Origin of the sequence: Sulfuritalea sp. (assembly GCF_017302275.1) — a bacterium.
In the GTDB taxonomy this organism is placed as follows: domain Bacteria; phylum Pseudomonadota; class Gammaproteobacteria; order Burkholderiales; family Rhodocyclaceae; genus Sulfuritalea.
The window spans coordinates 1-57,671 of record NZ_JAFLDR010000004.1 but is presented as its reverse complement, the minus strand read 5'-3'; the positions used below and the strand labels follow the sequence as shown (position 1 = coordinate 57,671).

The following is a 57,671-nucleotide window of genomic DNA, read 5'->3' as shown; positions in this document are numbered from 1 at the left end:
TACGAAAAGGAAACGTTCTGGTTCTACGACGGCCTGCATTACCCGGAGCCGCTGTATCCCTTCGACACGATCTGGGACGAAGCCTGGTTCCTCGCCCTGTCGCAGTTCAACAACCGCATCTTCCAGGTGCCGCCGGTACGCGGCGTCGACCATCGGATGATCAACGGCTATGTCTACATCTCGCCGGTGCCGGTCAAGGACGGCGCCGAGATCGGCAGCCGGGTGCCGAACTTCATGGAGCGCGCGGGTTACTACTACAAGAACTGGGATGCACTGGAGGCCAAGTGGAAGGTCAAGATGGAGGCCACCATCAAGGAGCTGGAAGACCTGAAGATATCGCCCCTGCCCGACCTCGAGGACATCTCGGTGGTTAATGACGCCATCGGCGAATCCAAGGGCTACCACCTGATCAAGAACTACGACGATCTGATCAACCTCGGCATCAAGTGCTGGCAGTATCACTTCGAGTTCCTCAACCTCGGCTATGCGGCCTATGTCTTCTTCATGGACTTCACGCAGAAGCTGTTTCCCTCGATCCCGCTGCAGCGCATCACGCAGATGATCTCGGGCATCGACGTGATCATGTACAAGCCGGACGACGAATTGAAGGAGCTGGCGAAGAAGGCTGTCGCGCTGGGCGTCGACGCGGCCGTGGTCGGCAACCGTGACTGGGTCGCCGTCAAGCTCGCCGTCGAAAAGCTGCCCAAGGGCGCCGAATGGCTGGCCGCGTTCGAAAAGGCCCGCTATCCGTGGTTCAACATCTCCACCGGCACCGGCTGGTTCCATACTGATCGCAGCTGGAACGACACGCTCGACATTCCGCTGTCCGGCATCCAGACCTACATCGGCAAGATCAAGGCCGGCGTCAGCATCGACCGACCGGTCGAAGCCGTGCGCGCCGAACGCGACCGCATCACTGCCGAGTACCGCGCGCTGATCACCAACGAAGCCGACCTCAAGCAGTTCGACGAGCTGCTGGGCTGCGCCAAGACCGTGTTCCCCTACGTCGAGAACCACCTGTTCTACGTCGAGCACTGGTTCCACTCGGTGTTCTGGAACAAGATGCGCGAAGTCGCGGCGATCATGAAGGACCACGGCATGATCAACGACATCGAGGACATCTGGTACATGCGCCGCGACGAGATCAAGCAGGCCTTGTGGGACGTCGTTACCGCCTGGGCCACCGGCGTCAAGCCGCGCGGCACCTTCACCTGGCCGACGGAAATCGAGTGGCGCAAGGGCGTGATGGAGAAGTTTCGCCAGTGGAGCGCGCCGCCGGCCATCGGCATCGCGCCCGAGGTGATCCAGGAACCCTTCACCATCGTGCTCTGGGGCGTGACCAACAAGTCCCTGGCCGACTGGGCCTCGGTGCAGGATGCCGGCGATCCCGACAGCATCACCGAGCTCAAGGGCTTTGCCGGCAGCCCCGGCATCGTCGAGGGCCGGGCGCGCGTCTGCCGCAGCGCGCAGGACATCCGCGATCTGCTGGAAGGCGAGATCCTGGTCGCGCCGACCACCTCACCGTCCTGGGCACCGGCCTTCGCCAAGATCAAGGCCTGTGTCACCGACGTCGGCGGGGTCATGAGCCACGCCGCCATCGTCTGCCGCGAATACGGCATGCCGGCGGTGGTGGGTACCGGGCATTCGACCAAGGTGATCAAGACCGGAATGATGCTGCGCGTCGACGGTTCGTCCGGCGCCATCACCATCACGCGTTAAGTCATTGTCGTTCCGTCATTCCCGCATTGGCGGGAATGACGGTTGCGAAGTGTCGTTCTGACGTAAGGACAAATGAACATGGGTAGCGTTTCGGCAGTCGTAGAAGCTCAACTGGAGGCGGGAATGGACAGTGCCAAGCCGATCGTGTGCTGGTTCGAGGAGGTCAACAAGGACTCCGTAGCCCTGGTGGGGGGCAAGTGCTCCTCGCTCGGGGAACTCATCAACGCCGGGGTGCGCGTGCCGCCGGGCTTTGCCCTGACGACGCATGGCTACGCGCAGTTCATGCGCGACGCCGGCATCCAGTCCGAGGTTAACGCCCGGCTCAAGGGACTCGACCACCAGGACATGGACAAACTGGAGGAAGCCTCGCGCATCATCCGCGAGATGATCGAGTCGCGTCCGATCTCGATCGAACTGGAAGACCAGATCGCCGAGGCCTACCGCAAGCTGTCGGTGCGCAGTTGCATTCCGGCCGTGCCCGTCGCGGTGCGTTCCAGCGCCACGGCCGAGGACCTGCCCGGCGCCAGTTTCGCCGGCCAGCAGGACACCTACCTCTGGATACGCGGCGTTGACAGCGTGATGCACCACGTGCGGCGCTGCATCTCCAGCCTCTACACCGGGCGCGCGATCGCCTACCGCATGAAGATGGGTTTCCCCCACGAGCAGGTGGCAATCAGCGTCGGCATCCAGAAGATGGCCAACTCGCTGACCGCCGGCGTGATGTTCACCATCCACCCGACCAATGGCGACCGCTCGGTGATCGTCATCGACTCCAACTTCGGCTTCGGCGAGTCGGTGGTGTCCGGCGAAGTGACCCCGGACCATTTCGTGGTCAACAAGGTCGCCCTGGACATCATGGAGCGGACCATCTCGACCAAGACCGTGTGCTACACGGTGGACTTCAAGGAACAGAAGTCGGTAGCGCTGGAAGTACCCTTCGAGCGGCAGAACATCCAGTCCATCGTCGATGACGAAATCACCGAGCTGGCCTGGATGGGCAAGCAGATCGAGAAGCACTACGGCCGCCCGATGGACATCGAGTGGGCCATCGACAAGGACCTGCCGGCCGGCGGCAACATTTTCATCCTCCAGGCGCGGCCGGAAACCATCTGGGCCGAAAAGGCCAGCGCACCCGCCAGCGGCGGCGCGATGTCGGCGATGGACTTCATCGTCTCCAGCCTGATCGCCGGCAAAAAACTGAGTTAGGAGTAGCCAGCATGATCGTCAGAAACTGGATGCAAGCCAATCCGATGGTGGTCAGCGGCGACACGCTGCTGTCCGAAGCCAAGCGCATCCTCACCGAACACAATTTGCACGGCCTGCCGGTGGTTGATGGCGGCCGCCTGCGCGGACTCATCACCCGCGCCAACTGCCTGCGCGCCGCCCACTTCGCACTACGTACGCAGAACACGGACGAGCTCAACTTCTTTTCCACCAGGCTCAAGGTCAAGGACCTCATGGTGCGCAATCCGACCACCATCGACGCCAACGACACCATGGAACACTGCCTGCAGGTCGGCCAGGAAAACGGCGTGGCGCAGTTGCCGGTAATGGATCAGGACCAGGTAGTGGGCATCATTTCAGCCAACGAGGTCTTCTCGCTCGCCGCCCATTTCCTTGGCGCCTGGGAAAAGCGCAGCGGCGTGACCCTGGCGCCGCTCGAACTCAAGCCCGGAATGATCGGCCGCATCACCGACATCGTCGAAGCGGCCGGCGCCGAAGTGCAGGCCATCTACCCGATCGGCAAGCCCGAGGACATCAATCCGCAGGAACACCACCACAAGCGCGTCATCGTCCGCTTCCATTGCCCGAACACCGCGATCGTGGTCAAGGCGCTCGAGGACGCCGGCTTTCCCGTCATCGAATCCGTCCAGGCCAAGCACTGATCCGGCATCGTCACCACGCACTTTCCAACAAAGGAGTCTCCCCGATGGACCTGAGGTACTTTATCAACCAATGCGAAGCGGCCAACGAACTGAAGCGGGTCGCCGCGGAAGTCGACTGGAATCTCGAAATCTCCCACGTGTCTAAGCTGACCGAGGAAAAGAAGGGCCCGGCCCTGCTGTTCGAGAACATCAAGGGCTATTCCTCGCCCGTGTTCACCGGCGCCTTCGCCACCACCAAGCGCCTCGCGATCATGCTCGGCCTGCCGCACAACCTGACGATGTGCGAATCGGCACGGGCCTGGATGAAGAAGACCATCACCTCGGAAGGCCTGATCAAGGCGAAAGAGGTCAAGGACGGCCCGGTGCTGGAGAACATCATCAGCGGCGACAAGGTCGACCTCAACATGTTCCCGGTGCCGAAGTTCTTCCCGCTCGACGGCGGCCGCTACATCGGCACCATGGTGTTCCTGGTGCTGCGCGACCCGGAGACCGGCGAAACGAACCTGGGCACCTACCGCATGCAGATGCTCGACGACAAGACCTGCGGCGTGCAGATCCTGCCGGGCAAGCGCGGCGAGCGCATCATGAAGAAATACGCCAAGCTGGGCAAGAAAATGCCGGCCGCCGCCGTGATCGGCTGCGACCCGCTGATCTTCATGGCCGGCACGCTGATGCACAAGGGTGCCAACGACTTCGACATCACCGGCACGGTGCGCGGCCAGCCCGCGGAGTTCCTCATGGCGCCGCTGACCGGCCTGCCGGTGCCGGCAGGCGCCGAGATCGTTCTCGAAGGCGAGATCGACCCGAACAATTTCCGCCCCGAAGGTCCCTTCGCCGAATACACCGGCTACTACACCGATGAATTGCACAAGGTCATCAACAAGCCGGCACTGGAGGTAAAGCAGATCCTCCACCGCAACAATCCCGTGCTGTGGGCCACCGGCCAGGGCCGCCCGGTGACCGACGTGCATATGCTGCTGGCCTTCACCCGCACCGCCACGCTGTGGACCGAACTGGAGCAGATGAAGATTCCCGGCATCAGTTCCGTGTGTGTCATGCCCGAATCGGCCGGCCGCTTCTGGGCCGTGGTTTCGGTCAAGCAGATGTATCCGGGACATTCCAACCAGGTAGCCAACGCCGTGATCGGCAGCAACACGGGGTCCTACGGCATCAAGGGCATCATCACGGTCGACGAGGACATCATGGCCGACGACCTGCAGCGGGTGTTCTGGGCGCTATCCTGCCGCTACGATGCGGCGCGCGGCACCGACATCCAGAAGCGCGGCCGCTCGACGCCGCTCGACCCGGCGCTCGACCCCGACTCGAACAAGCTGACCACCTCGCGCATCATCATGGACGCCTGCATTCCCTATGAATGGAAGCAGAAGCCGGTCGAGGCGCGCATGGACGAGGAAATGCTGGCCAAGATCAAGGGCCGCTGGGCCGAGTACGGCATCGACTGATTGCAACGCCGTCATTCCGGGGCCACGCAGTGGAACCCGGAATCCAGGCGACTTCTGGATTCCCGCCTTCGCGGGAATGACCAGCGAACCTCAAGGACAAGATTATGGACAAGGCAAAAGACATCAAGCTGGTCATCCTCGACGTCGATGGCGTGATGACCGACGGGCGCATCGTGATCGACGACAACGGCGTGGAATCGCGCAACTTCGACATCAAGGACGGCATGGGCGTCGTGGTCATGATGATGTCCGGTGTCGAGGTGGCGATCATCACCTCGAAGAAATCCGGCGCCGTGCGCCACCGCGCCGAGGAACTGAAGATCAAGCGCTTCCACGAAGGCATCAAGAAAAAGACCGAACCCTACGAGGAAATGCTCAAGGAGATGGGCATCACCGACGCACAAGTGGCCTATGTCGGCGACGACCTGGTCGACCTGTCGATGATGAAGCGCGTCGGGCTGCCCATCGCGGTCGGCGACGCAGTCGAGGACGTCAAGAAGCACGCGGCCTACGTCACCAAGGCGCGCGGCGGCTACGGCGCCGTGCGTGAAGTGGCCGAGATGATCCTCAAGGCCCAGGACAAGTGGGACAAGATTCTGTCCAAGATCGCCTGATTCGAACGTTGCAACCGTCCAACAAACAGGAGTTTATTGTGTCGAAGATATCAGCACCGAGAAGCAACCGCGAGTTCATCGAGGCCTGCGTCAAAGCCGGCGATGCAGTGCGAATCAAGCAGGAAGTCGATTGGGAAAACGAGGCAGGCGCCATCGTGCGCCGCGCCTGCGAACTGGGTGCCGCCGCGCCCTTCATGGAAAAGATCAAGGACTATCCGGGTTTTTCCTATTTCGGCGCGCCGCTGTCCACCTATCGCCGCATGGCCATTTCGCTGGGCATGGACCCGGCGTCGAGCCTGCCCGAGATCGGCAAGGAATACCTCGCACGCACCAACAGCGAGCCGATCGCGCCGGTGGTGATCGACCGCAAGGACGCGCCCTGCAAGGAAAACATCCTGATGGGCGCCGACGTCGACCTGTGCAAACTGCCGGTGCCGCTGGTGCATGACGGCGACGGCGGCCGCTACGTCGGCACCTGGCACGCGGTGGTGACCAAGCACCCGGTGCGCGGCGACGTGAACTGGGGCATGTACCGGCAGATGATGTTCGATTCGCGCACCATGTCGGGCGCGGTCTTTCCCTTCTCCGATCTCGGCAAGCAGCTCTCCGAGTACTACCTGCCGCGCGGCATCTCCTGCCCCTTCGCCACCGCCATCGGCCTCTCGCCGCTGGCCGCCATGGCGGCCTGCGCGCCTTCGCCGATCCCGGAACCGGAACTGGTCGGCATGCTTTCGGGCGAGCCGGCGCGCCTGGTCAAGTGCGAAACCAACGACCTCGAAGTGCCGGCCGATGCCGAGATCATCATCGAAGGGGAAATCTGCCCCGACTACAAGGTCGAGGAAGGCCCCTTCGGCGAATACACGGGCTACCGTACCAGCCCGCGCGACTTCCGCGTCACCTTCCGCGTCAACTGCATCACCTATCGCAACAACGCGACCATGACCATTTCCAACATGGGCGTGCCGCAGGACGAGGGCCAGTTGCTGCGCTCTTTCTCGCTCGGCCTGGAACTGGAAAAGCTGCTGCGCAGCCAGGGCATCCCGGTCACCGGCGTGTACATGCATCCGCGCTCGACGCACCACATGATGATCGTCGGCGTCAAGCCGGCCTACACCGGCATCGCCCAGCAGATCGCGCAACTGGCCTTCGGCTCCAAGCTCGGCCCCTGGTTCCACATGGTCATGGTGGTGGACGACCAGACCGACATCTACAACTGGGACGAGGTCTATCACGCCTTCTGCACGCGCTGCCATCCCGAGAACGGCATCCACATCTATCGCAACACCACGGGCACCCCGCTCTACCCTTTCGCCACGCCGCACGAGCGCAAATATTCGATCGGCTCCAAGGTGCTGTTCGACTGCCTGTGGCCGGTGGACTGGGACAAGACCAACGATGTGCCGACCCTGGTCAGCTTCAAGAACGTGTACCCGAAGGATATCCAGGAACGGGTGCTGTCCAACTGGACGGCCTACGGCTATCCGGCGGTCAAATAAGGAGACGATGCAATGAACCAATGGGAAGTTTTCGTGATGGACATGAGCGAGCTCGCCGAAGGCAAGGATATCCAGATCAGCATCCGCACCCTCAACCCCGGCATGCACAAGTACACCTACAAGCACGTGCGCGCGCAGGTTTCGAGCACCCTCGACAAGTTTCCGGACCAGCTCCAGGTGCGCATGGGACGCGGCCAGCTCAGCCCGGCGAAGTTCTCGATCAAGGTGATCGAGGAAATCCGGCGCCTGCCACCCCAATACTCATAATCAGGGAGGAAGGAAAGCGGTGGTGGCGCCGTGGCGCCACCACCGACTTTTCCGAAACATGGCCTACCCCGACCTGCGAAGCTTCCTCGCCGACCTCGGCAACGACCTGCTGAAGGTCGGCCAGCCCTTCGCGCCCAAACACGAGATGGCGGCGCTGTTGCGCGAAATGCCAGCCAACGGCCCGGCGGTGCTGTTCGAGAACGTCGCCGGCCATCCCGGCGCACGGGTGATCGGCAACCTGGTCGCCAGCCGCCGCCGTGTGGCGAAGGCGCTCGACACCACCGAAGCGGAACTCAACGCGACCTACCTGCAACGCACCCGCCAGGGCATCGCCCCACGCCAAAGCGACAACGCGCCGGTGAAGGACGTGCGCCACACCGGGCCGCTGGATATCGGCAGCCTGTTGCCGGTGCTGACCCACTACGCCGGCGACGGCGGACCCTTCGTCACCACCGGCGTGGTGCTGTGCAGCGATCCGGAGACGGGCCGGCGCGGCATGGGCATCCATCGCATGATGGTCAAGGGCGGCAATCGAATGGGCATCCTGCTCGCCAATCCGCCCTTATCCACTTTCCTCGCCAATGCCGAAGCGACAGGAAGGCCGTTGGACATCGCGGTGGCACTCGGCGTCGAGCCGGCGCTGCTGATCGCCGCGGTGGTCAAGGCCGGGCCACAGGGACCGGACAAGATGGACATCGCTGGCGCCTTGCGTCAGGCCCCGGTGGAGATGGTCCGCGCCGAGACCGTCGCCGTCGATGTCCCCGCGCGCGCCGAAATCATCATCGAGGGCCGCGTGCTGCCCGGCGTTCGCGAAGCCGAAGGTCCGTTCGGCGAGAACACCGGCTATTACTTTTCCAACATCAGTCCGGTGGTCGAAGTCACCGCCGTCACCCACCGCCGCGACTTCATCTATCCGGCCCTGTGCCCCTGGACCGCCGACGTCGATTCGCTGCTCTCGCTGGCCGCCGGCACCGAACTGCTGGGGCAATTGCGCACCCAGCTGGCTGGCATCGCCGACCTTGACCTGACCACCGGCACCTGCGGTTTCACCGCCGTCATTGCGCTGTCGAAGGCGAAGCCGACCGACGTGCGGCGCCTGATCCACCTCGTGTTCGGCATGGACAAACGCGTCAAGCTGGTGACCGTAGTGGACGACGACGTCGATATCCGCAACCCGCGCGAAGTCGCCTGGGCGCTGGCGACGCGCTTCCAGCCCGACCGCGACACGGTGATCCTGTCCGCCATGGAGGGCTATGTGATCGATCCGTCCTGCGGCGGCGGCGGCCTGGGTTCGCGCATGGGCATGGACGCGACGCGCGGAGGTGGTCCGGAGTTCGATAAGATCACGATTCCGGCCGCCGCAGCGGCCAGGGCAAAGGCCGTGCTGGCCGAACTCGGGTTTGTTGCGGCCTAGGCGATGCGTGCGCCGACACCCAACAGGCCCTCAGACGAGGACAAGAAGATGAAGCTGGTCGTTGGAATTTCCGGAGCAAGCGGCGCGATCTACGGCCTGCGCATCCTGGAAGTGCTGAAGGATGCGGGCGTCGAGACCCACCTGGTGATGTCGGACTCGGCGAAGCGCACGATAGTCTATGAAACCGACTACACCGTGGATCAGGTCAAGAGGCTGGCAAGCTATGTACACGACATCAACGATGTCGGCGCCTGCATTTCCTCCGGCTCGTTCAAGACCGCCGGCATGGTCATCGCGCCCTGCTCGATCAAGACGCTCTCCGCGCTGGCCAATTCCTTCAACACCAACCTGCTGATCCGCGCCGCCGACGTCTGCCTGAAGGAGCGTCGCAAGACGGTGCTGATGCTGCGCGAGACGCCGCTGCACCTCGGCCACCTGCGCCTGATGAGCCAGGTCACCGAAGCCGGCGCGGTGCTGGTGCCGCCGTTGCCGGCGTTCTACCATCGGCCGAAGACGCTGGAAGACATCATCGACCAGTCGGTGAACAAGGCGCTCGACCAGTTCGACCTCGGCGTCGAACTCAACCTCTTCAAGCGCTGGACGGGCAACGAAGAGCGCGAAAAGGCCAAGTCCCCGTCGTGAACTGCGGCGCCGTCATCCTCGAAGGCTGCCTGCGCAGCGGGCTGGGTGAGGGCGCGGGCTTCACAAGCCTGGACTGGGTGGCGCGGCAGTTCCAGAGCAAGCTGGGCTTTACCCCGCACCCGGGCACGCTCAACCTCAGCCTTGCCGGCGCCGATTGGGATGCGGCGCGGACCGAAATGGACCAGGTGCCGGGTATCGCCATCGATCCTCCGTCCGGCTTTTGCGCCGCGAAATGCTTCACCCTCGTCATCGATGGCCGCATCCAGGGCGCGGCCGTGATACCCGAGGTGCCAGACTATCCCGCCGACAAGCTGGAGATCGTCGCCCCCGTCTCGGTACGCGATGTCCTGCACCTCTCGGACGGCGATCGCATTACCCTGCAGCTCCTGATCGCATGAGCACGGCCTTCTGCCAGCAGTGCGCGACACCGCTGGCCACAGCGATGATCGGCGGCAAGCAGCGCGACCGGTGCCCGGCTTGCGGCTTCGTGCTCTGGCGCAATCCGGCACCGGTCGGCATGGCCTTGATCGCCCATGAGGGCAAACTGGTGTTGATCCGGCGCAGCGAGGCCCCGCTGGCCGGCTATTGGGCCCCACCCGCCGGCTATGTCGAGTGCGGCGAATCCGTTCCCGCCGCCGTGTGCCGCGAAGCGCTGGAGGAATGCGGGCTGGAGATCGAACTCGATGGCCTGCTCGGCGTGTATTCGCAAGCCGACGTCGAGGTGCTGATCCTCGCCTACCGTGCCCGTTCGGTCGGCGGGTGCCTGTGCGCCGGCGACGATGCGAGCGAGGTGCGATTGTTCGCGGCCGACCGGCTTCCGATGCAGGCGCCGCCCGACGGCGGCACCCTTACCGACCAATGGTTTTTTGGCGTGATCGAGGACACGATCACGCGATGGCGCCCGGCGCCCGCCCCTGTCTGATTCTAGGAGAAGTGAAATGATAGGCAACATCACCCCCACCCTGCCGCAGAAACTCGTCGGCTACCTTCGCCCCGGCGCCCCGGCGCTGCTGCTCAGTTGCGGCGCCGACGGCTACGCCACCTCGGCCTACACCTGGGTGGTTGCACTCGACGACCGGCGGCTGCGTTTCGCCGTCGATGTCGGCGGCTCGTCCCTGACCAACCTGCAGCGCGGCGGCCAGGCGTCGATCCAGGTCATCGGTCCGGGCGACGTGAGCTTCCTGGTAAAGGGCAAGGCACGCCAGATCAAGGAGCGCCTCGACAGCGCGGCCCCCTATGCGATCATCGTCTTCGAGATGGACGTGATGGGCGCCAAGGACCAGTCCTGGACCGGCGTCAGCACCACGGCCCTGATGTACGAATGGCCGGCCGAGCAGCGTGAGGCAATGCTGAAGATGGAGCTGGCGGTCTATGCCGAAATGCGCGACTTCGCCGGCTGAGAACCGACCGCGACGCCGGTTCCGCGCAATACGCCCGACATGAAGCCGATGGCGCCGCCGGACACGGCGCTCTATGCCATCGGCGATCTCCACGGCTGCCTCGACCTGCTGCAGGAAATGCAGCGGTTGATTGCCGACGATGCCGATCGCCGCGCGGCGAGCCGCCGTATTGTGGTGTACCTCGGCGACTACATCAGCCGCGGCGCGGACTCGCGCGGCGTGGTCGAACGCGTGTGCGAGTGGCTGCCGCCGGGCTTCGAACGGATCACGCTCAAGGGCAACCACGAAGACCTGCTGCTGCGCTTCCTCGGCGGTGAAGTCGACACCGGGCGCCACTGGCTCGACTACGGCGGTATCGAAGCCATGGCTGCCTACGGCGTGATGATCGCCGACAGCCTGGCACGCGACGATGCCACGTTGCTCGAACTTCGCGCCGGACTGGAGGCAGCGCTGCCGGCGGAACACCTGGATTTCCTTCGCGGACTGCGGATCAGCCATCGCGCCGGTGACTATTTCTTCGTCCATGGCGGCGTGCGTCCAGGCGTGCCGCTGGAAGCGCAGAGCGCCCGCGACTGCATGTGGATCCGCAAGACCTTCCTCGATTCCGAAGTCGACCATGGCGCCGTGGTAGTGCATGGACACAGCATCAGCGCTGCGCCGGAGTTGCGCCACAACCGCATCGGCATCGATACCGGGGCCTATCGCAGCGGCGTGCTGACCTGCCTGGTGCTCGAAGGTGGGCATCGCGAACTCCTGCAAACCGGCACTGCCGTAACGACCTGATGAAGCGCCGGCAATGGTTCCCCAAACCGATCTGCATCAGCATTTTATGATGGACTACAAATCATTTGACTTCCACCGTTTTCGCGTTTATCCTACGCCATCAACAAGGTTATTTATCTCTGCATATTTCAGGGTTGAATCATCCAGTCGCCGCCCGCAAGCGCGGCGCAACAACGTAGAGGGAGGAAGCTCGTGACAGTCAAGAGTGTCTCGCTGGTAATAGCCGGCAGCGGCGGCGCGGGAGTGGTGACCGCAGGATCCCTGCTGCTGGAAGCCGCCGCCCAGGCCGGCTGGTATGCATTGATGAGCCGTTCCTCGGGGCCGCAGATCCGTGGCGGCGAGGCGGCCTCCATGCTGCGCTTCGCCACCGAGCCTGTCATGTCCCACGACGACAGCTTCCACCTGCTGATGGCGATCGACTGGGAAAACATCAGCCGCTTCTCCGCCGAAATTCCGCTGGTCGCAGACAGCCTGATCGTCGGCGATCCGGCACACGGCGACGCCCCCGCTGCCCTGCTCTCCGGCAAGCCGCGGCAGGCCGCGCTGCCGATGATCGCGCTGGCCGAAAAGATCGAGAATGGCCGCCCCAACATGGTCGCCCTAGGCGCCATAGCGGCGCTGATCGGTCTGCCGCCCGCCGCCATGCGCATCGCGGTCGAACGCGCACTGAAGAAGAAAGGTGCGGCAGCGATCGAAGCCAGCATGGCCGCTTTCTTCGCCGGCATCGATGCCGCCACCACCCTGCCCGCCATACCACGCCTGCCGGCCGTAACCGCCGAACGCACACCCCGGTGGAGCATCACCGGCAATGAAGCCACCGGCCTCGGCGTGATCCGTGGCGGCGTGCGCTTTGTCGCCGCCTACCCGATCACGCCCGCCACTGAAGTCCTCGAATGGCTGGCGCCCTCGCTGGCCAAGGTCGGCGGCATGCTGGTGCAGGCAGAGGACGAACTGGCCTCGATCAACCAGATCATCGGCGCCTCCTACGGCGGCGTGCCGGCGATGACCGCCACCTCCGGCCCCGGCCTGTCGCTGATGATCGAATCGCTGGGCCTCGCCGTCGCCGCCGAGGTGCCGCTGGTGGTGGTCGACGTGATGCGCGTCGGTCCCTCGACCGGCATCGCCACCAAATCGGAACAGAGCGACCTCAACATCGCCGTGTATGGCCTGCACGGCGATGCGCCGCATGTCGTGGTCGCCGCCAACTCGGTGTCCGACTGCCTGTTCACCACGCAATGGGCGGTGCATCTGGCGGAAGCCATGCAGGTGCCGACCATCGTCCTCACCGACCAGGCCATGGGCCAGGCCCGCGCCATCCTGCCCAGGCCCGCCGAGCTGGCCTTCATCGGCCAGAGACTGACCGCGCCTGCCGCCGTCGAAGGCGAACGCTACAAGCGCTACGCAATGACCGGCTCCGGCGTCTCGCCAATGGCGATCCCCGGCACGCCGGGCCTCACCCATACCGCCGACGGCCTGGAACACAACGAATTCGGCACGCCCTCCTCGCAGGCCTCGGACCATCAGGCGCAGATGGACAAGCGCAGCCGCAAGATCAGCCAGTACAACTACGGCGACCACTGGGCCGACATCGAAGATTTTGGAACTGTCGCTGGCGACGCCCCGCAGGAAGTCCCCTTGGGGGACACGGCGATCATCACCTGGGGTTCCGCCACCGGGCCGGCGCGCGAGGCCCTGCAGCGTCATGCGGACGCCGGCGGCAAGGCGCGCCTGATCTCGCTGCGCCTGATCGCCCCGGTGCAGCCGGAAAAAATGGCGGAAGCATTGCGCGGCATAAAACGCGCGGTGGTGGTCGAGCAGTCGCACAGCGGCCAGTTCTACCGCATGCTGCGCGCCTTCTATGACCTGCCGGCGCAAACGGTGTCGCTGCACCAGGGCGGCCCGCTACCCTTCGGCCCGCGGCAGATCCTCGACCAACTTAACCAACTCACCTCCGGGAGCGCCTGATGGAAAGCTGCGCGCAGAAGAAGACCTACAAAGCCAAGGACTACAAGTCCGAGCTCAAGCCAATCTGGTGTCCGGGCTGCGGCGACTATACCGTGCTCAACTCGATCACCCGCGCCCTGGCGGAACTGTCGCTGCCACCGGAAGAAGTCGCGGTCGTCTCCGGCATCGGCTGCTCCTCGCGGATTCCCGCCTACACAAGCGTGTATGGCTTCCACGGCGTGCACGGCCGCGCCCTGCCGGTCGCCACCGGCTTGAAGCTCGCCCGCCCCGACCTCACGGTACTCGTCACCGGCGGCGACGGCGACGGTTTCTCGATCGGCGGCAATCATTTCCTCCACGCCTGCCGGCGCAACGTCGACCTGACCTACATCGTCATGGACAACCAGGTCTATGGCATGACCAAGGGTCAGGCCTCGCCGACCACCTCGCCCGACTGGGAAGGCAGCAAGCTGACTCCCGAGGGCACCGGCATCAACCCCTTCCAGCCGCTGGTGGTAGGGCTGGCGTCCGGCGCCAACTTCATCGCCCGCGTCTCGGCCAGCGACCCAATCAACATGGCCAAGATCATTGTCGAGGCGATCCAGCATCCGGGCTTTTCCCTGGTGCAGGTGCTCAGCCCCTGCGTCACATTCCGCCCAGAACAGGCCGAATGGCGCGACATCGTGCGCATGGCGGTGGTGGATTACACGGATGACGCCGCGCGCGCCGCGCGCCGCCTGATGACCGACGATGGCTTCAACGTCGGAAAAGTGCTCTTCAAAGGCAGCCGTCCCCCCTTCCGCCCCGAGCATGAAAACAGCGACGGCTCGATTGCCGAGCTCGAAGCGAGGTTCGCGCTATGAGCAACGCCGCCGAGAACAACGTGATCGACAGCCTGCCCGAACTGCTGGCGCACGCGCTGGCGATGGAGACCGAGGCCGCCGAGCGCTACGAGGAACTCGCCGACCAGATGGAGACCCACCGCAAGACCGGTGTCGCCGCCATCTTCCGCCGCCTGGAAAAGGAGGAAAAATCGCATCTGGTCGAGCTCACCGAAATGTGCAGCCGCTATGAACTGCCGCACTACGCGCCCTGGGACTTCAAATGGACCACCGGCGAAAGCCCCGAGGCGATCGCCATCGACCAGGTCAGCTACCGCATGTCGGTGCGCGGCGCCGTGGAGCTGGCGCTGATGCACGAACGGCGCGCCTGCGATTTCTATGCCGGCATCGCGCAGCGCGCCAGCGATGACGAGGTACGCATCCTCGCCAGCCAGTTCGCCGCCGAAGAGCGCGAGCACATCGGCTGGCTGGAGTCCTGCCTCGCCGATTGCGGCCCCGACGACGGCGCGATCGACGACCCCGATCCGCCTCTCTCCCAAGAATAGCCCGACCCAACCCCACACGCGAAAGGAACCCGGCATGGCCCTCATCATCAATGAACTGTGCATCGCCTGCGACGTCTGCAAGGCGCCCTGTCCGAACAAGGCGATCTCCGTCGATGACGACGATGTTTACACCATCGACCCGGACAAGTGCACCGAGTGCGTCGGCCATTTCACGATCAGCCAGTGCGTCAAGGTCTGCCCGGTGCGCGCCATCGTGCCCGACCCGGCGCACAAGGAAAGCAAGGACGAACTGCAGGCCAAGTACGAACGTCTGAAGGCGCAGAAAGCGGCCTGAGCCGCGGCAACCGCCGCCAAGGCGGACCAGTCAGAAAAAATGGAGGAGGAAGCATGAAGCGGATACTGGGTCTCTGGATCAACGGGCGCTGGCGCGAGGAAGCCGTCGCCGAAAACGCGCTGCTGCTCGACTACCTGCGCGAGGGGCTGGGCCTCACCGGCACCAAGCAGGGCTGCGACGGCGGCGAGTGCGGCGCCTGCACCGTGCTGGTCGACAACGAGCCGCGCCTGGCCTGCAGCACGCTGGCGCACAGCCTCGCCGGACGCCGCGTCGAAACCGTCGAGGGCCTCGCCACCGAGGGCAACATTTCTCCCCTGCAGCGCGCCTTCCACGAAAAGCTCGGCACCCAGTGCGGCTTCTGCACGCCGGGCATGATCATGGCCGCCGAAGGCCTGCTGCGCAAGAATCCGCATCCCGGGCGCGACGAGATCTGCGGTGCCCTGGCCGGCAACCTCTGCCGCTGCACCGGCTATGTCAAGATCATCGAATCGGTCGAAGCCGCCGCCGGAGCCTCGGCATGAACGCGCCGGAAACCCAGGTCAAGGAGATCGCCAACGCCTCCGCGCCGCACGGCGTCGGCGCCCGCCGGCCGCTGGTCGATGGCGTCGAGAAGGTCACCGGCACCGCCCGCTACACCGCCGACCTGCCGGCCGACAACGCCCTGGTCGGCCTGCTGCTGCGCAGCCCCTATGCCCACGCCGAACTGCTGGAAGTCGACATCTCGGAGGCGCTGGCGCTGCCCGGCGTGCGCGCCGTAATCACCGGCGACGAGTGCGACATGCCCTACGGCGTGATCCCCATCGCGCAGAACGAATTTCCGCTGGCGCGCGACAAGGTGCGTTACATCGGCGATCCGATCGCCGCCGTCGCCGCGGTCGATGAAGCCACGGCGCGCCTGGCGATTTCCCGCATCCGCCTGAAGGTGCGCGAGCTGCCGGCCTACTTCAAGGCGGCCGACGCGCGCCAGGCCGACGCCGTGCTGCTGCACGAAAAGAAGCAGGGCAACATCGAACGCGAAGTGCATAACGAGTTCGGCGACGTCGCCGCCGGTTTTGCCGCCGCCGACCTCGTGCGCGAGGAAACCTACGAATGCGCCGAAGTGCACCACGCCATGATGGAGCCCAATGCGGCGCTCGCCGCCTGGGATACCGAGCGCGGCCACCTGACGCTGTGGTCGGTGACCCAGGTGCCCTACTACGTTCATCTGACGCTGGCGCGCTGCATGAAAATGGAAGCGGCCCATATCCGCGTCATCAAGCCTTTCAGCGGCGGCGGCTTCGGCCATCGCACCGAATGCCTCAACTTCGAGGTTATCTGCGGCATGCTGGCCCGCGCCGCGCGCGGCACGGTGCGCCTGGCGCAGACGCGCGAGGAAAGCTTCCTCGCCCATCGCGGCCGCCCCGAAAGCCAGATGCGGATCAAGCTCGGCCTCAAGCGCGACGGCAGCATCACCGCCTGCCAGGCCGAGGTCGTACAGCGCGGCGGCGCCTACGGCGGCTACGGCCTGGTCACCATCCTCTACGCCGGTGCGCTGATCAACGGGCTCTACGACATTCCGGCGGTCAAGTACGACGGCTACCGGGTCTACACCAACACGCCGGCCTGCGGCGCCATGCGCGGCCACGGCACGGTGAACATCCGCTTCGCCTTCGAATCCCTGCTCGATTCGATGGCCACCGAACTCGGCCTCGACCAGATCGCCGCGCGCCGCCGCAACCTGCTCAAGGCGCCGACCGAGACCATCAACGGCCTGCGCGTCACCTCCTACGGCCTCGGCGAATGCATCGACTGGGTCGAGGATGTCAGCGGCTGGGCCGCGCGCAAGGGCAAGCTGGGCGGCAGCGGCAACATCCGCAAGGGACTGGGCATGGCCTGCTCGCATTTCGTCAGCGGCTCGGCCAAGCCGGTGCACTGGTCGGGCGAACCCCACGCGGTGATCGTGCTCAAGCTCGACTTCGACGCCGCGGTGACCATCCTCACCGGCGCCTCGGACATCGGCCAGGGTTCGTCCACCGTCGTCACCCAGATCGTGGCCGAAGTGCTCGGCATCGACTACCACCGCATCCGCGTCGTCGCCAATGATTCGGCCGTAACGCCGAAGGACAACGGATCCTATTCCTCGCGCGTCACCTACATGGTCGGCAATGCCGCACTGGATGCCGCCGAGAACCTCAAGCGCCTGCTGGTCACCGCCGCTGCCCGCCGGCTCAAGGTCGAGGAATCCGAAGTGGTCTGGTACGGCGAAGCCGCTGCCGTCGCCAGCGATCCCGACCGGCACATCCCCTTCGCCGACATCGCCGAAGAAGCCCTGGTCGGCACCGGCACGCTCAACGTCAAGGGCACCTTCACCTGCCCGCCTGAATTCCAGGGCGGCAAGCAGCGCGGCGGCGCCGTCGGCTCCTCGATGGGATTCTCCTACGTCGCCCAGGCGGCCGAGGTCAGCGTCGACATGGACCTCGGCATCGTCACCGTGGACAAGATCTGGGCCGCCATCGACTGCGGTCGCGCGATCAACCCGATGGCGGTCGAAGGCCAGGTGCAAGGCGCCGTCTGGATGGGCCTGGGGCAGACCCTGTGCGAGGAAACCATCTACGAAAACGGGCGCCACATGGTGCCCAACATGCTCGACTACCGCGTGCCGACCATCGTCGAATCGCCCGACATCGAGGTGCATATTGTCGAAAGCATGGACCCCAACGGCCCCTTCGGCGCCAAGGAAGCCAGCGAAGGCCCGCTGTCCGGGATCATGTCGGCGGTCGCCGCCGCGGTCGAAGATGCCACCGGCCTGCGCGTGAGGGCACTGCCGATATCACCGCCGCGCGTGTTCGCCGCCATGCAGGAGGCCCGCAACGCCGCCGCCAACGAGGAGCAAGCACTATGAGCATGCCCGATTTCCAGTTGCTGCGGCCGACCACCGCCGCCGATGCCGTCGCCATGCGCGCGGCCAACGCCGCCAGCCGCTACATCGCCGGCGGCACCGACCTGCTGCCCAACATCCGCCGCGGCCTGGCGGAACCAGGCGTCGTCATCGACCTCGGCGGCATCGCCGAACTGGCGCACATAGAATCCGGCGGCGATGCCCTGCGCATCGGCGCCGGCACCACGCTGGCGGCCATCGCCGGCGACGCGACGATCCGCGCCCGCTACACCGCGCTGGCCGAGGCCGCCGAAGCGGTGGCCGGCCCGACGCACCGCGCGGCGGCGACGCTGGGCGGCAACCTCTGCCTCGACACGCGCTGCGTCTATTACAACCAGAGCGAATTCTGGCGCGAGAGCAACGACTACTGCATGAAACTGAAGGGCGAAGGCTGCCGCGTTGCCAAGAAATCCAAGCGCTGCTACGCCGCCTTCAGCGGCGACGTGGCGCCGGCCCTGATCGTGCTCGCCGCCGAGCTCGAAATCCTCGGGCCGAAGGGCAGCCGCCGTGTCGCCATCGCCGACTTTTATCGCGACGACGGCATGGCCTGGCTCACCCTGGCGCCCGACGAGCTGCTGGTCGGGGTGCATGTTCCGCTGCACGAGGGCTGGGCCAGCGCCTACGAGAAAGTGCGCGTGCGCGGCGCCATCGACTTCCCGCTGGCCGGCGTCGCCGTGGCGCTGAAGCGCAAGGGCAACGCCATCGAAGACCTGCGCATCGCCTGTACCGGCGTCGCCTCGCGGCCGCTGGCGGTCGACGGCCTGGCCGAACTCAAAGGCAAACCGCTCGATGCCGCGGCGCTGGCCGTAATCACCGGGCAGACCGAGATCGCCGCCGGCGCCATGCGCACCACCGTGGTGGACATGCTCTATCGCCGCGGCGTGGCGCCGGTGCTGGCCCGCCGCCTGACCGAACGACTGTGGAATTCCGCTGCCTGATGGCCGACCTGGGCCTCGATGCCCGGGCGCTTGAAATGAACGAGGAGAAATGCACGTGAGCTATTTCGACGAAGCGACCGAAACCCTGCCGCGCCAGCAACTGGCGGCGCTGCAACTGGGCAAGCTGCAGGCGATGATGGCCGAACTGTGGGGCCGCAACGGCTTCTACACCGCCAAATGGAAAGCGGCCGGCGTGTCGCCGGCGGACATCCGCAGCATGGACGACCTGGCGAAACTGCCCTTCACCAAGAAGGGCGAGCTGATGGACGACCAGGCCGCGAACGGCCCCTTCGGCAGCAACCTGACCTATCCGGTGGAAGCCTACGTGCGCCTGCACCAGACCTCGGGCACCACCGGCGTGCCACTCAAGGTGATGGACACCAACGAATCCTGGGACTGGTGGGGCCGCTGCTGGGGCCACGTGCTGGCCGGCGCCGGCGTCACCGCCTCCGACCGCCTGTTCATGGCCTTCGCCTTCGGCCCCTTCATCGGCTTCTGGGCCGCCGTCGAAGGCGCGCGCAAGATCGGCGCAACCATGATTCCCGGCGGCGGGCGCGACTCGCAGCAGCGTCTCGAACTGATGCGCGAAACGGGCGCCACGGTGCTGTGCTGCACGCCGACCTATGCCCTCCGCCTGGCCGAGGTGGCCCACGAAATCGGCTTCGACATCAGCACGATCCCGATGAAGGCCACGGTGCATGCCGGCGAACCGGGCGCCAACATACCGGCGACCAAGCAGCGCATCCAGACCGCCTGGACCGCCAAGTGCTTCGACCACGCCGGCGCCTCGGAAGTCGGCGCACATTCCTTCGAATGCCAGGTCCAGCCCGGCGGCACGCACCTGATCGAAAGCGAATACATCGCCGAGGTGATCAATCCCGTGACCGGCGAAGCCGTGGCACCGGGCGAGCGCGGCGAACTGGTGATCACCAACCTCGGGCGTTGGGGCTTCCCGGTGATCCGCTACCGCACCGGCGACCTGGTCAAGGCAAATTACGAACGCTGCGACTGCGGCCGCACCTCGCTGCGCTTCGAAGGGGGCATCCTCGGCCGCGCCGACGACATGGTCACGGTGCGCGGCGTCAATGTCTTCCCGGCCGGCGTGGAGAACATCATCCGCAAGTTTGCCGAAGTCGACGAATTCCGCATCACGGTGAACAAGGTCAAGCAGATGGACGAGATGGACATCGAGGTCGAACTCTGCGAAGGGGCCGACCCGGAGGTGGTGCATGAAATCGCCGTCAAGCTCGACTCCATGCTGGCCTTCCGCCCGCGCGTGCACCACGTCGCGCGCAACATGCTGCCGCGATTCGAGATGAAGGCCAAGCGCTTTCATGTGAAGCTCGATTAGCCAGGCATCGCCCTTTGGAGGGCGGACTTCGGCCCGCCCGGTACAACCTCGTCGCCGGATCAAGTCCGGGGCAGGAGGCTGTTCCGGGATAAGAACGTCACCCCGGACCTCGATCCGGGGCCGGAATCCAGCTCGGCTTGCTCCCTCAACACCAGCGGTCGTCGGTGTGATGGCGCTATTGAAACTTCGGAGGCGGACCGAATTGCTTCAAGACCAAAAGTCGGCGCCGGCGACACGGCGTTCAAGGCCTCCCTGCTGGCTTGATCCCTGTGCATGACACCCCCGCACCGCTTTGGTGGAAATCCCATTATTTGACGCAGGGTATTTGGCGCGGCGATAATCCGCCTGCGAGTGCTTTGCTCGCCCTGTCCACCAACCCGCCCGGTCCAGCCATGCCTGCCAACTCCGATTCCCGCAAAAAATCCACCATCGACCTGGGCATGCTGCCCGGACTGGTCGGCTTCCAGTTGCGCATGGCCCAGATCGCCCTGTTCCGCGATTTTTCGCAGGGCCTCGGCGGCGAGGACGTCACGCCCGGGTTGTTCGGCGTGCTGGTCATCATCGAGGCCAACCCCGACCTCAAGCAGAGCGAACTGGCCCGCGCCACCCAGCTCGACCGCTCGACGGTGGTCACCGTGATCGACAACCTGGAACGGCGCGGCCTGGTCGAACGTCGTGCCTCGGTGCATGACCGGCGCTCCAACGCCATCCGCTTGACCGAGGCCGGCACCGCGCTGCTGCGCAAGCTGAAACGCCAGGTCAGTGCGCACGAAAAACGCCTGTTGCAGAACTTCAGCGCGGCCGAGCGCGAAACCTTCATCGCGCTGCTGCAAAAGGTCTTTCCCGAACACCGCTGAGCGCGGAGCGCCGTTCCGCCGGAGACCAAAGGAAGTCCCTGTGGGGCGCTGGCTGTCGTCCATTTTTGATGGACTTCCAATCATTGATGATGTAGACTATCTGCCATCGCAACGGCCTTGCCATGGAGAACCGGTAATGAGTATCAGGATCCGAATCGACCAGCTTTGCGCGCGCATGCACGACACGCCGCAGTACCCGACACAGGGCGCCGTTCTGTTCGTCGACCTCGAACGCGGGGAGACCCACAGCAAGTACCTGCCGGCCGAGATCATGCGCACCTTCCTCGGCGGCCGCGGCGCCAACATGGTGCTGCTCTACAACCTGCTCGACGAAAACAAGGACGCACTCGATCCCGAAGTTCCCTTGATCTTCGGCGCCGGCACGCTGACCGGCAGCATGCCCTCGGCCACGCGCGGCAACTTCACCAGCCGTTCGCCCGACAGCTACGCCTTCCTCGATGCCAGCGCGGGCGATTATTTTCCCGCTTTCACCAAGCGCCTCGGCTACGACCATATCGTGCTGTACGGCCTGGCGCCGCAATGGACGCTGCTGAAAATCTCGCACGATGCCATCGAGTTCCTCGACGCGACACCCTATGTCGGCCTCGACAACCTCGACACCGCCGCCGCCATCGAGCGCGACTTCCAATGCACCGAGCGCAAGGACATGGCGCTGGCGCGCATCACCACGGCCGGCGAGAACCAGGTGCTGTGCAGCGGCATCATGGGCGGCATCAAGTCGATCTGGGCGCGCGGCGGCGGCGGTGCCAAAATGGGCGCGCTGCGCCTGAAGGCCATCATGATCCAGGGCAAGCCGGCCGAGGCGCCGCTGGCGAAGGAACTCAAGGCCCACAACAAGATCATCGGCAAAAAGATCACCTCGACCTCGGTGATCAAGAACGCGCTGAAGCAGGTCGGCACGCCCTTCCTCTACAAGCCGTCGCGGGTGCTGGGCGCCCTGGGCACCCTGAACAACCAGACCACCGCCTGGCACGAATCGCTCGATGCCGACAATTTCGACCCCTACCGGCCGGCCATGGATGGCTGCTTCAAGTGCCCGGTGCAGTGCCGCAATCAGAACGACATGACGCCCGAGGGGAAGGGCGGCTGGGGTTCGGCCGCGCTGATGGGGCTCAAGGGCAACGCCAGCTACGACAAGGCCCAGGCCGACATCGACCACCACAAGCTGCGCACCTACAACGGCATCAAGGGCGACGGAAAGTTCGACAAATACGACAAGGGCGACGGCCCCGAGTACGTCACGGTCGGCAAGTTCGGCCCGATGATCGGCCTGCGCGAGGCGGAACAGGTGCTGCGCCTCAATAACATCCTCAACGACCTCGGCCTCGACTCGGCCTCCACCGGCAGCGCGATTTCCTGGGCCATGGAGCTCTGGCAGCGCGGCGTCATCAACGCCAGCCACACCGGCGGGCTCGACCTGTCGTGGGGCAACTACGACAGCATCGAGAAGCTGCTGTTCATGACCGCGAAGCGCGAAGGCTTCGGCGACACCATCGCCGATTCGGCGCGCGCCGTCGACACCGGCAAGTACCCGCGCGAAGCGCTGGAATACCGCATGGCGGTCAAGGGCCTGTTCCAGTCCGATCCACACGATGCGCGCATCCTCAAGGCCTTCGCCCTCGGCCTTTCGGTCGCCACGCGCGGCATGGACCATTTGCGCAACCGCGTCACGCTGGAAATCAATGCCCGCGTCAATGACGACGCGCCGTTCAAGGCCCAGCTCTACGGCGGCACCGTGGCGCCGCAGCCGAACAGCTACGAGGGCAAGGAAATCGCGGTGCGCCGCTGCGAGAACACCTTCGCCGTCGGCGACTCGGTCGGCATGTGCCGCTTCAACACGAAGCTGTTCAACTCCCCCACCCTGCCCGACTGCGGTGACTTCGCGACGCAACTGCGCACCATGACCGGCGAACCGGTCAGTGCCGAGCAACTTGACGAGGTCGGCCGCAACGTCACCGGTATCGAACACCTGCTGAACTTCCGCCTCGGCCTGCGTGCGAAGGACGACACGCTGCCTGCGCGCTGGTTCGAGGAGACCATCGATACCGGCCCGTTCAAGGGCGAGAAGATCGACCGTGCCGAATTCGACGCCATGAAGCAGCGCTTCTACCAACTCACCGGCCTCAATGCCGAAAGCGTGCCGCACGCCGACTGGCATGAGAAGCTGGCGCTGGCCGCCACCGGCTTCGCCGTCCGCGTCGAACTGCCGCGCCCGCTGCCGGGCGCCCCGGAAAAGTCCATCGTCATCGACCGGCCGGTGGCCAACGTCGCCGAACTGCGCATGGCCCTGCGTCGCCACCTGCCGGAAGCCCGCAAGTCGCTCGACGATCCGTCGTGGAACATCACGGTGAATGGCGAAATGGTGCTTTCCGGTGAAGCCGCCAGGGCCCTGTCGAGCGGCGATCGCGTGCAACTGGTGCCGATCATCGCCGGCGGCTGATAGGTCCGGATAGCCCGCAAAAACTGTCGGCTTGCCTTGGCCTGCGACATGGAAGCCGGCGCACGTCATCGGCTTGCCATCCCGTATCTGCGATACTCCGCGGCAGCGAACGAAATCGGTTCCTGGCGCAAGCGTTCGAGCGGGCTCATGCGCTTGCGGTGCTGAAGCCCGAACCGCCCGATCGCGGTTTTGTATCCGGATATCCAGTGGAGTGCTGAAAATGTCATGGCGTCGATTTCCGGCGTGCGTCCGGCGGATTTTTGCGATACAGGCAATTCCCGGCCGGCCTGCCGCAGCCTGCCGCCCATGAGCGGCGAGCTGTCTCCGGTCTTCATCTTCAGTTCCGCCGGAAGGACCGGCAGCACCCTGCTGCAGCGCCTGCTGATTTCGACCCACGAAATCATGATCTGGGGCGAACACGACGGTGCCATGGTCGCGGCTTCCAGCCAGTTGCTCAGGCGCCTGCGGGCCTGGCGTGAGCTGACCGGCGGCCCTCACCAGCAGGAAGCTTTCGCCCGCCACGGTCACGATGCCTGGATTCCCAACCTGACGCCGCCGATCGAGGCCTTCATCGACGGCCTGCGCGCGTTGTTCACCGAATCGATGGGGGCCGAGGCACGCCGCCTGGGCTATCCGCGCTGGGGCTTCAAGGAAATCCGCCACGACGGCAACGACGCCCTGCTGCTGAAAACCCTGTTTCCAGACGCGCGCTTCATTTACAGCGTGCGCCACCCGGCGGACGCCCTGCGCTCCCTGAAATCGACCGGATGGTACGGCCTGCATTGCGGGTCGGACCCGGTGCGCTTCGCGTCGATCTGGACCACCAGCGTCCAGTCACTGCTGCAGTCCGCGCCACGCCTGGGCCAGGTGCTGATCGTCAGGTATGAAGACATGGTCGCCGATCCGCAGGTCGTGGTGGACGCCATGGCCACCCATGTCGGAATCGCTCCCGAACGTTTCGACCTGGCGGCCTTCGGTCGCCGTCATCGCGGCAGTTCCAATCCGCCCGACGCCCTGTCCAGTGCGGACCGTCAGGCGCTGGCAGCGCCGGAACTGGTGCGCACGGCCCAACTGCTCGGCTACGGCGTCACGGAAGACACGCAGGCCGGCTGAAGCCCCGTCCAAGAGTCGGCGCCCCAGAGGAACTTCCTTCGGTCGCTGGCGCCACGCCCCCGATGCCCCGACTCAGCGCGGAGAGAAGGCCATGCTGCAGATCAGGCCGACCGCCGCGCCGATGGCGACTGTACTGCCTATCATCGCCAGCACCGGCGTCGTTGACGCGACCAGCACCGCGAACACGATGAAGGTCGAGGCGCCGGCGAGAAGCACCGAAAGGCTGGTCCGCTGGCGCTCGGCGGCATCCGGCGACAGGGTAGCGAAGAACAGCGCGTAGTTCGAGGCGACGCCCGCCACCAGCAGCAAGGCAACAAGGTTGAACACGGTGAGGCTGCCCGCGAGCAGCAGCAGCGCGCCGGCCGTGATCGACACCGTCGCCACCAGTGTCGCCAGCATCGCGCCCAGCGCCCGCCGATCGCGAAGCTGCAGCGCAATCACCAGGAATATGCCGACGGCGCCAAGCAACGCGGTGTGCAAGGTTTGCCGGCGATAGTCCGCGACCAGTGCTTCCACGTCGCCTTGCAAGTCGAGCAGGCTGACTCCGGGCAGGTTCGCCTGGCGCAGCTTGGCGCCGATGCGGTGTCCCGGCACGGGGCCGCGCAGCAGGATCAGCACCGTGGCACCGTCCTCCGACTCGATCACCTGGCCGGCGAGCCAACTGCCAATCAGGGTTCCCGCGTAATGGCTGCGTTCGATCGGCGGTCGATTGCGCGCGGCGGCCACGTCCGCGAGGAAGGCTTCGAAGGCGGTCGCCCGGAGCCGGCTCTCCTCGAGTGCCTTGCCGAGCCGCGCGCGCAGCGCTTCGGGCTCGGGCAGCGCGGCTTGCCGCGCGCGCTGCACGGCGCGGCTTGGCAACAATTGGGCGGGACTGTCGTAGCCGCGCATCTCACCCTCGCGCACCAGGCGATCCAGCGTCGCCGCGGCGGCCTCGGCCCGTAGCAATGCCTGATCGACATCGGCACCGCGCACCGCCAGCATCGAACGCAACTCGGCGGCGCCGATATCGTCGCGCCATTGCAGGTCGCGCGCCGTGTCCTGCGCCGAACTGGCCGACAGCGCATCGAGGTTGTCGCGCCACATCGATTCCCCACGCGCCGCGATCAGCGCCGCCATGGCGACCGCCAGCAGCAGCAAGGGCCAGCGAAAGCCGCGCAGAACCCGGGTGACGCGCGCCAGGCCTGCCTCCACCCGGCGCGAAGCATCGCGCCGGGGCGCCGGCAACAGCTCGGGCAGCAGCCAGCGCGTACAGGCTCCGGCCACGACCAGGCCGACGATGGAGAACAGGCCGAGTTGCTGCAGTCCCTGGAAGCCGGAGAAGAACATCGCCGCGAAGCCGATCAGGGAGGTGGCGACGGCTAGCCAGAGCGTCGCCCAGAATGTCGACGCATGACGTCCGTCGCCATCGCGCTGGACGAAGCTGTAGATCGCGTAGTCCACCGCTTCGCCCAGCAGCGTGATGCCGAAGGCCAGCGTAATGCCGTGGATGCTGCCATTGACCAGGCCGGCGGCTGCAAACCCGGCGAGCGTGCCGGTGCCGACCGGAATGATCGCCAGCAGCAGGAAGCGTGGGCTGCGCAAAACCCACAGCAGCAGGGAACAGACCAGCACGGTCGCGATCATCGACAGCATCCCGGCGTCGCGGCCGATGGCGTCGTGCGACAGCACGTTGAAGTGGCCGGCGCCCGCGAACTCGATGGCCGGGATGGGGACCGTGGCGGGCCAGTCCTTCAGTACCGCCTGCGCCGAACCGCGAACGACGCCGATGGCGTCGCGCACACCGTCGATGTCGTGCCCGCGCGCGGCGGTCTCCAGCATAAGCAGCACGGCACGACCGTCGGCGGAAAACCAGACATCGGCGTCGCCGCGCGTCTTGAATTGCGCCGAACCGTGCTCCAGCAGTTGCAGTGATTCGAGCGTCGGATCGGCGGCGGCAAGCGATTTGATCGCGCCGCCGCGAAAAGAAACCAGTTCGCCCTCCAACCGGCGCATTGCCTCGGCCAGCCCGTCCGCCGAGAACGCCTGCGGGGTGACGCCGGGGCTCAGCAGGTAACGTGCGGAAAACAGGCGCTCGCGCTCTGCCTCATGGCGCGAAACGTCGCCGTTGCTGACCCAGGCGAAGGCGCTGTTCGCGGCCAGCAGGTCGCGCAAGGCATGGCTCGCGGCGGCCAGCGCCTCGCGCTCGGCCGTTTTCGGCGGCGACGCTCCGGCTGCCGGAAGACGCAGGCCGACGATCAGGATGCGCGTCGAGATGCCGTCACGCAGTTGCCCGGCCATCAGGCGCTGCTCGGCATTGGCCGGCCCAGGCAGGAAGGACGTCGCGTCGGTGACGACGCCGGTGCGCGTGACCTGCAGCGCCGACAGCACGACCACCAGCAACCAGAGCAGCCAGAAGCCGCGCCTCATCCGGGGGACTACCTGCCCGGCCGCGCAGCGGCAGGAGAGCGCAAAAGGATGGTCAATTCATTGACGTCGCCGCCGGTCTCGGTGGTTTCCACCACCTGCACCTGACCGCGTTCGCCGCGCACGACGATCTGCGCGATGCCGCGCCGGACCGCCGCATCGCGTGGCCGCAGGCGGATCTCCCAATGATCGAGGCCGCCGGTCAATTGCGTGTCGAAATGCTGGCGTAGCGGCCTGGCATCGCCCGCCAGAACGGCCCGCAAGCCGTGGGCGTAGGCCGCCAGTGCCGGTTGCGCGTCCAACCGGATCGCCTGCGCCGCACCCTGCGCACCCTGGATCGTGATTGCATCGAGGCCGACCGTCATGCGCTCCTTGATCGGCGTCACGGTCTGCTTCTCGAAGCTGCCGGACGGCTGGTAGCTAAGCGTGCCGCGCGATTCGAGCGGAGTGGCGGCCAGCGCCGAAGAGCGCCGCTCGATGAAGGGCGCGGCCTTCAGCGGTTGGCTCGCCACGGCGGCAAGCACCCGTGCCAGCATGTCATCCACGACGGCCGGCGCGGCGGATTGCGCTTTTGCGGGCCACGAAAGCCAAAGCAACATGGTCGCCACCAAGCCGCACACGCACGCGCGGGCAGCACGCCCGGCGCCGGACAGGCCGGACCCGGTCGGCGGAGGCATCAGGTGGTCGCCTTCATGTCGAGGTAGTCCGGCTCATCGGGCGATTATAGGCGCCGCACCACTACGCTCCACGAGCCTGGCCCCCGATTGACGGCCTCCTTTCGGCACGGGATACTCGCGTGGTTCCGCTGATGACGCCAACGCCCGTGAACTCCGTCCCGACTCCACCCCGGTCCGACGACTCGATCCGCGCCCGTTCGATCGCCAAATACCGCAAGCGCGCCGCCGGCTACGACGCGAGTTGCGGGCCGACGCAAGGGATCCGCGAACGCGCGGTCGCCGCGCTGGGTTTGCAGCCGGGGCAGCGGGTGCTGGATGTCGGCTGCGGCACCGGGCTCAGCCTGCCCCTGCTGCAGGCCGCCGTCGGCGCGGACGGCGCGATCTACGGCTGCGACCAGAGCCCGGAGATGCTGGCGATCGCGGAACGCCGCCGGATCGAATCCGGGTGGGGCAACGTTATGCTGATCCAGTGCGCGGCCCAGGAACTGAGCCTGCCCGAACCGGTCGATGCGCTGCTGTTCCATTATGCGCACGACGTGCTGCGCTCGCCGGTCGCGCTGGCGCGACTGATGGCCTGCGCGCGTCCCCGGGCGATGGTCGCGATCGCCGGCATCAAGTACTTCTCCGGCTGGCTGGCGCCGCTGAATCCCTGGGTCTACCTGAAGAACCACGGCTACAACGGGTCGCCAGGCGAACTGACGACGCCGTGGGATCGCATCGCGCCGCTGCTCGACGACTGGGCCATGACACCTACCCAGTTGGGCATGGGCTACATCGGGCACGGACGGGTCGCCGCGGGGATGCCGGCATGACCGGGAAATCAGGCCGCGCAAATCCGGTCTTCAAGATCGTAGCTGTACGCACCTGACTTCCCTGAAAAACGCCGCGCGTTCGACCGTCGAATCCGCGGCCAGAACACGGGGCGAACTGCGCGTTGCCGTCCCGAAGTAAACAAGCGCGACATGAAAACCGACAAGGGCAAGCTTGTCGCCTATCGCGCCCGCGTCTCGACGACGTTCCACCACGCCGCTTGAATCGGCGGCGGACGACTCCCGCCGTATTGCCAGCGCCGACTTTTGAAGCGCGGGCCCGCTAGCGGCGCGTCAGGACCATGCGGACCGTGCCATTGGCCGCAGTTGCCGGTACGACGCCACAGTCCAATCCGGCGTCCGCGGCCAGGACCACCAGCGCACCGACGGCCGTGCCAAGCGCGTATCGGTCGCCGGCGGCCGCGGCGTCAAGTTCGACCTCGAGCGTCAAGGATCCGCCGTTGGGCTCCATATCCGGCAGTCGGATGGTCAATCCTGCTGCGGGGAGAAATGGCAGGTGGCGATCCATTTCGCAGCGCATTATTGCCAACGCCTCGCGCAGGGCAGGCGCCGCTGCAGGCGGCCGCGCAGAGGAGCGCCCGTCGCGTGCGCGGTCGAGCACCGCCGCGACAAGTTCGGCGATGCCCTCCCCCGACAACGCGCTGACCGGATGGATGGTCGGCGCCTTGCGCCACAGCGGCGCGACGCCCTGCAAAGCCTGGCAGGCCTGCTTTGCCCCGGGTGCATCGCTCTTGCTCACCACCAGCAGGTCCGCCAGTTCGAGGATGCCGGCCTTGATCGCCTGCAGCTCGTCGCCCAGCCCGGGCGGAAAAACCACCAGCAGGGAATCGGCGAGTTGCGCGACATCGATTTCGGACTGTCCAGTGCCGACGGTTTCCACCAGCACCAGGTCGAAACCGGCCGCATCCATCAGGCGCACCATCTGCCCTGCGGCGCCGGTGAGGCCGCCGAGGCTGCCGCGCGTGGCGGTGGAGCGCACGAAGCATCGGTCGTCACCGGCGGTTTCGCCGATGCGGAAGCGGTCGCCGAGCAGCGCACCGCCAGTGACCGGGCTCGACGGATCGACCGCCAGCACTGCGACGCGATGCCCGGCCGCCAGCAACTGCCGCGCCAGGACGCCGACCAGGGTGGACTTGCCGGCGCCCGGCGGGCCGGTAATGCCGATCACATGGGCGCGCCCGAGCCGGTCCGCGAGCGCGGCAAGCAGCGCGGCGGCGGACGCCGGATCGCGCTCCGCCAGCGACAGCGCGCGCGCCAGGGCGGGACGTTGTCCGGCCGCGATGTTGCATGCCAGTTGTTCCAGGGAAAAATCCATGCGTTGCACCCGTTGCTATTGACACCCTCTGTGTACTGCGTATACAGTATCCAGTATTCCATGACGCGAGCGCAACAGTGCGATCGATTCTGCCATGAACACGTCAATCAAGCCCCTGGAACGACCGGCAGGCCTGGCCGACCGGGTCTACAACCAGTTGCGCGACAACATCGGCAGCCATCATATCCGCCCCGGTGAGCGCCTTCAGGAAGTCAGCCTCGCGGCGCAGCTAGGCGTATCGCGAACCCCGGTGCGCGAAGCCCTCGCCCGGCTCGAAAGCGAAGGCATGATCGTGGTCGAAGGGCGCGGCTTCGTGGTTCCCGAACTGACCGATGCCGACATCGCTGAAATCTACGAACTGCGCTTCCTGCTGGAACCGGCGGCTGCCCGCAGCGCCGTCGCCGAAGTGACCGGAACCAGCGACCTGGCCAGCATGTCCTCGGCAATAGACGATGCGGTCGCCGCCGAAAAAAGCGGCGACTTTCGTGCCTTCCTCGAGGCCAACAGCCGCTTCCACTATGCCTGGCGGGCGCTGGTGCCCAACCGGCGCATGTCCAAGCTGCTCGACCAGTATGTCGGCCATGTGCGTTTCCTGCGCGTACTGACCCTGGGCGACCCGGCCGCCCGCAAGGCCGCCCTGACCGGCATGAAATACATCCACGCCGCGTTCAAGAAACGCGACGCCGACGCCGCTGCGACGGCGATGCACAAGCACCTGGAGGCGGCCAGGCTCTTTCTGGTCAAGGCGATCGAACAGATCGACAAGGAAAAGGCCGCGGAACAACACGCCTCAGGGCCATAAAACGAATGTCGACACGAGCCGCGGCGCAACCCGCGACATTTCAGAACTGCCACCCATCCCGAACCGAGCCATGACCTACAAAGCAGAAATCCCCTACGGCGCTTATTGGAGCACTCCCTTCGCCCGCTGGCAGGGCAGCTTCGCCAACCTGCACAGCGTGGAATTCGCCGCCCATGTCGCCAAAGCCGAACTGGCGAAGCGCAAGCTCGACCCCAAGGTCTTCGACTATGGCGTACTGGGATTCTCGGTGCCGCAGAAGCATTCCTTCTACGGCCTGCCCTGGCTCACCGGCCTGATCGGCGCCGGCCAGGCCGGCGGCCCGACGCTGATGCAAGCCTGCGCCACCGGCGTGCGCAGCCTGCTTGCTGCCGCCCAGGAAATCGAAGTCGGCATGTCCTCGGTGGCGCTAGCCATCAATTGCGACCGCACCTCCAACGGCCCTCACCTCTACTACCCGAACCCGAAAGGCCCGGGCGGCACCGGTGCCGCCGAAGACTGGGTGATGGATAACTTCAACTGCGACCCGCTGGGGCCGCATGCCATGCTGCAAACGGCGGAGAACGTCGCCACCAAACACGGCATCGGCACGGCCGAGCAGCACGCGCTGGTGCTGCGCCGCGAGGAACAGTACCGCATGTCGCTCGAGAACGACTCGGCCTTCCTCAGGCGTTTCATGACCCTGCCGTTCGACGTGCCGGCGCCCAACTTCAAGAAGTCGGCGGGCAGCATGGCCGGCGACGAAGGCATTTCGCATTCCACGCCCGAAGGCCTCGCCAAGCTGAAGCCGGTGATGGCCGGCGGCTGCGTCACCTTCGGCGGCCAGACCCACCCGGCCGACGGCAATGCGGCGATCATCGTCACCAGCGGCGAAATGGCGCGCGAGCTTGCCACCGACAAGAACATCGCGGTGCGCCTGCACGGCTTCGGCCTCGCCCGCGTGCCGGTGGCCTTCATGCCGGAAGCCACGGTGCCGGCGGCCAAACGCGCCCTGGAGCAGGCCGGCAAGACGATCGCCGACATGAAGGTGATCAAGACGCACAACCCGTTTGCGGTCAACGACCTCTACTTCGCCAAACAGACCGGCTGCGACCTCAACACCATGAACAACTACGGCTGTTCGCTGGTCTGGGGCCATCCGCAGGCACCCATGGGCACCCGCGCCATCATCGAACTGATCGAGGAACTGGCCATGAAGGGCGGCGGCTTCGGCCTGTTCACCGGCTGCGCGGCGGGCGATACCGCCATGTCCGTCGTCCTGGAAGTCGGCGACGCGTGAGCGCCACCCGCCGGACCGTCCCAAAGGTGGCACAGCCAGCGACCTTGAGCGGGCTTTGCCCGCGAACCGGGGGCATCTCCTTCACTGCGAAGGGGGCCGGGGGGATGGTCCAATGAGTGTGGCGAACTGGATTTCGGACAACGCCGGGCGCATCCCGGACAAGACCGCCATCCGCTTTTCCGGCCGGCATATTTCCTATGCCGGGTTTTCGGCCATGGTCGAGCGCATTGCCGCGGCTCTGGCGGCTTCCGGCGTGAAGCGCGGCGACTGCGTATCCTTCCTCGGCTTCAACCGCCCGGAAATGCTGGCATTGTTGTTTTCCTGCGCCCGGCTGGGCGCCCTCTTCATGCCGCTCAACTGGCGGCTGGCGGCGCCCGAGCACAGGCAGATGTTGCAGGACTGCCCGCCCAGGGTGCTGATCGTCGAAGCGGAATTCCTCGCCCAGACCCAAGGCATCGGCGAGGCGCTGGCCGGCATGGTCCTGGTCGCCATCGGCGCGCCGTCCGCTGGCTGGACGAACTGGGACGACTTCTGCGCGCAAGGCACGCTGCCGGCACCACGCGATCCCGCCATCGACGAAGAAACGCCGCTCTTGATCTGCTATACGTCGGGCTCGACCGGCAAACCCAAAGGCGTTTTGCTGGCGCAGCGCGCGATCGCCTGCAATGCCGCCAACAGCGTGGACATGCACGGTTTGACGGCCGGCGACGTGATCCTCAACACCCTCCCGCTATTCCATGTCGGCGGCCTCAACAACCTCACCACGCCGGCCCTGCAAGCCGGCTGCACGGTGGTGCTGCATGCGAAGTTCGATCCCGACCTGACCTTCGATGCCCTCGAACGCGAAAACATCACGCTGACCGTGCTGGTCCCGGCGCAACTCGACATGATGATGGCGCATCGCCGTTGGGCCAGCGCCGACTTTTCACACCTGCGCATGATCACCACCGGCTCGAGCATCGTACCGCGTCACGTGATCCTCGCCGTCCATGCCAAGGGCGTGCCGCTGGTACAGGTCTATGGCTCGACCGAGACCTGCCCGATCGCTGTCTACCTCAAGGCCGACGACGCGATGCGCAAGGTCGGCTCCACCGGCCGGGTTGGCCTGCATTGCCAGTTGCGCCTGGTGGACAGTAACGGCCTCGACGTCAAGCCCGGCGAAACCGGCGAGATACTGATCAAGGGCGACAACGTCATGAGCGGCTACTGGCAGGCGCCACAAGCCACCACCGCCGTGCTCGAGAATGGCTGGTTCCGCAGCGGCGACATGGGCCACCTCGACGAGGACGGATTCCTCTATGTCGATGGCCGCAGCAAGGAAATGATCATCTCGGGCGGCGAGAACATTTACCCGGCGGAGATCGAAAACCTGCTGATCGAGTCGCCGGACATCGCCGAAGCCACGGTGATCGGCAAGCCCGACGTACGCTGGGGCGAGATCGTGGTCGCCGTGGTGGTACCCAGGGAAAACAGCACGCTCAGCAGCGAGCAGGTAATGAAGCTTCTGGAAGGCCGCATCGCAAGATTCAAACATCCCAAGGAAGTGGTGCTGGTCAAGGCCTTGCCCAAGACCGCGCTGGGCAAGATACGCAAGGAAGACGTGCGGCAGATGGTCGCGCAAACCGCCTGAAACCGGAACAACCTGATGAATACACGGAGCAGAACTCATGGCGCTTAAGATCGGAATCGACGTCGGCGGCACTTTCACGGACTTCGTCGTCACCCGCGACGACGCCGAGCCGGCGATTTTCAAGACCTTGTCCACGCCATCCGATCCTTCGATCGCGGTGGTCAACGGCCTCACCGACATTGCCGCCAGCATGATTCCGCCGCTGTCGCTGGAAGCCTTCGCGCCGACCATCGACACCATCGTGCATGGCACCACGGTAACGACCAACGCGACCCTGACCGGCACCGGCGCGAAATGCGGCCTGCTGACCACCGAAGGGGTGCGCGACGCGCTGGAAATGCGCCGCGGCATCCGCGAGGAGCAGTACAACAACCGCTACACCAACGTCAAGCCGCTGGTGCCGCGCTATCTGCGTGCCGGTATCACGGGCCGCCTCGACCGTGATGGCAAGGAGACGACCGCGCTCGACCTGGCGCAGATCAAGCAGGCGATTGCCCTGTACAAGCAGGAAGGCGTGCAGGCGGTGTCGATCTGCTTCATGAACTCTTTCGCCAATCCTGCCCACGAGCAGGCGGCGGCGGAACTCGTGCGCAAGGAAATGCCCGGCGCCTATCTATCGGTGTCGACCGACCTTCTGCCCTCGATCCGCTTCTACGAGCGCGTCAGCACCACGGCGCTGAATTCCTACGTCGGCCCCAAGCTGAACCATTACCTCGACCAACTGGTCGGCCGCCTCAAGGGTATCGGCTTCAAGAATCTGCTGCTGATCATGCAGTCCAATGGCGGCGTCATCTCGCCGCAGCTGGCGCGCGAGAAGGCTGCGCTTACGCTGCTCTCCGGTCCCGCCGGCGGCCCCGGCGCCGGGCTGTTCTACGTGCGCCTGCACGGCCAGAACAAGTGCATCACCACCGACATGGGCGGCACCAGCTTCGAGGCATCAGTCGCGGTCGATGCGCCGATGATCAAGAACGACGGCGAAATCGCCCGCCACAAGATCGCCCTGCCCATGCTCGACATCCACACCATCGGCGCCGGCGGCGGCTCGATCGGCTGGCTCGACGAAGGCGGCATGCTGCGCATGGGCCCGCAAAGCGCCGGCGCCGACCCCGGCCCGGCCTGCTACAGCAAGGGCGGCCGGCTGCCGGCCACCACCGACGCCAACGTGGTGCTCGGCTACCTCGACCCTGGCTTCTTCGCCGGCGGCCGGATGAAGCTCGACGCCGCCGCCGCACGCGCCGCGATCGAGGAGCACATCGCCAAACCCATGGGCCTGTCGATCGAGGAAGCCGCGGCCGGAATGTACCGCGTCGCCTGCAACAACATGGCCCAGGGCGTGCGCGAGGTGACCATCAAGCGCGGCTTCGATCCGCGCGAATTCCCCTTCATTCCCGCCGGCGGCGCCGGCCCGATCCATTCCTGCCTGATCTGCAGCGAGCTCGAAATCCCGCTGCAGATCGTGCCGCGCGAATCCTCGGTGCTGTGCGCCTTCGGCATGCTGATGAGCGAACTCAAGCACGACTTCGTGCGCACCTTCGTCGCCCGCCTCGAAGCCATCGACTGGGCGAAACTGACCTCGATGATCGACGAGATGTCGGCCGAGGGCACACGGCAACTGGTCGAGGAGCGCATCGCCGAAGAACGCCGCCGCTACGAAGTCAAGTTCGACTGCCGCTACATCAAGCAGTACCACGAGGTGTCCTTCAAGGTGCCGCGCGAACTGATCGACGCCCGCGATACCGTCGCCATCGCCGCCGCCTTCAACGCCGAGCACAACCGCTTGTACGGCTATTCGCTGGAAGCCGAGAAGACGCCGATGGAAATCATCAATGTCCGCGTCCAGGCGATCGGCATCACCGACAAGCCGACCTATCGCCGGGAGGCCTGGGACGGCGCCGATGCCTCAAAGGCACTGAAGGGCAAGCGCAGCATGTACATCCCGGAAACCAAGACCTTCCGCGACACCCCGGTCTACGACGGGCACAAGATGCATTTCGGCAACCGCATCACCGGCCCGGCGATGATCGAGCAGGTCACCACGGCCATCTTCGTCAGCGACGCCTACGACTGCGCGGTGGATGCCCTGGGTTCCTTCGTCATCTGGCAGAAGGGCCGCGAGGATCTCGCCACGGCCTGCTTCAAGGACAAACAGGAGGTAACAGCATGAGCACCAAGATCGATCCCATCCTGCTTTCCGTCTATGCGCGGACCTTCAAGTCGATCACCGACGAGATGAGTATTTCAATGGAGCAGACCACGCGCTCGCCCATCCTGTGCGAGGCCAAGGACTACGTCACCGGACTCTACGATGCCGATGGCAACATGCTGGAGCAGACCGAGAACCTGCCCATCCTGGCCTTCTCGCTGGCGCCGGTGTGCAAGTACATCAAGGAATACTTCGGCGACGAGATCTATCCGGGCGACGTGATCTTCCACAACGACGTCTTCAGCCTGGGCAACCAGAACAACGACGTCGCCGCCTTCAAACCGGTGTTCTTCGAGGACAAGCTGGTGGCCTGGACGGCGGTCAAGGGCCATCAGGCCGACATCGGCGGCAACGTCGCCGGCGGCTACAACCCGAACGCGGTCGAAGTCTGGCAGGAAGCCCTGCGCATCCCGCCGGTCAAGGTGGTCGAGCGCGGCAAGCTGCGCAAGGACGTGTGGAACCTGATCTTCGCCAACGTGCGCCTCGACATCGTGCAGCACGACATGAAGGCGGAGATGGGCGCCTGCACCGTCGGTGAGCGCCGCCTGCTGGAGTTGCTGAAGAAGTACGGCATCGAAAGCTACGAAAGCCACAAGCAGGCCCTGTTCGAGGCCACGCGCAAGATGATGGAAGCCGAGATCGCCAAGATCCCCAACGGCAAGTACTCGGGCGAAGGCTACGTGTACTTCGATGGCCGCTTCGTCGGCTCGAAGTACACCATCCGCGTCGATATCGAAGTCAAGGACAAGCACATCAAGTTCGACTACTCGAAGACCGACCCGCAGACCAACGGCTTCGTGAACGGCACCTTCACTTCCAGCGCCTCCGCCACCATCCTCACCCTGCTGCAGATGGTGAACCCGGACATCCCGCACAACGAAGGCATGGTGCAACCGATCGAGATCGTGATCCCGAGCGGCACGATACTGAATGCGGCCTACCCGAAGGCCACCACCTTCGGCAACCACCTCTGCCCGCCCAATGCCGACGCCATCCAGCGCGCGCTGGCCCCGGTGATGCCCGACCGCGTTACCGCCGGCTGGAACAACCTGCTGGCATCGCTGACCACCGGCCTCGATCCGAAGAACAACGAGAAGTACGTGGACATCGGCTTCATGGGCTTGAAGGGTGGCTCCGGCGCGATGCAGGGCACCGACGGCTACGACCACATCGGCATGATCGACGCCTCCGGCGGCGTGCTCGACCAGGACTACGAGATGTTCGAGCAGCAAACGCCGCACACCCTGATCCGCCACGAACTGCTGACCGACTCGGCCGGCGCCGGCGAATGGCGCGGCGGCCTCGGCGTCGAAACCATCTTCACCATCGGCTCCGACGACACGCAACTGGTGACTTTCGGCGACGGTGACTTCGAACCGGCCTTCGGCCTCTTCGGCGGCGGCGAAGGCGGCCTCAACTTCATCCGCCTGTACTACCCCGACGGCCAGACCGTGGTGCCGAAGAACAAGGACCTGATCACCGGCGTGCCCAAGGGCACCCGATACCACCAGGTCGCCAGCGGCGGCGGCGGCTACGGCGACCCGAAGAAGCGCGACCGCAAACTGCTGGCCGAGGAAATCAGGAACGGCGTGGTCACGCCCGAGGCGGCGAAGCGCGATTACGGCTACGAGGCCGCCTAGACCAATGAACTTCGCACTCACTGAAGACCAGCAACAGATCCGCGACACCTTCGCGCGTTTCTGCGACGAGCGCATCGCGCCGCAGGCCGAGGCGCTGGACGAGGCGAAGCAATACCCGCGCGCCCTGTTCCAGGAACTCGCCGACCTCGGCTTCTTCGGCATGCGCTATCCCGAGAATGCCGGCGGTACGGGGATGGCGTTGACCGAGTTCGCCATGGCGCTGCAGGAAATCTCGCGCGGCTCGATGTCGCTGGCCGGCGCCGTGGCCATGCAGTCGCTGATGGGCACCAAGTTCCTGCATCTGCTGGGCAACGCCGACATCATCGAGCGCCTGTTCAAGCCGGCGCTGCGCGGCGAGAAGATCGGCGCGATCTGCATGACCGAGCCGAATGCCGGCTCCGACCTCGATTCGATCGCCACCACGGCGAAGAAGATCGAGGGCGGCTACGTCATCAACGGCCAGAAGACCTGGATCACCTCGGCGCCGGTGGCCGACTTCTTCACCGTCTTCGCCCGTGCCGGCGAGGAAAAGAAACTCACCATCTTCCTCGTCGAAAAGCACTTCAAGGGTCTCATCATCGGCCGCGAGATCCACAAGATGGGCGTCTGGGCCCTGCCGACGTCCGAGGTCGCCTTCGACGAATGCTTCGTCCCTGACAGCCACCGCCTCTCGCAGGCCGAAGGCGACGGCGAAAGCCACCTGCGCAAGACCCTGGGCGAAATCCGCATCATCACCGGCGCCATGGGCCTCGGCGTGGCCCACGCGGCGCTGGCCGAGGCGGTGCGCTACGCCGGCGAGCGCAAGCAGTTCGGCAAGCCTATCAACCGCTACCAGGCGATCCAGATGAAGCTGGCCGAAATGGCCACCGAACTCGAAGCCGCCGAACACCTGGTGTATTACGCCGCCTGGCGGCGTGACGCCGGCAAGCCGTATCACAAGGAGGCGGCAATGGCCAAGCTGTTCGCCACCGAAACGGCGGCCAAGGTCTGCGACCAGGCCGCGCGCGTCTTCGCCTCCTACGGCTACGCCATGGAATACCCGGTGCAAAGGTATCTGCGTGACGTGCGCTTCACGCTGATCGGCGGCGGCACCAGCGAAATCCTCAAACTCATCATTGCCAAGGAAGTTTCCGCATGAGCAACAGACCCATCAAGGTTTTGCTGGGCAAACCGGGCCTCGATGGCCACGACCAGGGCGCCAAGGTCGTCGCCCGCGCCATGATGGACGCCGGCTTCGAGGTCATCTACACCGGACTGCGCCAGACGCCGGAACAAATCGCGCGCATCGCCCTCGAAGAGGACGTCGACGTGATTTCCCTTTCCAGCATGGCCGGCTCACACATTCCCTTCTGCCGCAAACTGAAGCCGCTGCTCGAAGAAGCCGGGCTGACCGACAAGCTCTGGGTGATCGGCGGCAACCTGCCTGCGCAGGACCACGACGCCCTGCGCGAACTCGGCTTCAAGGGCATCTTCCCCTCCGGCTCCAAGCTCGATGCCATCACTGACTACATCCGGAGTGAAGTGAAATGAATGCTCCGCAGAAACCCGAACTGAAGAAAGTCATCAACGAATCCGGCATTGAGGTCAAGCCGCTGTACACCTCGGCAGACGTCGAGGCCAGCGGCGGCATGGCGATGGTCGGCGAGCCCGGGGCTTACCCTTTCACGCGCGGCATCCACCGCGAGATGTACCGCAAGCAGCCCTGGACCATGCGCCAGTACGCCGGCTTCGGCAATCCGGCGGACACCAACCAGCGCTTCAAATACCTGATCGCCAACGGCCAGACCGGCCTCAACGTCGCCTTCGACCTGCCGACCCAGATCGGCCTCGATTCCGACGACCCGCTGGCCGAAGGCGAGATCGGCCGCGTCGGCATGTCGATCGACACGCTGCGCGATTTCGAGATCGCCTTCGACGGCATCGACCTGAAGAAGATCACCGTCTCGCTGACCATCAACGGCGCGGCGGCGATCCTGATCGCCATGTACCTCGCCATGGCCGAAAAGCGCGGCTACGACATCAAGGAGTTGCGCGGCACGGCGCAGAACGACATCCTCAAGGAATTCATCGGCCGCGGCACCTGGATCTTCCCGGTCGAACCCTCGATCCGCCTGGTCGGCGACACCATCGAGTACTGCGCGAAAGAAGCGCCGAAATACACCCCGGTCTCGGTCTGCGGCTACCACATCCGCGAATCCGGGGCGACCCCGGCGCAGGAAATGGCCTACGCCTTCTGCATCGCCAAGGCCTATGCCGACGACGCCATCAAGCGCGGCCTGCCGGTGGACGAATTCGCCGGCAGGCTCTCCTACAACTTCAACATCTTCGGCAACATCTTCGAGCAGGTCTGCAAGTTCCGCGCGGGGCGCAGCCTGTGGGCCAAGATCATGAAGGAGCAGTACGGCGCGGAAAAGCCCGGCTCGATGTGGCTGCGCATGATCGCGGCGGGCGGCGGCGGCGGCCTGACCTTCGAGCAGCCCGAGGTCAACATCGTGCGCGGCGCCTACTACGCCCTGATCTCGGCCCTGTCGGGCACGCAGACCATGGCGCTGTGTTCCTACGACGAGGCCTACACCATACCCACCGAATACTCGGCGCGACTGTCGCTGCGCACCATGCAGTTGCTGATCGCGGAGATGGGACTCACCGAGACCGTCGATCCCCTGGCCGGCTCCTTCTACGTCGAGACCATGACCAACGAGATGCGCGCCAAGATGGAGGAAATCATGGCCGAAGTCGACGCCCAGGGCGGCATCGTCAAGATGGTGGCCGAGGGTACCATCCAGGCCAAGGTCTCGGCCCAGGCCTACGGCATGCAGCGCAAGATCGATTCCGGCGAGTTTCCCAAGGTCGGCGTCAACTGCTACAAGAACGAGCAGGAAGAAGACCATCCGGTCGAATTCCATCCCTACAACGAAGACGATGCCCGGGTGCAGATCGAGAGTCTCACGCGCATCCGCGCCGAGCGCGACAACACGGCGGTGGATGCCGCCTTGGCCAGGCTGCGCGCGGACGCGGCAGCCGGAACCAACGTCATGCCGGCCCTGATGGCGGCCGTCAAGGCCTATGCCAGCGTCGGCGAAATGACCAAGGAACTGGTCAGCGTTTTCGGGCGCTACCAGGAACCGATTAAGTTCTGAGGAAAATGAAATGACCGAACTGAAACACTACTTCGCACCCACCAGCCTCGACCAGGCCGTCGAGTGCCTCAAGGATGGCGACGTGACGATACTCGCCGGGGGCACCGACCTGACGCCGCAATCCCAGGCCGGGCGGATCAAGTTCAAGCACACGCTGATGAACATCCGCCACATTCCGCAACTCTCCGGCATCACGCTGGAAGGCGACGAGATCCGCATCGGGGCACTGACGACCATCACCGAGATCATGGAGCACCCCCTGGTCAAGCAACACCTGCCGGCGCTGGTGGAGGCATGCGACCATTTCGCCAGCGACCAGATCCGCAATGCCGGCACCATCGGCGGCAACATCTGCAACGCCTCGCCGGCCGGTGACACGCTGATCCCGCTGCTGGTGCTCGATGCCCGTGTCGAGCTGGCCTCGATGCCGGAAGACAAGCTCTACCGGCACAGCATGCCGCTATCGACCTTCTTCGTCGGCCCCGGCAAGACCCGAAAATCGCTGTGCGAACTGGTCACCTGCGTGCGCATACCCGTCCCCGGCGCCGGCCATGTTTCGCGCTTCTACAAACACGGAACCCGTCCCGCGCTGGACATTTCGACCATATCCATCGGCGTCGCCGGCAATTACCGGGATGGCGTCCTGTCGCAGGTGCGTGTCGCCTTCGGCGCCGTCGCACCGACTCCGCTACGCGCCGAACTGACCGAGCAGGCCCTGGAGGGCCGACGACTGGATGCCGCCGCGATCGAAAACGCGGCGGCGATCGCCCGCGACGAAGTCAACCCGATCGACGACGTGCGCGCCAGCGCCTGGTATCGCAAGGAAATGATCCACAACATGACCAAGAGGGTTCTCGAAAATGTCAGCGCTTAAGCACGATATTGAATTCACCCTGAACGGAGTGAAACGCAAGCTGACGGTCGACGTCACGATGAACGCGCTAGACATGCTGCGCGATGCGATCGGGCTCACCGGCACCAAGTATGGCTGCGGCGAGGGCGAATGCGGCGCCTGCACCATCCAGGTCGACGGCGTCTCGCTCAACTCCTGCCTGATGTTCGCCGTCGATTGCAACGGCCGCGACGTCACCACCATCGAAGGCCTGGCCAACGATCCGCGCGCCGATGCCCTGCGCGACGCCTTCGTCGAACATGGCGCCGTGCAGTGCGGCTTTTGCACACCGGGCATGGTGATGCAGGCCGACCACCTCCTGCACAAGCATGGCCATCCGGACGAAGCCTGCGTCAAGCGCGGCCTCGAAGGCAACCTGTGCCGCTGCACTGGCTACAAGAAAATAGTTGACGCCGTGGTCGCCTGCGGCGCCACGGAATAGAGGAGCACCCCATGACAGTCGCTGAAAAGAAACATCGCATCATCGAGCCCGACTCCCTGATCGGCAAGCGCATCGCGAAAATGGATGCGCCGGAAAAAGCCAGCGGCCGCACGCGCTATATCCACGACATCAACCTGTCCGGCCAGTTGCACGGCAAGATCCTGCGCTCGGCCCGCATTCATGCCCTGATCAAGTCGATCGACACTTCGGCGGCGAAAGCCCTGCCTGGCGTGCACATTGTCATCACCGGCGCCGACATTCCCGACCAGCGCCCGATCGGCGTCGCCAAGGACCACTTCCCGCTCAAGGTCGGCCGCGTGCGCAGCGAGCGCGACGAGATCGCCGCCGTCGCCGCCGAATCGGAAGAGATCGCCGAGGCCGCGCTGAAGCTGATCAAGGTCGAATACGAAGACCTGCCGGTGATCGGCAAGCCCGAAGACGCCATCGAGCCGGATGCCATCCTGATCCACCCCGAGCCGCACGGCGCCGACGGCACCCACCTGCACCTGAAACAGGGAACCTCGATCGCCCACAAGGGCAAGCCCGACAACATCGCCATGCGCTTCGACTATGCCCACGGCGACGTCGCGCAGGGCGAGGCCGAATCCGACGTGGTGCTCGAGGACACCTTCAAGCTGCACTACGTGACCCACTGCTGCATGGGCGTCTCGGGCATGATCGCCGAGTTCGACGCCTCGGGCAACGTGTTGATGTACTCGAACACCCAGGTGCCCTTCCTGCACAAGCGCGAGTTCGCCGAGTATCTCAACATCGACCCGGCGCGAATCCGCATCATCCAGCCGCCGATCGGCGGCGGTTTCGGTTCCAAGCTCGACATCTACCCCTTCGAAGTGATCTGCCTCTACCTCGCCCGCGCCGCCAAGCGCCCGGTGAAGATGCTGTTCACCCGCGAGGAGGAGTTCCTCGCCTCGCCGACGCGCCAGCCGGTGCTGCTGACCCTGCGCAGCGGCTGCAGGAAGGACGGCACGCTGACTTTCCGCCAGGTGCATACCCTGCATGACAACGGCGCCTATACCTCTTGGGGCGCGACCACGCCTTTCGTCATGATGCAGACCTTTTCATCGCTCTACCGCGTGCCGCATTGCGATTACCACACCGCCGCGGTCTATACCAACAACCCCTACGCCGGGTCCTTCCGCGGCTACGGCAACCTGCAGGCCACCTTCGCCATCGAACAGCACATGGACATGCTGGCCCAGTCGATCGGCATGGACCCGCTCGAATTCCGCATGAAGAACGCCCAGGATGCGGGCGAAGTCACCGGCCAGGGCATGAGCTTCAAGAGCTGCGGATTCAAGGAGTGCATCCGCACCGCCGCGCAGCGCAGCGACTTCTCTCACAAGTTCGGCGAGAACCAGGCCAACCAGAAGGCGCCCGGCACCATCAAGCGCGGCATCGGCATGGCGTCGATGCTTCACGTTGGCGGCGGCGCCAAGATCTATCCTTCGGACGGTTGCGGCACCATCCTCAAGATGGACGACTTCGCCAACGTTACGCTGATCACCGGCGCCTCGGAAATCGGCCAGGGCTCGGAAACCGTGCTCTCGCAACTCGTCTGCGAGGAACTCGGGCTGCCCATCTCGGCCGTAACCGTGGTCAATAACGACACCGCGATCACCCCGTGGGACGTCGGCGTCCATGCCAGCCGCACCACCTTCATCGCCGGCAACTCGGCGATCGGCGCGGCTAAGAAAGCCAAGGCCAAGATCCTTGCCGTGGCGGGCAAGAAATTCGAGATTGCCGAGGACTACCTCGACCTGCGCGGCGGCTTCGTGATCAAGGCCGACAGCGGCGAGGCCGTCATCGAGCTGTCCAAGCTGCTGCGCAACCTGCACTTCCAGGACAAGGCCGAACTGGTGATGACCACCTTTTACTACGAGCCTCCCAGCGTGCACCAGGACAAGGGCTTCAAGGGCGACGTGTCCGCCGCCTATGCCTGGGGCACCCAGGTGGTCGAGGTCGAGGTCGACACCGAAACCGGAAACGTCAAGCTGGTCAAGGTCACCGGGGCCCACGACGTCGGCCGCGTGCTCAACCGCCTCGGCATCGAGGGCCAGATAGAAGGAGGCATCGTAATGGGCCAGGGCTATGCATTCACCGAGGACCTGATGATCGAAAACGGCCACATGAAGAATCCCAACTTCCGCGACTACAAGCTGGTTACCGCGCCCGAGATTCCCGAGATGGACGTCGCCTTCATTGAATCCATGGACGGCGAAGGCCCGCAGGGCGCCAAGGGCGTGGGCGAAGCGCCAGCCATCTGCATGGCCGCAGCCGCCGCCAACGCCATCGCTAATGCCACTGGCATCCGCCTGTTCGAACTACCCTTCACCCCGGAAAAGGTCTACCGCGCGCTGCACGGCCAGACGCCGAAGCTGTACTGGAAGCCGTGGAAGGCGGAATGATGAGAGCCTATCCCCCAGCCCCTTCCCCACGGGAAGGGGTGACGACGGTTCAGCCGCAAAATGCGCGGCTTCCGGTTGATGGCTTGCTGCCTCCTTGGGGCGGCCCTGCGGAAGCAGCAGCGTGAGGCGCAGAACCATCCTCTCGATGGAGCAGGCATTGAGCCTGCCCTATGCGACGCTGCGATTTGCCCAGCTAGGCTGGCGCGTGATCCGCATCGAATCCACGCCCAACGGCGAAGGCCTGCCCGGCGACCCCAACCGCTACATCGGCGGTCGCGTCGCCGACGACGACCGGCGCAGCTATTTCATCGCGCCCAATGTCGGCAAGGAAGCCATCGCGCTCAACCTCAAGGACCCGCAGGGCCAGGAGGTACTGCGCCGGCTGATCAAGGAACTCGACGCCGACGTCTTCTGCTGCAACACCGTGCCCAAGCGCTACAAGCAGCTCGGCATAGACTACGAGAGCCTCGCGGCGGTAAAGGCGGACCTGATCTGGGCCGGCATCTCGGCCATGGGCCCGGACTATCCCGAGGCGCCCGGCTATGACCCGGTGATCCAGGCCATGGCCGGCTACATGGAGCTCACCGGCCCGGCCGACGGCCCGCCGACGCTGTCCGGGGTGCCGCTGATCGACCTCAAGGCCGGCGACGAGGTCTATGCCGGCGTGATGATGGCGCTGCTGGAGCGCGCTGAATCCGGCCGTGGCAGCCGCATCGACGTCTCGATGCTGCAGGCGGCGGCCTCCTGGCTGATCACCACCCTGCCCCTGCTCGACTTCGACTGCGACCCGTCCGAAATAACGCGCTGCGGCAACGAGCATCGCAAGTTCATCCCGACCAACGTCTATCCCACCGCCGACGGCTTCATCTACATGGCCATCGGCAGCGACGTGCAATGGCGGCGCCTGACCGAGATTCCCTGGTTCGCGCCGGTGGCCAATGCCGTGCGCGCCACCAACGAGGGCCGGGTCAAGGAACGCGAAGCCATCCACCGCGACATGGCCGCCGTGACCCGCCGCGTGGCCACCGCCGACATTGCCGCCGCCTTCCGCCAGGCGACCATCCCGCATGCCGCCATCAACGACATTCCCGCCGTGCGCGAGATGGAAGCCATCGCCCGCGCGCTGACCCGCACGCAGGCGCCCGACGGCCGCGCCCTGCGCATGCAGCCGCTGGCGGTCGACAGGCCCGGCGCAAAGTGCGAACTGCGCTTCCCGCCGAAGTACGGCGAACACACGGTCGCAGTCCTCGCCGAAGCCGGATTTTCGGCGGCGGAATGCTCAAGCCTCCGGGAACAGGGCATCATTGCCGGATGACACTCACAACCGCAACTTCACACATTCACCAAGGAGGAGACACAATGAAAAAAATGCACGCCCTGCTCGCCGCCGCCGGCATCGCGATGGCGATGAGCCTGCCCGTTCACGCACAGGTCAAGATCGGCGTCATCGCCTCGTCGACCGGCGCGATTCCCTTCGTCGGCATCCCGCAGAAGAACGCCGTAGCCCTGCTGCCGAAGAAGATCGACGGCCTCGACGTCGAGTACCTGGTATTCGACGATGCCAGCGATCCGACGCAAAGCGTGACGCTGACCAAGAAGCTGCTCGGCGAGAGCAAGATCGACGCGCTGATCGGCCCCTCAGGCTCGGGCAACGCCATGGGCGTGCTGCAGTTCATGGCCGAGGCGCAGACGCCGATGCTGGCGCCGGTCGGCACCTCCGCCGTGGTGCTGCCGATGGATGACAAGAAGCGCTGGGTGTTCAAGACCCATCCCAATGACGATGTGATCAGCGAGGGCCTGGTCGCCGCCATGACCAAGCGCGGCGTGAAGACCGTCGCCTTCATCGGCCGCAACGATCCTTACGGCGAAAACTGGTACAAGACCTTCTCACCGATGGCCGAAAAGGCGGGCATCAAGGTCGTCGCCAACGAACGCTACGGCGCCAAGGACACCACCGCACTGGCGCAGGCGCTGAAGATGGTCGCCGCCAAGCCCGACGCGATGATGGTCGCCGGCGTCGGCGCCGATGCCGCGATGCCGCACTCGCAGCTGGTCGACTCCGGCTTCAAGGGTCCGATCTTCCAGACCCACGGCGCCGCGTCCGGAGCCTTCCTGCAGATCGGCGGCAAGAAAGTCGAAGGTGCGCTGATCCTGGGTCCGATGGTGGTGGTGCCCGACGAGATCCCGGACAGTGCTCCGACGAAAGCCGTGACCCTCGATCTGATCAATGGCTACGAAAAGGCCTTCGGCGCCAAGCCGCCGGTGTTCGCCGCCGGCACCTATGACGCTGGCCTGCTGCTGTCCAATGCCATTCCCATCGCCATCAAGAAAGGCAAGCCCGGCACGCAGGAGTTCCGTACCGCATTGCGCGATGCGCTGGAGGGCACCAAGGAGCTGAAGGCCTCGCAGGGTCCGATCAACATGTCGGCCGCCAACCACTCGGGCTACGACCTTCGCGGCCAGGTCCTGATCACCGTGAAGGATGGCAAGTTCGCGCGGGTCAAGGACTGAGCCGTGCGGGGCGGCGCACCTGCCGCCGCCCCGACAACCGCCAACTGAAGCATGAGCAAGAAAAACCAGCCACCGTGGACTCCGTCGCCGGAGCATGCGGCGCTCTTGCCTGAAATATCCGGCTGCGACTTCAACGGCTGGGGCGAAACCGAAGCCCGCCGCCCACGCCAGATTTTCTGGTTGCGCAAGCCCGGCAACCACCCCTTCGCACGCCTGCTCGATGCCGTCAAGCAGCGCTTCACCCAGGTCCAGGCCTACAACGACGTCTATGCAAAGGCCGATCGCGGCCCGCACAAACTGCCCGATCCGGCACCCGAACGCCGTGGCGCCAGCGCCGACTCCTGGACCGCGCAGGTCAAGGACTTCGTCCTCGACCGCCCCGGCGCGCGTCCGGCCGGCTACCCCGGTGCCGGCAGCGAAGCGGAACTGGTAGGCATCGCCGCGATTCGCCCGGAATGGGTGTACGAGGGCTTCGAAAGCACGCTGCCCAATCTGGTCATTGTCGGCAACGCGATGGATCACGCGCGCCTGTCCAGGGTGCCGTCGAGCGCCGAGGACCCTGAAGGGCAGCTCGAAGTCTGCGACCAGTACAACCGCGGCGCGCGCGTGGTGAACTGGCTGGCACACTGGATTCGAGGCCAGGGCTACCAGGCCGTGCCCCACGCCGGCCCCTGGGTCGGCTCGCTCAACCTTCTGCCGGCCGCCATCGCCTGCGGCTTCGGCGAACTGGGCAAGCACGGCTCGCTGATCAACCGCGAGTTCGGCTCCAGCTTCCGCCTCGCCGCGGTCGAAACCGACCTGCCGCTGCTGCCCGATGCACCCGATGCCTTCGGCGCCGACGACTTCTGCGCCGGCTGCCAGGTTTGCGCCAACGAATGCCCGCCCGATGCCATCAGCCGCGAAAAGCGCCTGGTGCGCGGCACGGTGAAATGGGCCGTGGATTTCGACCGCTGCATCCCTTACTTCAACGAGACCTACGGCTGCGGCATCTGCATCGCCGTTTGCCCGTGGAGCACGCCGGGCCGTGCGCCGAAGCTGGCCCAGCGCTTCAGCCGCCGCGCCGCCGAGCGCGACGCCACGCGCAGTGAGGTTGCCGCATGACCGCCTCGCACCGCATCTCCACCCGCTACCGCACCTGGTGGTGCACCACCACCCACAGTTCCCGAACGGCCCCGCCCTCCGTGCGTTGACAGCCGCGATCCGCCACGGATCGCACGTGTGGCGGACACCGCTGCTGCGCACCGCAGCGGCGCGCAGCAGCAGGAAAGGGAATGCAGATGACGCTTGCCAATGTATCGCTCGACGACAAATACCGGCTCGAACACGGCCGCGTCTTCCTCACCGGGATGCAGGCGCTGGCCCGCCTGCCGATGCTGCAGCATGCCATGGACCGCGCCGCCGGCCTGCATACCGCCGGCTATGTGTCCGGCTATCGCGGCTCGCCGCTGGGCGGGCTGGACACGGCGTTGCACGCCGCGCGCCCCTTCCTCAAGCAGCACGACATCACCTTCCAGCCGGGCGTCAACGAGGACATCGCCGCAACCGCGATCTGGGGCACCCAGCAGCTGCACCTGTTCCCCGAGCCCAGGTTCGACGGCATATTCTCGATGTGGTATGGCAAGGGCCCCGGCGTCGACCGCAGCGGCGATGTGTTCAAGCACGCCAACCACGCCGGCACCGCGAAGCACGGCGGCGTGCTGCTGGTCGCCGGCGACGATCCGGGAGCGCGCTCATCCGCGGTGGCGCACCAGAGCGAGCACATTTTCGCGGCCTGCGGCATCCCGGTGCTGGCGCCCGCCGACTTGCAGGAATACCTCGACTTCGGCCTGCACGGCTGGGCCATGTCGCGCTATTCCGGCTGCTGGGTGGCGCTCAAGCTGACCTCCGACACGGCCGAAAGCTCGGCCACCGTCGAAGTCGACCCGGCGCGCCTGAAGATCGTCATGCCCGACGATTTTCGCCTGCCACCCGACGGCCTGCACCTGCGCTGGCCCGATTCGCCGCTGGCGCAGGAACTCCGCCTGCAGGAATTCAAGGTCTATGCGGCACTCGCCTACGCCCGCGCCAACCGGCTCAACCGCATCGTGTTCGACAGCCCGCGCCCGCGGCTGGGCATCATCGCCTGCGGCAAGGCCTGGCTCGACCTGCGCCAGGCGCTCGACGACCTCGGCATCGACGAGGACTATGCCGCCGAGATCGGCCTGCGCCTGTGCAAGGTCGGTATGCCCTGGCCGCTGGAAGCCGAATCGGTGCGCCACTTCGCCGAAGGCCTGGAAGAGATCCTGGTGGTCGAGGAAAAGCGCCAGGTGATCGAATACCAGTTGAAGGAAATGCTCTACAACTGGACCGACGGCAAAGGCCGCGAAGTGCGCCCGCGCATCGTCGGCAAATACGACGAATCCGGCGAATGGCCGCAGCCCGAGCATCGCTGGCTGCTGCCGCCCACCGCCGAGCTGACGCCGGCGCTGGTCGCGCGCGCCGTCGCGTCCCGCGTCGGGCGCTTCCACAAATCGGAGCGCATCGAGGCCTACATCGCCTTCCTCGACGCCAAGGCCAGCGCCCTGTCGCGGCCGCGCACCACGCTGCTGCGCACGCCCTACTTCTGCCCCGGCTGCCCGCACAACCAGTCCACCAAGGTGCCCGCCGGCAGCTGCGCGCTGGGCGGCGTCGGCTGCCACCTGATGGCGGTGATGATGGGCCGCAACACCGTCACCATTTCCCACATGGGCGGCGAAGGCGCCGCCTGGCTGGGCGTCTCCGGCCACAGCGGAACCACGCACATCTTCGCCAACATGGGCGACGGAACCTACTTCCATTCCGGAATACTCGCCATACGCGCGGCAGTGGCAGGCAAGATCAACATCACCTACAAGCTGCTGTTCAACGACGCCGTCGCCATGACCGGCGGCCAGCCGGTGGACGGCACGCTGACCGTGCCGCAACTGACGCGCCAGCTCGCCGCCGAGGATGTCAAGCGCATCATCGTGATGTCGGACGAACCGGAGAAGTACAAGGGCGTCGCCGATTTCGCGCCCGGCGTCGAGATCCGCCACCGCGACGAACTCGATGCGACGCAGGTCGAACTGCGCGACACTCCCGGCGTCACCGTGCTGATCTATGATCAGACCTGCGCCGCCGAAAAGCGCCGCCGCCGCAAGCGCGGCCGCTTCCCCGACCCCGCCGTGCGCGTCTTCATCAACGAGGCGGTGTGCGAAGGCTGCGGCGATTGCAGCGTCAAGTCCAACTGCCTCGCCGTGCTGCCGGTCGACACCGAGTTCGGCCGCAAGCGCGCCGTCGACCAGCACTCCTGCAACAAGGACTACTCCTGTGTCGGCGGCTTCTGCCCCAGCATCGTCACGGTGCACGGCGGCAGCCTGCGCCGCGGGCGCGCCATGGCCGCCGCGCCCGAGGAATTCACCGACCTGCCGGAGCCCCGCCACGGCGGCCTGGGCGAACCCTACGGCATCCTCGTCACCGGCGTCGGCGGCACGGGCGTGGTCACCATCGGCGCCCTGATCGGCATGGCCGCCCACCTCGAAGGCAAGGGCGTCACCGTGCTCGACATGACCGGGCTGGCGCAAAAGGGCGGCGCCGTGATGTCCCACGTGCGCATCGCCGAAAGCCAGCAGCAGCTCCATGCCTCGCGCATCGCCACCGGCGAGGCCTCGCTGCTGCTCGGCTGCGACATGGTGGTCGCGGTCAGCGACGACGCGCTGTCGAAGACCGCCGCCGGCTCGACCCACGCCATCATCAACACCAGCCAGGCGATCACCGGCGAATTCCTGCGCAACCCCGATCGCACCTTTCCCGCCGATGCCATGACGCAATCGGTGGTCGATGCCGTCGGCGCCGCCGCCACCACCCTGCTCGACGCCAGCCGCATCGCCGCGCGCCTGATGGGCAACAGCATTTCGACCAACATCTTCATGCTCGGCTACGCCTTCCAGCGCGGCTTCGTACCGCTTTCGTCCGAGGCGCTGCTGCGCGCCATCGAACTCAACGGCGCCGCCGCCGAAGAAAACCGCCGTGCCTTCTCCTGGGGCCGCCGCCATGCCCTCGACCCGGCCCGCGTCGAGGTGCTGGTCGCCGCCGGCGAGGTGCGCAGCCCGACGCACACGCTCTCGACCAGCCTCGAACAGATCATCGAACGTCGGCGCGAATTCCTCGTGGGCTATCAGGACGAGGCCTACGCGCAGCGCTACATGGCACTGGTGGAACAAGTCCGGGAGCGCGCAACAAGAGTCGGCGCCCCACAGGGACTTCCTGCGGTCGCTGGCGCTACGGCACTCACCGACGCAGTGGCTCGCAACTACTTCAAGCTGCTCGCCTACAAGGACGAATACGAAGTCGCGCGCCTGTTCGCCGACCCGCAGTTCGAGAAGGAACTGGCGGCGCGCTTCGAAGGCGACTACCGGCTCGACTTCCACATCACCCTGCCCTGGAGCCGCGCAGAGAAGCCCGGCGCCGAGCCGAAGAAAATCCGCTTCGGCCCCTGGCTGCTGTCCGCGATGAAGTTCATGGCCCGCCTCAAATTCCTGCGCGGCACCGCCTTCAATCCCTTCGGCCGCATCCCCGAGCGCGTGCAGGAACGCGAACTGATCGCCGACTACGAGCGCACTGTGGCCCACATCCTCGACCGCCTCGACGCCGACAATCTTGCGGCCGCCGTCGCCCTGGCCAGCGTACCCGACGGCATACGCGGCTATGGGCCGGTCAAGGAAAGATCGGTGGTTCAGGCAAGGGCCAGGCAGGAGGAGTTGCGGGCGGCCTTCGATCTGGCGGCGCGGCCGGCGAAGTTGGCTGCATGAGGGTGAAATAGTGCGGTCAGCGCCGGACAGCAGAAGAAAGTCGGCGCCCCACAGGGACTTCCTTTGGTCGCTGGCGATACGGCGGCGATCGCCCTGACCTGCCGTTGAGGCGCCCCGGATGCACGCTCCGCCGGCTTGCGCGCGACTGAGCTCGCCGGGGACGGTACGCATCGCGAACCAAGCATCCCGGCAGCAGTTCGGGCAATTTCCCGTTTCCCGCAAACTGATGACGTTTCCCGCGACCAGTGGCCTTATCATCCCTCCCTCAATAGTCGCCATCCTTTTCCTTCATGCTTAACTCCAGAGAACCCGCCCAGGCCAGCCTGGAAAACCTCTACCGGATCTTCACTGTTCCGGAATCGCCCGAGTCCACCCTGGGGCGCATCGACCAGGCCATCTCCGACAACCTGATGGGCTTTCTGCAGGACCACATCGTCGCGGTCGAGCGCGACCTGGCCGAGATCGAGCGGGATTTCTCCCAGTCGCGGATTCCCGAAGATCCTTCCTACGTTTCGACCTATACGGAATTCCTCAAGGAAAAGGTCGTCTCCCAATCCGTCCACACCGCCGCGCCCGGATTTATCGGCCACATGACATCCGCCTTGCCGAATTTCATGTTGCCGCTCTCCCGCATCCTCATCGCGCTGAACCAGAACCTGGTCAAGGTCGAAACCTCGCGCGCCTTCACGCCCATGGAGCGGCAGGTGCTGGGCATGCTGCACCGGCTGGTGTACAGCGGCGACGACGACTTCTACGGCCAGTGGATGCAGGACAGCCGCCACGCCCTGGGCGCCTTCTGTTCCGGCGGGACCATCGCCAACATCACGGCCCTCTGGGCGGCGCGCAACCGGCTGTTCAGTCCCTCCGGAAATTTCAGGGGCATCGCCCAGGAAGGCATGTGCAAAGCCATGGAGCACCTTGGCTGCAAAGGGCTCGCCGTCCTGGTATCGCGGCGCGGCCATTACTCCCTGGGCAAGGCCGTCGACGTGCTGGGCATCGGGCGCGACAACCTCATCGCGGTGGACACCGACAACAACAACCGCATCGACATGAAATGCCTGCGCCAGCAATGCGCCAGGCTCAAGGCCGACGGCATCCGCCCGCTGAGCCTGGTCGGGATCGCGGGCACCACGGAAACCGGCAACATCGACCCGCTCGACGACCTCGCCGACCTGGCGCAGGAACTCGGCTGCCATTTCCACGTGGATGCCGCCTGGGGCGGCCCGACCTTGTTCTCCGGCACCTACAAGGTACGGCTCAAGGGCATCGAGCGGGCGGACTCCGTCACGATCGACGCGCACAAGCAAATGTATGTGCCCATGGGCGCCGGCATGGTGCTGTTCAAGGACCCCACCGCGCTGGCCGCCATCGAGCATCACGCCGCCTACATCCTGCGCCAAGGCTCGCGCGACCTCGGCAGCCACACCCTCGAAGGCTCCAGGCCGGGCATGGCCATGCTGGTACACGCCGGCCTCTCGATCATTGGCCGCAAGGGCTATGAAATCCTCATCGACCGGGGCATCGAACGCGCCCACCGCTTCGCGCGCAGCATCGACGCCCATCCCGACTTCGAACTGGTCACCGAACCCGAGCTCAACATCCTCACCTACCGCCACAATCCGGCCTGGATACAACAGGAACTGGCCCGGGCGCCCGCCGAAAAAGCCGCGCGCATCAACGAAGTCATCGACAAAGTCACCGAAACCATGCAAAAGCGCCAGCGCGAAACCGGCCGCAGTTTCGTTTCCCGCACGCGCCTCGCCCCGGGCCGCTACCAAGGCACCAGGATCACCGTCTTCCGCGTGGTCATGGCCAACCCGCTGACCACCGACGAGATCCTGTCCTCGGTCCTTGAAGAGCAGTGCGAAATGGCGGAACAGGAAGAGGTTCAGGTGCTGCTCGAACAGATCGTGGCGCTTTGCGCGCAGGCCGATTGATACAGTCCGACTGCAGCCTGGCGGGGCGCTCGATCGCGCTGTTCCGTTGATTGGTCGGACGCCATGACCCGACTCGAGCAAAGCATGTTTCGCATTTCCCTTTTCCAACGGCGGCAGATTTGGCTGCCAAGCGCGTTCGGTTGGCTGGTTCTGATCGCGTTCGCAGGCGCGGCCGCCTTGTTGGCCGGCTTTCGCGCTTACCCGTTCCTCGCGCCGAATGACCCGGTACCCGGAGCACGGTTGCTCGTCGTCGAGGGTTGGCTGGCATCCGGCGAATTCGATCAGGCAGTGGAAGCGTATCGGAAGGGTCGCTACGACCGTGTCGTCACGACGGGCGGGCCTATCGATCGATTCCCCGAATTGCTTGGGGCATCGAACTATGCGGATTTCGCCGCCCGTTATCTCAAAAGCCAAGGGCTTTCGGGTAGTGAAGTCATCCCCGTTCCCACACCGGCATCGGCGCTGGACCGGACCTATCAGAGCGCGGCCGCGCTGCGTGACTGGGCAGACAAGCCAGGGTCGGGCATCGTGTCGCTGGATGTATTTTCGAGCGGAACCCATGCCCGGCGGTCACGGGCGCTATACCGCATGGCCTTCGGGCCGACCATCGACATAGGTGTTCTTGCTGCCCGGCCGACGGAATACGACCCGGAACAGTGGTGGCAAACAAGTGCCGGAGCCAAGGCAGTGGTCGGTGAATCGATCGCCTTGATCTGGACGACGTGCTGCTTTCATCCGCCCGCGCTGAATTCGCATGACAACTGACGGGCGCTTGCGGGAGTACACAGACCATTACCCCGTCATGCGCCGCAGGTAATGACGTATCGGTTTAGGCACAGGCGGCACGCTAGTCGAATCGGTAAAGGCGGAAATCCCGGCACTTCAGCTCACGATAACCCCTGCCTCGCCTGCCAGGCCGAAACAGCGTGGCAAACCTGCGGCGACGTTGCCGAGGCAGCTTTCGGGAACCGGAGTACTTGATCGTTGCAAACAGTGGCCAGCCTGTTCTAGTCCTTGATGTCGTCCTCGAACACGGCCGGATTCGTTTGCAGGTGATCGAGATGGATCAGGCGCTTCACCAGGATGGCAATCAAGCAATCCCGAAACTTGATTTGCAGCGGCAAAGGCAGTTTGTCCAGTTTGTTGCCTTTGAGGACAAAACAAAATGAGTCTTCAAGCGCAACGACATTCGAAGTTCTGGGGATCTGAATCAGAAAGGATATTTCACCAAAGACGTTTCCGGCGACCATCGTATCGAGAAACTGCTTCGGATTGCTGTTCTTGCTTACGCTTGCGGAACCCTGGAGCATGACGAACAAGGCATTGTCGTCTTTTTCGTTTTCGCGAATGAGGAATTCGCCGGTTCTGAACCTGGAAAAGAAATGCGGCATGCCCAGCAATACCTTCTTCTCTTCATCGGTAAATTTTTCGAAGAATTGCGTCTTTCTCAGCAGCAACGGAAGATCGCCGTACATGACTTCACCTCAGGGTAATTGGATTGCGGCTCATCGCCAGACCATAATCGAGCCCGAACAAAGCGGAGAAAATCCGAGGAGCCGCCAGGGAGTGTGGCTGACGCCGGGTGAAACTGTCAATCGCCGATCCCGGACCGGCTTTGAACCGACTTGCGTCGGTACTCGCGGAACAGCCCGCCCCGGTACCCGCGTCCCGAAGGTGCCCGAGGGAAATCCCCGTGGGACGACGACTTTCAATCTGACGCGGCCGACTCAGCGCCGCCTGCGCCGCTACCCGCACCGAGCAACCGCCCCATCAGCCGTACTGCGGCCACTCCTTCTGGATCTCCCGCACGCAGGCTTCGATGAAGCCCTCCAGCGCCTTGCGGCAGATGTCGGGGTGCCCTGCCCGTATGGCCTTCAGCGCCGCACCGGCCAGCGCCAGACGCTCCGCATGGTTGCCGCCCCGGATGATGGCCACTTCGAGGCTGATCGCCTCGGACTCCAGGCCGCGCCGCGACAACTGGAATTCCAGGCTGCGGAAGCTGTCGTAGTTTTCGTCATTCGCCATGGCTGCCCGGCCGCTCAGAGCCTGTGAAGAAATCGTAGCAAGTGGTCGGCAGCGGGGTGCGGCCTACCGGAACATATGTCGTTATATGTGAGGATAGAGAGGACCGCCCAAGCCCCGATCCGACACGCGCAGCGGATTTATTCATAGGCGCTCAGGGCTCGCCCAGGTAATCGCCCTTGCCTATCTCCACGCCGTTGTGGCGCAGGATGTTGTAGGCGGTGACGAGGTGGAAGTAAAAGTTCGGCATGGCAAAGCCGAGCAGATAGTCCTGTCCCGTGAAGGACCAATCCCTGCCGCCGACGCGCAGCGCGATCGGGCGTTGCTCCGAGCCAGCGACCTGTGCGGCGGCGAAGGTCCCGACGAAGGCAATCGTTCTGGCGATGCGGGCGCGCAGTTCGTCGAAGGTTTGCTCGCTGTCCTCGTAGCGCGGCACCTCGGCGCCGGCCAGTCGCGCAACGGCACCCTTGGCGTGGTCGGTGGCGATCTGCACCTGCTTGATCATGGGCAGCATGTCGGGGAACAGCCTCGCCCCCAGCAGAACAGCGGGATCGATCTTCTTCGCCACGACATGGGCCTGCGCCTTGGCGAGGATGACATCGAGGTTGCGCAACATGTGGGCAAAACGCGGGGCGCTGGCGTCGTACATGGAAAGGCTCATGGCGGGTCTCCGGCAAAACCCTGATTCTGCCACCACACATGGCATCGCCGCAGGAGCAGGTACCCGCCGCTTGGGGGCGCGCCCGGTTCTTTGCGTTACCATTGCCAGGCCTCTCATCAGGACACCCACCGGATCCTAGCCTTGGCTGCCGAGCTGCCGCAGACCCTTTCCCCGGCCTTGCCGCCGGGCACCCTGTTGCAGGAGTACAGCGTGCTGTCCGTGCTCGGCATGGGGGGCTTCGGCATCACCTACCTGGCGGCGGACAACAACCTGCACCTCAAGGTAGCGATCAAGGAGTTCTTCCCGTCCAGCGCGGTGGTGCGCAACCCGTTCTCGGGCGCCGTGGCGCTGAAGTCGGAACAGGCACAGGCCGAGTATTCCTGGGGCAAGGACCGCTTCATGCGCGAGGCGCAGACCCTGGCGCGCTTCCGTCACAAGAATATCGTCCAGGTGTTCCGGTACTTCGAAGGCAACGCCAGCTGCTACATGGTCATGGCCTACGAGGAGGGTCAGAGCCTGGAGGATGCGCTGGAGGCCGACCCTGCACGCTGGGACACGCAGGCCGTGCTGGCCCTGATGATGCCCCTGCTCGATGGCCTGGAGTCGGTGCATGCGGCGGGATTCCTGCACCGGGACATCAAGCCGGCCAACATCGTGCTGCGCGCCAGCGACGGCAGCCCGGTCCTGATCGACTTCGGGGCCGCCCGGGCGCCGACCTCCAGCGACGCGATGACGGTCGTCATCAGCCACGGCTACGGTCCGCCCGAGCAGTATTCCCGCCAGGGCAACCAGGGCCCGTGGACCGACATCTATGCGCTGGGCGGGGTGCTCTACCGGATCGTCACGGGCTCCGTTCCGCCCATGTCGCTGCACCGGATACAGCACGACGCCATCATTCCCGCGACCTTCTATGGCGAAGGCCGCTTCGAGCCGCAGTTCCTCAGGGCGATCGACCTGGCCTTGAACGTGGATGAAACCAAGCGGCCGCAGAGCATCGCCGAATGGCGCAGGTTGCTGGTCGGCGATACGGCCGGTCAAGCCGGCGCCGTCGCGCCGCCCGGCGTCGGCGGTGGCCACGCCGTGCCGGCGGTGGCAGATCGCGCCGGGCG

At 65.4% G+C, this 57,671-nt stretch carries 50 protein-coding genes (1 of these 50 running past the window's edge); 43 read left to right on the top strand and 7 right to left on the bottom strand.

Annotation, left to right across the window (positions count from 1 at the left end):
* From J0M27_RS03230 to J0M27_RS03120, 23 genes are all read left to right on the top strand, one after another.
* On the top strand, positions 1-1,719 hold the 3' portion of the coding sequence (locus J0M27_RS03230) for a PEP-utilizing enzyme (RefSeq protein ID WP_294987400.1). The gene continues 117 nt to the left of window position 1, outside the view; 1,719 of the gene's 1,836 nt are visible here — the last part of the coding sequence; its start codon lies off the left edge, out of view; its stop codon occupies positions 1,717-1,719.
* Positions 1,720-1,842: 123 nt separating this feature from the next.
* Entirely contained in the window at positions 1,843-2,925 is a 1,083-nt protein-coding gene (locus J0M27_RS03225; protein WP_294987398.1) for a PEP/pyruvate-binding domain-containing protein, read from the top strand.
* A gap of 11 nt (positions 2,926-2,936) precedes the next feature.
* Complete coding sequence (locus J0M27_RS03220) at positions 2,937-3,605, top strand: CBS domain-containing protein (RefSeq protein WP_294987396.1); 669 nt, start codon at positions 2,937-2,939, stop codon at positions 3,603-3,605.
* 44 nt (positions 3,606-3,649) lie between these two features.
* Complete coding sequence (gene ppcB / locus J0M27_RS03215; protein ID WP_294987394.1) at positions 3,650-5,068, top strand: phenylphosphate carboxylase subunit beta; 1,419 nt, start codon at positions 3,650-3,652, stop codon at positions 5,066-5,068.
* A 104-nt stretch (positions 5,069-5,172) separates the two neighbouring features.
* Complete coding sequence (ppcD, locus tag J0M27_RS03210) at positions 5,173-5,682, top strand: phenylphosphate carboxylase subunit delta (RefSeq protein ID WP_294987392.1); 510 nt, start codon at positions 5,173-5,175, stop codon at positions 5,680-5,682.
* Between the two features lie 38 nt (positions 5,683-5,720).
* Positions 5,721-7,178 (top strand): phenylphosphate carboxylase subunit alpha, encoded by a 1,458-nt coding sequence (ppcA, locus tag J0M27_RS03205; protein WP_294987390.1) that lies wholly within the window; start codon positions 5,721-5,723, stop codon positions 7,176-7,178.
* 12 nt (positions 7,179-7,190) lie between these two features.
* A complete protein-coding gene (ppcG, locus tag J0M27_RS03200) occupies positions 7,191-7,445 on the top strand; it encodes a phenylphosphate carboxylase subunit gamma (protein ID WP_294987388.1) in 255 nt (84 codons plus the stop codon).
* Between the two features lie 58 nt (positions 7,446-7,503).
* Entirely contained in the window at positions 7,504-8,859 is a 1,356-nt protein-coding gene (locus J0M27_RS03195) for a UbiD family decarboxylase (RefSeq protein WP_294987386.1), read from the top strand.
* A gap of 48 nt (positions 8,860-8,907) precedes the next feature.
* Positions 8,908-9,501 carry a UbiX family flavin prenyltransferase gene (locus J0M27_RS03190; RefSeq protein ID WP_294987384.1) on the top strand — a complete coding sequence of 198 codons (594 nt, stop codon included), beginning with the start codon at positions 8,908-8,910 and terminating at the stop codon, positions 9,499-9,501.
* Positions 9,498-9,899, top strand: a complete 402-nt coding sequence (locus tag J0M27_RS03185) for a CTP-dependent riboflavin kinase (RefSeq protein WP_294987382.1) — start codon at positions 9,498-9,500, stop codon at positions 9,897-9,899. The genes J0M27_RS03190 and J0M27_RS03185 overlap by 4 nt, the downstream gene beginning before the upstream one ends.
* Positions 9,896-10,423 (top strand): NUDIX hydrolase, encoded by a 528-nt coding sequence (locus J0M27_RS03180; protein WP_294987380.1) that lies wholly within the window; start codon positions 9,896-9,898, stop codon positions 10,421-10,423. Before J0M27_RS03185 ends, J0M27_RS03180 begins: the two co-directional genes overlap by 4 nt.
* A 16-nt stretch (positions 10,424-10,439) precedes the next feature.
* Positions 10,440-10,901: a pyridoxamine 5'-phosphate oxidase family protein gene (locus J0M27_RS03175; RefSeq protein WP_294987378.1), complete on the top strand. Its 462-nt coding sequence runs from the start codon at positions 10,440-10,442 to the stop codon at positions 10,899-10,901.
* Between the two features lie 39 nt (positions 10,902-10,940).
* A complete protein-coding gene (locus J0M27_RS03170) occupies positions 10,941-11,684 on the top strand; it encodes a metallophosphoesterase (protein WP_294987376.1) in 744 nt (247 codons plus the stop codon).
* Between the two features lie 192 nt (positions 11,685-11,876).
* A complete protein-coding gene (locus tag J0M27_RS03165; RefSeq protein WP_294987374.1) occupies positions 11,877-13,649 on the top strand; it encodes a 2-oxoacid:acceptor oxidoreductase subunit alpha in 1,773 nt (590 codons plus the stop codon).
* The gene (locus J0M27_RS03160; protein WP_294987372.1) at positions 13,649-14,491 is read left to right on the top strand and encodes a 2-oxoacid:ferredoxin oxidoreductase subunit beta; all 843 of its coding nucleotides are present in this window, start codon (positions 13,649-13,651) and stop codon (positions 14,489-14,491) included. The genes J0M27_RS03165 and J0M27_RS03160 overlap by 1 nt, the downstream gene beginning before the upstream one ends.
* Positions 14,488-15,015, top strand: a complete 528-nt coding sequence (locus J0M27_RS03155; RefSeq protein ID WP_294987370.1) for a ferritin family protein — start codon at positions 14,488-14,490, stop codon at positions 15,013-15,015. Before J0M27_RS03160 ends, J0M27_RS03155 begins: the two co-directional genes overlap by 4 nt.
* Before the next feature lie 34 nt (positions 15,016-15,049).
* On the top strand, positions 15,050-15,310 hold the full coding sequence (locus J0M27_RS03150; protein WP_294987368.1) for a YfhL family 4Fe-4S dicluster ferredoxin: 261 nt from the start codon (positions 15,050-15,052) through the stop codon (positions 15,308-15,310).
* 53 nt (positions 15,311-15,363) lie between these two features.
* Positions 15,364-15,831: a 4-hydroxybenzoyl-CoA reductase subunit gamma gene (hcrC, locus tag J0M27_RS03145; RefSeq protein ID WP_294987366.1), complete on the top strand. Its 468-nt coding sequence runs from the start codon at positions 15,364-15,366 to the stop codon at positions 15,829-15,831.
* On the top strand, positions 15,828-18,191 hold the full coding sequence (gene hcrA, locus J0M27_RS03140) for a 4-hydroxybenzoyl-CoA reductase subunit alpha (protein ID WP_294987364.1): 2,364 nt from the start codon (positions 15,828-15,830) through the stop codon (positions 18,189-18,191). The genes hcrC and hcrA overlap by 4 nt, the downstream gene beginning before the upstream one ends.
* Positions 18,188-19,165: a 4-hydroxybenzoyl-CoA reductase subunit beta gene (gene hcrB, locus J0M27_RS03135; protein ID WP_294987362.1), complete on the top strand. Its 978-nt coding sequence runs from the start codon at positions 18,188-18,190 to the stop codon at positions 19,163-19,165. Before hcrA ends, hcrB begins: the two co-directional genes overlap by 4 nt.
* 55 nt (positions 19,166-19,220) lie before the next feature.
* Positions 19,221-20,516 carry an AMP-binding protein gene (locus J0M27_RS03130; RefSeq protein WP_294987360.1) on the top strand — a complete coding sequence of 432 codons (1,296 nt, stop codon included), beginning with the start codon at positions 19,221-19,223 and terminating at the stop codon, positions 20,514-20,516.
* A gap of 392 nt (positions 20,517-20,908) precedes the next feature.
* Positions 20,909-21,373, top strand: a complete 465-nt coding sequence (locus J0M27_RS03125; protein ID WP_294987359.1) for a MarR family transcriptional regulator — start codon at positions 20,909-20,911, stop codon at positions 21,371-21,373.
* 136 nt (positions 21,374-21,509) lie between these two features.
* The gene (locus J0M27_RS03120) at positions 21,510-23,834 is read left to right on the top strand and encodes an aldehyde ferredoxin oxidoreductase C-terminal domain-containing protein (protein WP_294987357.1); all 2,325 of its coding nucleotides are present in this window, start codon (positions 21,510-21,512) and stop codon (positions 23,832-23,834) included.
* Between the two features lie 65 nt (positions 23,835-23,899).
* Here J0M27_RS03120 and J0M27_RS03115 read toward each other — a convergent pair whose 3' ends face one another.
* Positions 23,900-24,169, bottom strand: coding sequence for a hypothetical protein (locus J0M27_RS03115; protein ID WP_294987355.1), 270 nt, complete (start codon positions 24,167-24,169; stop codon positions 23,900-23,902).
* On the opposite strand from J0M27_RS03115, the gene J0M27_RS03110 reads away from it, so the two are divergent.
* The gene (locus J0M27_RS03110) at positions 24,141-24,947 is read left to right on the top strand and encodes a sulfotransferase (RefSeq protein WP_294987354.1); all 807 of its coding nucleotides are present in this window, start codon (positions 24,141-24,143) and stop codon (positions 24,945-24,947) included. The genes J0M27_RS03115 and J0M27_RS03110 overlap by 29 nt on opposite strands.
* Before the next feature lie 72 nt (positions 24,948-25,019).
* Here J0M27_RS03110 and J0M27_RS03105 read toward each other — a convergent pair whose 3' ends face one another.
* Both J0M27_RS03105 and J0M27_RS03100 read right to left on the bottom strand, forming a co-directional pair.
* On the bottom strand, positions 25,020-27,353 hold the full coding sequence (locus J0M27_RS03105) for an MMPL family transporter (protein WP_294987353.1): 2,334 nt from the start codon (positions 27,351-27,353) through the stop codon (positions 25,020-25,022).
* Positions 27,354-27,361: 8 nt separating this feature from the next.
* Complete coding sequence (locus J0M27_RS03100; protein WP_294987351.1) at positions 27,362-28,027, bottom strand: LolA-related protein; 666 nt, start codon at positions 28,025-28,027, stop codon at positions 27,362-27,364.
* A gap of 131 nt (positions 28,028-28,158) precedes the next feature.
* Between J0M27_RS03100 and J0M27_RS03095 the strand changes: the two genes are divergently transcribed.
* The gene (locus J0M27_RS03095) at positions 28,159-28,839 is read left to right on the top strand and encodes a class I SAM-dependent methyltransferase (protein WP_294987349.1); all 681 of its coding nucleotides are present in this window, start codon (positions 28,159-28,161) and stop codon (positions 28,837-28,839) included.
* A gap of 280 nt (positions 28,840-29,119) precedes the next feature.
* Here the strand turns inward: J0M27_RS03095 and meaB are convergent, their stop codons facing one another.
* Positions 29,120-30,172, bottom strand: a complete 1,053-nt coding sequence (gene meaB / locus J0M27_RS03090) for a methylmalonyl Co-A mutase-associated GTPase MeaB (protein ID WP_294987347.1) — start codon at positions 30,170-30,172, stop codon at positions 29,120-29,122.
* Positions 30,173-30,266: 94 nt separating this feature from the next.
* Between meaB and J0M27_RS03085 the strand changes: the two genes are divergently transcribed.
* The 17 genes from J0M27_RS03085 to J0M27_RS03005 all read left to right on the top strand — a co-directional run bounded on the left by J0M27_RS03085 (position 30,267) and on the right by J0M27_RS03005 (position 54,644).
* Complete coding sequence (locus J0M27_RS03085) at positions 30,267-30,974, top strand: GntR family transcriptional regulator (RefSeq protein WP_294987344.1); 708 nt, start codon at positions 30,267-30,269, stop codon at positions 30,972-30,974.
* Positions 30,975-31,044: 70 nt separating this feature from the next.
* Positions 31,045-32,250, top strand: coding sequence for a thiolase family protein (locus tag J0M27_RS03080; RefSeq protein WP_294987342.1), 1,206 nt, complete (start codon positions 31,045-31,047; stop codon positions 32,248-32,250).
* A 112-nt stretch (positions 32,251-32,362) separates the two neighbouring features.
* Positions 32,363-33,880 (top strand): long-chain fatty acid--CoA ligase, encoded by a 1,518-nt coding sequence (locus J0M27_RS03075; protein WP_294987340.1) that lies wholly within the window; start codon positions 32,363-32,365, stop codon positions 33,878-33,880.
* Positions 33,881-33,917: 37 nt separating this feature from the next.
* Positions 33,918-36,044: a hydantoinase/oxoprolinase family protein gene (locus tag J0M27_RS03070; protein ID WP_294987338.1), complete on the top strand. Its 2,127-nt coding sequence runs from the start codon at positions 33,918-33,920 to the stop codon at positions 36,042-36,044.
* Complete coding sequence (locus J0M27_RS03065) at positions 36,041-37,723, top strand: hydantoinase B/oxoprolinase family protein (protein ID WP_294987336.1); 1,683 nt, start codon at positions 36,041-36,043, stop codon at positions 37,721-37,723. Before J0M27_RS03070 ends, J0M27_RS03065 begins: the two co-directional genes overlap by 4 nt.
* A 4-nt stretch (positions 37,724-37,727) precedes the next feature.
* Entirely contained in the window at positions 37,728-38,861 is a 1,134-nt protein-coding gene (locus J0M27_RS03060; protein WP_294987334.1) for an acyl-CoA dehydrogenase family protein, read from the top strand.
* A complete protein-coding gene (locus J0M27_RS03055; protein ID WP_294987332.1) occupies positions 38,858-39,253 on the top strand; it encodes a cobalamin B12-binding domain-containing protein in 396 nt (131 codons plus the stop codon). The genes J0M27_RS03060 and J0M27_RS03055 overlap by 4 nt, the downstream gene beginning before the upstream one ends.
* On the top strand, positions 39,250-40,863 hold the full coding sequence (locus J0M27_RS03050) for an acyl-CoA mutase large subunit family protein (protein WP_294987330.1): 1,614 nt from the start codon (positions 39,250-39,252) through the stop codon (positions 40,861-40,863). The genes J0M27_RS03055 and J0M27_RS03050 overlap by 4 nt, the downstream gene beginning before the upstream one ends.
* A 10-nt stretch (positions 40,864-40,873) precedes the next feature.
* Entirely contained in the window at positions 40,874-41,737 is an 864-nt protein-coding gene (locus J0M27_RS03045) for a xanthine dehydrogenase family protein subunit M (protein ID WP_294987328.1), read from the top strand.
* Positions 41,724-42,197 (top strand): (2Fe-2S)-binding protein, encoded by a 474-nt coding sequence (locus J0M27_RS03040; RefSeq protein WP_294987327.1) that lies wholly within the window; start codon positions 41,724-41,726, stop codon positions 42,195-42,197. Before J0M27_RS03045 ends, J0M27_RS03040 begins: the two co-directional genes overlap by 14 nt.
* An 11-nt stretch (positions 42,198-42,208) precedes the next feature.
* Positions 42,209-44,623 (top strand): xanthine dehydrogenase family protein molybdopterin-binding subunit, encoded by a 2,415-nt coding sequence (locus J0M27_RS03035; protein WP_294987326.1) that lies wholly within the window; start codon positions 42,209-42,211, stop codon positions 44,621-44,623.
* A 121-nt stretch (positions 44,624-44,744) separates the two neighbouring features.
* The gene (locus tag J0M27_RS03030; RefSeq protein ID WP_294987324.1) at positions 44,745-45,938 is read left to right on the top strand and encodes a CaiB/BaiF CoA-transferase family protein; all 1,194 of its coding nucleotides are present in this window, start codon (positions 44,745-44,747) and stop codon (positions 45,936-45,938) included.
* Positions 45,939-45,982: 44 nt separating this feature from the next.
* Positions 45,983-47,134: an ABC transporter substrate-binding protein gene (locus J0M27_RS03025; RefSeq protein WP_294987322.1), complete on the top strand. Its 1,152-nt coding sequence runs from the start codon at positions 45,983-45,985 to the stop codon at positions 47,132-47,134.
* A 51-nt stretch (positions 47,135-47,185) separates the two neighbouring features.
* Complete coding sequence (locus J0M27_RS03020; protein ID WP_294987320.1) at positions 47,186-48,235, top strand: 4Fe-4S dicluster domain-containing protein; 1,050 nt, start codon at positions 47,186-47,188, stop codon at positions 48,233-48,235.
* A 170-nt stretch (positions 48,236-48,405) separates the two neighbouring features.
* On the top strand, positions 48,406-51,942 hold the full coding sequence (locus J0M27_RS03015; RefSeq protein WP_294987319.1) for an indolepyruvate ferredoxin oxidoreductase family protein: 3,537 nt from the start codon (positions 48,406-48,408) through the stop codon (positions 51,940-51,942).
* 290 nt (positions 51,943-52,232) lie between these two features.
* Complete coding sequence (panP, locus tag J0M27_RS03010; RefSeq protein ID WP_294987317.1) at positions 52,233-53,879, top strand: pyridoxal-dependent aspartate 1-decarboxylase PanP; 1,647 nt, start codon at positions 52,233-52,235, stop codon at positions 53,877-53,879.
* Between the two features lie 84 nt (positions 53,880-53,963).
* Entirely contained in the window at positions 53,964-54,644 is a 681-nt protein-coding gene (locus J0M27_RS03005; RefSeq protein WP_294987315.1) for a YdcF family protein, read from the top strand.
* A gap of 242 nt (positions 54,645-54,886) precedes the next feature.
* Here the strand turns inward: J0M27_RS03005 and J0M27_RS03000 are convergent, their stop codons facing one another.
* The 3 genes from J0M27_RS03000 to J0M27_RS02990 form a co-directional block, all read right to left on the bottom strand.
* Positions 54,887-55,354 carry a cyclic nucleotide-binding domain-containing protein gene (locus J0M27_RS03000; protein WP_294987313.1) on the bottom strand — a complete coding sequence of 156 codons (468 nt, stop codon included), beginning with the start codon at positions 55,352-55,354 and terminating at the stop codon, positions 54,887-54,889.
* A gap of 295 nt (positions 55,355-55,649) precedes the next feature.
* Positions 55,650-55,904, bottom strand: a complete 255-nt coding sequence (locus tag J0M27_RS02995; RefSeq protein ID WP_294987311.1) for a hypothetical protein — start codon at positions 55,902-55,904, stop codon at positions 55,650-55,652.
* 151 nt (positions 55,905-56,055) lie between these two features.
* A complete protein-coding gene (locus tag J0M27_RS02990) occupies positions 56,056-56,562 on the bottom strand; it encodes a DUF1993 domain-containing protein (RefSeq protein WP_294987309.1) in 507 nt (168 codons plus the stop codon).
* 141 nt (positions 56,563-56,703) lie between these two features.
* On the opposite strand from J0M27_RS02990, the gene J0M27_RS02985 reads away from it, so the two are divergent.
* The coding region (locus tag J0M27_RS02985) for a serine/threonine-protein kinase (protein WP_294987307.1) at positions 56,704-57,671 on the top strand (968 nt) is incomplete at its 3' end.

What these genes read in the sequence shown, in the direction of transcription:
- J0M27_RS03225 (WP_294987398.1), top strand. Translation starts at nt 1,843, where the DNA reads ATGGACAGTGCCAAGCCGATCGTGTGCTGGTTCGAGGAGGTCAACAAG.
- J0M27_RS03220 (WP_294987396.1), top strand. Translation starts at nt 2,937, where the DNA reads ATGATCGTCAGAAACTGGATGCAAGCCAATCCGATGGTGGTCAGCGGC.
- ppcB (WP_294987394.1), top strand. Translation starts at nt 3,650, where the DNA reads ATGGACCTGAGGTACTTTATCAACCAATGCGAAGCGGCCAACGAACTG.
- ppcD (WP_294987392.1), top strand. Translation starts at nt 5,173, where the DNA reads ATGGACAAGGCAAAAGACATCAAGCTGGTCATCCTCGACGTCGATGGC.
- ppcG (WP_294987388.1), top strand. Translation starts at nt 7,191, where the DNA reads ATGAACCAATGGGAAGTTTTCGTGATGGACATGAGCGAGCTCGCCGAA.
- J0M27_RS03195 (WP_294987386.1), top strand. Translation starts at nt 7,504, where the DNA reads ATGGCCTACCCCGACCTGCGAAGCTTCCTCGCCGACCTCGGCAACGAC.
- J0M27_RS03190 (WP_294987384.1), top strand. Translation starts at nt 8,908, where the DNA reads ATGAAGCTGGTCGTTGGAATTTCCGGAGCAAGCGGCGCGATCTACGGC.
- J0M27_RS03180 (WP_294987380.1), top strand. Translation starts at nt 9,896, where the DNA reads ATGAGCACGGCCTTCTGCCAGCAGTGCGCGACACCGCTGGCCACAGCG.
- J0M27_RS03175 (WP_294987378.1), top strand. Translation starts at nt 10,440, where the DNA reads ATGATAGGCAACATCACCCCCACCCTGCCGCAGAAACTCGTCGGCTAC.
- J0M27_RS03170 (WP_294987376.1), top strand. Translation starts at nt 10,941, where the DNA reads ATGAAGCCGATGGCGCCGCCGGACACGGCGCTCTATGCCATCGGCGAT.
- J0M27_RS03160 (WP_294987372.1), top strand. Translation starts at nt 13,649, where the DNA reads ATGGAAAGCTGCGCGCAGAAGAAGACCTACAAAGCCAAGGACTACAAG.
- J0M27_RS03155 (WP_294987370.1), top strand. Translation starts at nt 14,488, where the DNA reads ATGAGCAACGCCGCCGAGAACAACGTGATCGACAGCCTGCCCGAACTG.
- J0M27_RS03150 (WP_294987368.1), top strand. Translation starts at nt 15,050, where the DNA reads ATGGCCCTCATCATCAATGAACTGTGCATCGCCTGCGACGTCTGCAAG.
- hcrC (WP_294987366.1), top strand. Translation starts at nt 15,364, where the DNA reads ATGAAGCGGATACTGGGTCTCTGGATCAACGGGCGCTGGCGCGAGGAA.
- hcrA (WP_294987364.1), top strand. Translation starts at nt 15,828, where the DNA reads ATGAACGCGCCGGAAACCCAGGTCAAGGAGATCGCCAACGCCTCCGCG.
- hcrB (WP_294987362.1), top strand. Translation starts at nt 18,188, where the DNA reads ATGAGCATGCCCGATTTCCAGTTGCTGCGGCCGACCACCGCCGCCGAT.
- J0M27_RS03125 (WP_294987359.1), top strand. Translation starts at nt 20,909, where the DNA reads ATGCCTGCCAACTCCGATTCCCGCAAAAAATCCACCATCGACCTGGGC.
- J0M27_RS03120 (WP_294987357.1), top strand. Translation starts at nt 21,510, where the DNA reads ATGAGTATCAGGATCCGAATCGACCAGCTTTGCGCGCGCATGCACGAC.
- J0M27_RS03110 (WP_294987354.1), top strand. Translation starts at nt 24,141, where the DNA reads ATGAGCGGCGAGCTGTCTCCGGTCTTCATCTTCAGTTCCGCCGGAAGG.
- J0M27_RS03115 (WP_294987355.1), bottom strand. Translation starts at nt 24,169, where the DNA reads ATGAAGACCGGAGACAGCTCGCCGCTCATGGGCGGCAGGCTGCGGCAG.
- J0M27_RS03105 (WP_294987353.1), bottom strand. Translation starts at nt 27,353, where the DNA reads ATGAGGCGCGGCTTCTGGCTGCTCTGGTTGCTGGTGGTCGTGCTGTCG.
- J0M27_RS03100 (WP_294987351.1), bottom strand. Translation starts at nt 28,027, where the DNA reads ATGCCTCCGCCGACCGGGTCCGGCCTGTCCGGCGCCGGGCGTGCTGCC.
- J0M27_RS03095 (WP_294987349.1), top strand. Translation starts at nt 28,159, where the DNA reads ATGACGCCAACGCCCGTGAACTCCGTCCCGACTCCACCCCGGTCCGAC.
- meaB (WP_294987347.1), bottom strand. Translation starts at nt 30,172, where the DNA reads ATGGATTTTTCCCTGGAACAACTGGCATGCAACATCGCGGCCGGACAA.
- J0M27_RS03085 (WP_294987344.1), top strand. Translation starts at nt 30,267, where the DNA reads ATGAACACGTCAATCAAGCCCCTGGAACGACCGGCAGGCCTGGCCGAC.
- J0M27_RS03080 (WP_294987342.1), top strand. Translation starts at nt 31,045, where the DNA reads ATGACCTACAAAGCAGAAATCCCCTACGGCGCTTATTGGAGCACTCCC.
- J0M27_RS03075 (WP_294987340.1), top strand. Translation starts at nt 32,363, where the DNA reads ATGAGTGTGGCGAACTGGATTTCGGACAACGCCGGGCGCATCCCGGAC.
- J0M27_RS03070 (WP_294987338.1), top strand. Translation starts at nt 33,918, where the DNA reads ATGGCGCTTAAGATCGGAATCGACGTCGGCGGCACTTTCACGGACTTC.
- J0M27_RS03065 (WP_294987336.1), top strand. Translation starts at nt 36,041, where the DNA reads ATGAGCACCAAGATCGATCCCATCCTGCTTTCCGTCTATGCGCGGACC.
- J0M27_RS03060 (WP_294987334.1), top strand. Translation starts at nt 37,728, where the DNA reads ATGAACTTCGCACTCACTGAAGACCAGCAACAGATCCGCGACACCTTC.
- J0M27_RS03055 (WP_294987332.1), top strand. Translation starts at nt 38,858, where the DNA reads ATGAGCAACAGACCCATCAAGGTTTTGCTGGGCAAACCGGGCCTCGAT.
- J0M27_RS03050 (WP_294987330.1), top strand. Translation starts at nt 39,250, where the DNA reads ATGAATGCTCCGCAGAAACCCGAACTGAAGAAAGTCATCAACGAATCC.
- J0M27_RS03045 (WP_294987328.1), top strand. Translation starts at nt 40,874, where the DNA reads ATGACCGAACTGAAACACTACTTCGCACCCACCAGCCTCGACCAGGCC.
- J0M27_RS03040 (WP_294987327.1), top strand. Translation starts at nt 41,724, where the DNA reads ATGTCAGCGCTTAAGCACGATATTGAATTCACCCTGAACGGAGTGAAA.
- J0M27_RS03035 (WP_294987326.1), top strand. Translation starts at nt 42,209, where the DNA reads ATGACAGTCGCTGAAAAGAAACATCGCATCATCGAGCCCGACTCCCTG.
- J0M27_RS03025 (WP_294987322.1), top strand. Translation starts at nt 45,983, where the DNA reads ATGAAAAAAATGCACGCCCTGCTCGCCGCCGCCGGCATCGCGATGGCG.
- J0M27_RS03020 (WP_294987320.1), top strand. Translation starts at nt 47,186, where the DNA reads ATGAGCAAGAAAAACCAGCCACCGTGGACTCCGTCGCCGGAGCATGCG.
- J0M27_RS03015 (WP_294987319.1), top strand. Translation starts at nt 48,406, where the DNA reads ATGCAGATGACGCTTGCCAATGTATCGCTCGACGACAAATACCGGCTC.
- panP (WP_294987317.1), top strand. Translation starts at nt 52,233, where the DNA reads ATGCTTAACTCCAGAGAACCCGCCCAGGCCAGCCTGGAAAACCTCTAC.
- J0M27_RS03005 (WP_294987315.1), top strand. Translation starts at nt 53,964, where the DNA reads ATGTTTCGCATTTCCCTTTTCCAACGGCGGCAGATTTGGCTGCCAAGC.
- J0M27_RS03000 (WP_294987313.1), bottom strand. Translation starts at nt 55,354, where the DNA reads ATGTACGGCGATCTTCCGTTGCTGCTGAGAAAGACGCAATTCTTCGAA.
- J0M27_RS02995 (WP_294987311.1), bottom strand. Translation starts at nt 55,904, where the DNA reads ATGGCGAATGACGAAAACTACGACAGCTTCCGCAGCCTGGAATTCCAG.
- J0M27_RS02990 (WP_294987309.1), bottom strand. Translation starts at nt 56,562, where the DNA reads ATGAGCCTTTCCATGTACGACGCCAGCGCCCCGCGTTTTGCCCACATG.